General features: G+C 56.5%; 50 protein-coding genes and 1 pseudogene (2 of these 51 running past the window's edge). 24 read left to right on the plus strand and 27 right to left on the minus strand.

Annotated elements, in window-relative coordinates:
* Together KIH26_RS13665 and KIH26_RS13670 are read right to left on the minus strand one after the other, a co-directional pair.
* Positions 1-202: the start of an efflux transporter outer membrane subunit gene (locus KIH26_RS13665; protein WP_213446179.1), read on the minus strand. Its footprint begins 1262 nt before the window's first position; 202 of the gene's 1464 nt are visible here — the first part of the coding sequence; the start codon lies at positions 200-202; its stop codon lies off the left edge, out of view.
* 12 nt (positions 203-214) lie between these two features.
* The gene (locus KIH26_RS13670; RefSeq protein ID WP_213446181.1) at positions 215-901 is read right to left on the minus strand and encodes a CerR family C-terminal domain-containing protein; all 687 of its coding nucleotides are present in this window, start codon (positions 899-901) and stop codon (positions 215-217) included.
* Positions 902-985: 84 nt separating this feature from the next.
* Between KIH26_RS13670 and KIH26_RS13675 the strand changes: the two genes are divergently transcribed.
* Positions 986-1702 (plus strand): 5'-methylthioadenosine/adenosylhomocysteine nucleosidase, encoded by a 717-nt coding sequence (locus tag KIH26_RS13675; RefSeq protein ID WP_213446183.1) that lies wholly within the window; start codon positions 986-988, stop codon positions 1700-1702.
* Positions 1703-1768: 66 nt separating this feature from the next.
* Here KIH26_RS13675 and KIH26_RS13680 read toward each other — a convergent pair whose 3' ends face one another.
* Positions 1769-2260 carry a glutathione peroxidase gene (locus tag KIH26_RS13680; RefSeq protein WP_213446185.1) on the minus strand — a complete coding sequence of 164 codons (492 nt, stop codon included), beginning with the start codon at positions 2258-2260 and terminating at the stop codon, positions 1769-1771.
* 234 nt (positions 2261-2494) lie between these two features.
* Between KIH26_RS13680 and KIH26_RS13685 the strand changes: the two genes are divergently transcribed.
* The 9 genes from KIH26_RS13685 to KIH26_RS13725 all read left to right on the plus strand — a co-directional run bounded on the left by KIH26_RS13685 (position 2495) and on the right by KIH26_RS13725 (position 12900).
* Positions 2495-3532 (plus strand): response regulator transcription factor, encoded by a 1038-nt coding sequence (locus KIH26_RS13685; protein ID WP_213446187.1) that lies wholly within the window; start codon positions 2495-2497, stop codon positions 3530-3532.
* Positions 3533-3621: 89 nt separating this feature from the next.
* Entirely contained in the window at positions 3622-3969 is a 348-nt protein-coding gene (locus KIH26_RS13690; protein ID WP_213446189.1) for a response regulator, read from the plus strand.
* Positions 3970-3988: 19 nt separating this feature from the next.
* Positions 3989-4456: a chemotaxis protein CheW gene (locus KIH26_RS13695; RefSeq protein ID WP_213446191.1), complete on the plus strand. Its 468-nt coding sequence runs from the start codon at positions 3989-3991 to the stop codon at positions 4454-4456.
* 55 nt (positions 4457-4511) lie between these two features.
* The gene (locus tag KIH26_RS13700; protein ID WP_213446193.1) at positions 4512-7007 is read left to right on the plus strand and encodes a methyl-accepting chemotaxis protein; all 2496 of its coding nucleotides are present in this window, start codon (positions 4512-4514) and stop codon (positions 7005-7007) included.
* A gap of 19 nt (positions 7008-7026) precedes the next feature.
* Entirely contained in the window at positions 7027-9861 is a 2835-nt protein-coding gene (locus KIH26_RS13705) for a hybrid sensor histidine kinase/response regulator (RefSeq protein WP_213446195.1), read from the plus strand.
* A 33-nt stretch (positions 9862-9894) separates the two neighbouring features.
* The gene (locus KIH26_RS13710) at positions 9895-10899 is read left to right on the plus strand and encodes a KpsF/GutQ family sugar-phosphate isomerase (protein ID WP_213446197.1); all 1005 of its coding nucleotides are present in this window, start codon (positions 9895-9897) and stop codon (positions 10897-10899) included.
* An 8-nt stretch (positions 10900-10907) separates the two neighbouring features.
* Entirely contained in the window at positions 10908-11456 is a 549-nt protein-coding gene (locus KIH26_RS13715; RefSeq protein ID WP_213446199.1) for a KdsC family phosphatase, read from the plus strand.
* Entirely contained in the window at positions 11453-12082 is a 630-nt protein-coding gene (gene lptC / locus KIH26_RS13720) for an LPS export ABC transporter periplasmic protein LptC (RefSeq protein ID WP_213446201.1), read from the plus strand. Before KIH26_RS13715 ends, lptC begins: the two co-directional genes overlap by 4 nt.
* Before the next feature lie 26 nt (positions 12083-12108).
* The gene (locus tag KIH26_RS13725) at positions 12109-12900 is read left to right on the plus strand and encodes an SDR family oxidoreductase (protein ID WP_213446203.1); all 792 of its coding nucleotides are present in this window, start codon (positions 12109-12111) and stop codon (positions 12898-12900) included.
* Between the two features lie 6 nt (positions 12901-12906).
* Here the strand turns inward: KIH26_RS13725 and KIH26_RS13730 are convergent, their stop codons facing one another.
* From KIH26_RS13730 to glpK, 6 genes are all read right to left on the minus strand, one after another.
* Positions 12907-13899, minus strand: a complete 993-nt coding sequence (locus KIH26_RS13730; RefSeq protein ID WP_213446205.1) for a M14 family metallopeptidase — start codon at positions 13897-13899, stop codon at positions 12907-12909.
* The gene (locus KIH26_RS13735) at positions 13899-14897 is read right to left on the minus strand and encodes a Bug family tripartite tricarboxylate transporter substrate binding protein (protein ID WP_213446207.1); all 999 of its coding nucleotides are present in this window, start codon (positions 14895-14897) and stop codon (positions 13899-13901) included. The genes KIH26_RS13730 and KIH26_RS13735 overlap by 1 nt, the downstream gene beginning before the upstream one ends.
* Before the next feature lie 26 nt (positions 14898-14923).
* Positions 14924-15946, minus strand: a complete 1023-nt coding sequence (locus tag KIH26_RS13740; protein ID WP_213446208.1) for a Bug family tripartite tricarboxylate transporter substrate binding protein — start codon at positions 15944-15946, stop codon at positions 14924-14926.
* Positions 15947-16044: 98 nt separating this feature from the next.
* Positions 16045-16947 carry a LysR family transcriptional regulator gene (locus tag KIH26_RS13745; protein WP_213446210.1) on the minus strand — a complete coding sequence of 301 codons (903 nt, stop codon included), beginning with the start codon at positions 16945-16947 and terminating at the stop codon, positions 16045-16047.
* Between the two features lie 4 nt (positions 16948-16951).
* Positions 16952-18514: a glycerol-3-phosphate dehydrogenase/oxidase gene (locus KIH26_RS13750; RefSeq protein WP_213446212.1), complete on the minus strand. Its 1563-nt coding sequence runs from the start codon at positions 18512-18514 to the stop codon at positions 16952-16954.
* Between the two features lie 4 nt (positions 18515-18518).
* Positions 18519-20051, minus strand: a complete 1533-nt coding sequence (gene glpK / locus KIH26_RS13755; protein ID WP_213446213.1) for a glycerol kinase GlpK — start codon at positions 20049-20051, stop codon at positions 18519-18521.
* 89 nt (positions 20052-20140) lie between these two features.
* On the opposite strand from glpK, the gene proC reads away from it, so the two are divergent.
* Positions 20141-20959: a pyrroline-5-carboxylate reductase gene (gene proC, locus KIH26_RS13760; RefSeq protein ID WP_213446486.1), complete on the plus strand. Its 819-nt coding sequence runs from the start codon at positions 20141-20143 to the stop codon at positions 20957-20959.
* On the opposite strand, the gene KIH26_RS13765 is transcribed toward proC, so the two are convergent.
* The 5 genes from KIH26_RS13765 to queC all read right to left on the minus strand — a co-directional run bounded on the left by KIH26_RS13765 (position 20956) and on the right by queC (position 25109).
* Positions 20956-21588, minus strand: a complete 633-nt coding sequence (locus KIH26_RS13765) for a dioxygenase family protein (protein ID WP_213446215.1) — start codon at positions 21586-21588, stop codon at positions 20956-20958. The two genes, proC and KIH26_RS13765, sit on opposite strands and share 4 nt — an antisense overlap.
* A gap of 55 nt (positions 21589-21643) precedes the next feature.
* Complete coding sequence (locus KIH26_RS13770; protein ID WP_213446217.1) at positions 21644-22555, minus strand: DMT family transporter; 912 nt, start codon at positions 22553-22555, stop codon at positions 21644-21646.
* Positions 22556-22557: 2 nt separating this feature from the next.
* Positions 22558-23670 carry a phospholipase A gene (locus KIH26_RS13775; protein WP_249661295.1) on the minus strand — a complete coding sequence of 371 codons (1113 nt, stop codon included), beginning with the start codon at positions 23668-23670 and terminating at the stop codon, positions 22558-22560.
* A complete protein-coding gene (gene pdxH / locus KIH26_RS13780; protein WP_213446221.1) occupies positions 23667-24317 on the minus strand; it encodes a pyridoxamine 5'-phosphate oxidase in 651 nt (216 codons plus the stop codon). The genes KIH26_RS13775 and pdxH overlap by 4 nt, the downstream gene beginning before the upstream one ends.
* Before the next feature lie 72 nt (positions 24318-24389).
* Positions 24390-25109, minus strand: coding sequence for a 7-cyano-7-deazaguanine synthase QueC (queC, locus tag KIH26_RS13785; RefSeq protein WP_213446223.1), 720 nt, complete (start codon positions 25107-25109; stop codon positions 24390-24392).
* 129 nt (positions 25110-25238) lie between these two features.
* On the opposite strand from queC, the pseudogene KIH26_RS17025 reads away from it, so the two are divergent.
* Positions 25239-25430 (plus strand): annotated as a pseudogene (locus KIH26_RS17025) (TfoX/Sxy family protein); the annotation flags it as partial.
* Between the two features lie 14 nt (positions 25431-25444).
* Here KIH26_RS17025 and KIH26_RS17030 read toward each other — a convergent pair.
* Positions 25445-25996, minus strand: coding sequence for a DUF2917 domain-containing protein (locus tag KIH26_RS17030; protein ID WP_249661296.1), 552 nt, complete (start codon positions 25994-25996; stop codon positions 25445-25447).
* A gap of 104 nt (positions 25997-26100) precedes the next feature.
* On the opposite strand from KIH26_RS17030, the gene KIH26_RS13795 reads away from it, so the two are divergent.
* The 4 genes from KIH26_RS13795 to KIH26_RS13810 all read left to right on the plus strand — a co-directional run bounded on the left by KIH26_RS13795 (position 26101) and on the right by KIH26_RS13810 (position 36764).
* Complete coding sequence (locus tag KIH26_RS13795) at positions 26101-27126, plus strand: LysR family transcriptional regulator (RefSeq protein ID WP_213446227.1); 1026 nt, start codon at positions 26101-26103, stop codon at positions 27124-27126.
* Between the two features lie 99 nt (positions 27127-27225).
* A complete protein-coding gene (locus KIH26_RS13800) occupies positions 27226-33165 on the plus strand; it encodes an alpha-2-macroglobulin family protein (RefSeq protein WP_213446229.1) in 5940 nt (1979 codons plus the stop codon).
* Between the two features lie 170 nt (positions 33166-33335).
* Positions 33336-35510 (plus strand): penicillin-binding protein 1C, encoded by a 2175-nt coding sequence (gene pbpC, locus KIH26_RS13805; RefSeq protein WP_249661297.1) that lies wholly within the window; start codon positions 33336-33338, stop codon positions 35508-35510.
* A gap of 87 nt (positions 35511-35597) precedes the next feature.
* Positions 35598-36764 (plus strand): alpha-hydroxy acid oxidase, encoded by a 1167-nt coding sequence (locus tag KIH26_RS13810; RefSeq protein WP_213446233.1) that lies wholly within the window; start codon positions 35598-35600, stop codon positions 36762-36764.
* Between the two features lie 51 nt (positions 36765-36815).
* On the opposite strand, the gene KIH26_RS13815 is transcribed toward KIH26_RS13810, so the two are convergent.
* Genes KIH26_RS13815 through KIH26_RS13835 form a run of 5 tightly spaced genes read right to left on the minus strand, consistent with a single transcriptional unit; the run spans position 36816 to position 42090 of the window.
* A complete protein-coding gene (locus KIH26_RS13815; protein ID WP_213446235.1) occupies positions 36816-38060 on the minus strand; it encodes an EAL domain-containing protein in 1245 nt (414 codons plus the stop codon).
* Complete coding sequence (pcnB, locus tag KIH26_RS13820; RefSeq protein WP_213446237.1) at positions 38060-39640, minus strand: polynucleotide adenylyltransferase PcnB; 1581 nt, start codon at positions 39638-39640, stop codon at positions 38060-38062. Before pcnB ends, KIH26_RS13815 begins: the two co-directional genes overlap by 1 nt.
* Positions 39637-40305, minus strand: coding sequence for a histidinol-phosphatase (locus KIH26_RS13825; protein ID WP_213446238.1), 669 nt, complete (start codon positions 40303-40305; stop codon positions 39637-39639). Before KIH26_RS13825 ends, pcnB begins: the two co-directional genes overlap by 4 nt.
* Before the next feature lie 5 nt (positions 40306-40310).
* Positions 40311-41009 carry a DnaA regulatory inactivator Hda gene (hda, locus tag KIH26_RS13830; protein ID WP_213446239.1) on the minus strand — a complete coding sequence of 233 codons (699 nt, stop codon included), beginning with the start codon at positions 41007-41009 and terminating at the stop codon, positions 40311-40313.
* A 7-nt stretch (positions 41010-41016) separates the two neighbouring features.
* Positions 41017-42090: an AI-2E family transporter gene (locus tag KIH26_RS13835; protein WP_213446240.1), complete on the minus strand. Its 1074-nt coding sequence runs from the start codon at positions 42088-42090 to the stop codon at positions 41017-41019.
* Positions 42091-42228: 138 nt separating this feature from the next.
* On the opposite strand from KIH26_RS13835, the gene purM reads away from it, so the two are divergent.
* Together purM and KIH26_RS13845 are read left to right on the plus strand one after the other, a co-directional pair.
* Entirely contained in the window at positions 42229-43290 is a 1062-nt protein-coding gene (purM, locus tag KIH26_RS13840) for a phosphoribosylformylglycinamidine cyclo-ligase (protein WP_213446241.1), read from the plus strand.
* A 107-nt stretch (positions 43291-43397) separates the two neighbouring features.
* On the plus strand, positions 43398-44384 hold the full coding sequence (locus KIH26_RS13845; protein WP_213446243.1) for a hydrogen peroxide-inducible genes activator: 987 nt from the start codon (positions 43398-43400) through the stop codon (positions 44382-44384).
* 2 nt (positions 44385-44386) lie between these two features.
* Here the strand turns inward: KIH26_RS13845 and KIH26_RS13850 are convergent, their stop codons facing one another.
* Together KIH26_RS13850 and KIH26_RS13855 are read right to left on the minus strand one after the other, a co-directional pair.
* A complete protein-coding gene (locus KIH26_RS13850; protein ID WP_249661303.1) occupies positions 44387-45262 on the minus strand; it encodes a DMT family transporter in 876 nt (291 codons plus the stop codon).
* Positions 45263-45334: 72 nt separating this feature from the next.
* Positions 45335-45943 (minus strand): DedA family protein, encoded by a 609-nt coding sequence (locus KIH26_RS13855; protein WP_213446245.1) that lies wholly within the window; start codon positions 45941-45943, stop codon positions 45335-45337.
* A gap of 159 nt (positions 45944-46102) precedes the next feature.
* On the opposite strand from KIH26_RS13855, the gene alr reads away from it, so the two are divergent.
* A complete protein-coding gene (alr, locus tag KIH26_RS13860) occupies positions 46103-47218 on the plus strand; it encodes an alanine racemase (protein WP_213446247.1) in 1116 nt (371 codons plus the stop codon).
* A 73-nt stretch (positions 47219-47291) separates the two neighbouring features.
* Here the strand turns inward: alr and KIH26_RS13865 are convergent, their stop codons facing one another.
* The gene (locus KIH26_RS13865) at positions 47292-48176 is read right to left on the minus strand and encodes a LysR family transcriptional regulator (protein WP_213446249.1); all 885 of its coding nucleotides are present in this window, start codon (positions 48174-48176) and stop codon (positions 47292-47294) included.
* Between the two features lie 262 nt (positions 48177-48438).
* Here KIH26_RS13865 and KIH26_RS13870 point away from each other — a divergent pair, with 262 nt between their 5' ends.
* From KIH26_RS13870 to KIH26_RS13880, 3 genes are read left to right on the plus strand one after another with little or no spacing between them, the layout of a single operon-like run.
* A complete protein-coding gene (locus tag KIH26_RS13870) occupies positions 48439-48864 on the plus strand; it encodes a tautomerase family protein (protein ID WP_213446251.1) in 426 nt (141 codons plus the stop codon).
* Between the two features lie 58 nt (positions 48865-48922).
* Positions 48923-50020, plus strand: coding sequence for an MlaD family protein (locus KIH26_RS13875; protein WP_213446253.1), 1098 nt, complete (start codon positions 48923-48925; stop codon positions 50018-50020).
* The gene (locus tag KIH26_RS13880; protein WP_213446255.1) at positions 50017-50829 is read left to right on the plus strand and encodes a hypothetical protein; all 813 of its coding nucleotides are present in this window, start codon (positions 50017-50019) and stop codon (positions 50827-50829) included. The genes KIH26_RS13875 and KIH26_RS13880 overlap by 4 nt, the downstream gene beginning before the upstream one ends.
* Before the next feature lie 91 nt (positions 50830-50920).
* Here KIH26_RS13880 and KIH26_RS13885 read toward each other — a convergent pair whose 3' ends face one another.
* A complete protein-coding gene (locus tag KIH26_RS13885; protein WP_213446257.1) occupies positions 50921-51796 on the minus strand; it encodes a DMT family transporter in 876 nt (291 codons plus the stop codon).
* A gap of 148 nt (positions 51797-51944) precedes the next feature.
* Between KIH26_RS13885 and KIH26_RS13890 the strand changes: the two genes are divergently transcribed.
* Complete coding sequence (locus tag KIH26_RS13890; RefSeq protein WP_213446259.1) at positions 51945-53747, plus strand: caspase family protein; 1803 nt, start codon at positions 51945-51947, stop codon at positions 53745-53747.
* 8 nt (positions 53748-53755) lie between these two features.
* Here the strand turns inward: KIH26_RS13890 and KIH26_RS13895 are convergent, their stop codons facing one another.
* Positions 53756-54328: a cob(I)yrinic acid a,c-diamide adenosyltransferase gene (locus tag KIH26_RS13895; RefSeq protein WP_213446261.1), complete on the minus strand. Its 573-nt coding sequence runs from the start codon at positions 54326-54328 to the stop codon at positions 53756-53758.
* 79 nt (positions 54329-54407) lie between these two features.
* Here KIH26_RS13895 and KIH26_RS13900 point away from each other — a divergent pair, with 79 nt between their 5' ends.
* Positions 54408-55832 carry an FAD-binding oxidoreductase gene (locus KIH26_RS13900; protein WP_213446263.1) on the plus strand — a complete coding sequence of 475 codons (1425 nt, stop codon included), beginning with the start codon at positions 54408-54410 and terminating at the stop codon, positions 55830-55832.
* A gap of 77 nt (positions 55833-55909) precedes the next feature.
* Here the strand turns inward: KIH26_RS13900 and KIH26_RS13905 are convergent, their stop codons facing one another.
* Positions 55910-56860: a CsgG/HfaB family protein gene (locus KIH26_RS13905; protein WP_213446265.1), complete on the minus strand. Its 951-nt coding sequence runs from the start codon at positions 56858-56860 to the stop codon at positions 55910-55912.
* A 274-nt stretch (positions 56861-57134) separates the two neighbouring features.
* Positions 57135-57671, minus strand: partial view of an OmpA family protein gene (locus KIH26_RS13910; RefSeq protein ID WP_213446267.1) — the end only. It continues 585 nt past the right edge of the window; the window shows 537 of its 1122 coding nt (coding positions 586-1122); the start codon falls outside the window, past its right edge — the gene reads right to left on this strand; the stop codon is at positions 57135-57137.

The following is a 57671-nucleotide window of genomic DNA, read 5'->3' on the forward strand; positions in this document are numbered from 1 at the left end:
CGAACACCGGATCGCCCAGTTGTGTCCACCAGTTACTCAGCTGTACTGTGCTGCCGTTGTGCGGCAGGGGAGCTTGCCAGGCTGAGGCCGCGCGGATTTGCGCGTCGCTTTGCACCTGCGCGGCTTCGGGCATTTTCACGGCGCTGCCGCATGCTGCCAAGAGCGGCACGCAGAGCGCGATGAGATTTAATTTCAAATTCATTTCGTCGTTCCTTTAATTCGCTGATGCCGCTGGGGGCAGCATGTGTCGGCGTTGCTGTTCGGCATTCACCAAGGCCGTGGCGTATTGCACGAGGCGCTCGCCCATCACATCCAGTGCCTGCGTGCTGTCCATCAAGCCTGGCCGCACCGCTTGCAACACCTCACGTCCCATGTACAAAAAAACCGCCTGCGCCACAATGCAGATCGCTAAGCGGTGTACATCATCGTCTTCTTGTGTGATCTGCAGATGACGGCACAGCACCTTCACCAAAGCTTGGTGATAAGGCGCAATGCCATGGTCAATCTCTTCTTTCCACAAGCCAGTCGGCTCCACCATCTCGCGCATGTGCAGCTTGGTGCACAGCTGCACCAATTCGCCTTGTTTGAGCGGCTCAATGAAGCCGGAATAAAGACCTTGCAAGGCTTGTTCCAAGGTCAGCTTCGGATCGTCAAACAGCTCAATATCGTCTTGCGGCTGCCCCATCGGCTCAATGAAGGCCGCACGGTAGATGCCGGCTTTATCGCCAAAGTAGTAGCGAATGGCCGCCACATTCGCTTTTGCAGAGTCGGCAATCATGCGAGTCGTCGTTTTGACAAACCCATGCTCGGCAAAACAGCGCAGCGCCGCATGCAGCAGGCATTGGCGCGATTCGTTGTGCTCTGGTTCAAGCTTGGTCGGAATACTAGGGTTTTGGAGCATGGGGCGCGATCATAATCGATTTAATCAAACGATTGATTAATAAATGTAAAGCCCGTTTCTTGGCAAGGGGATAAACTGCCCTTCATGACCACTGCCATCATCAGCGCCCTTCCCGAAGAACAAGCGGGCCTCCTTCAATTGCTATCAAATCATGAGCATCTTGCGCAGATTTCACGCCGTCTAGAGCTCGGTTTGATTCATAAAAAGCCAGTGATTCTGGCATTGGCGGGTGTGGGCAAAGTCGCGGCAGCCACTACTGCAACGATGCTGATTGAGCGGCATCAGGTGCAGCGCATCATTTTCACAGGGGTTGCAGGCGCAGTAGCCACTCACATCCAAGTTGGAGATGTGGTCTTGGGCAGCAGCTATTTGCAGCACGATATGGATGCCTCGCCACTCTTCCCGCGCTTTGAGGTTCCCTACACGGGCATCAGCAAATTTGAAGGCAATGCTGAGTTAATCACTATTATTTTAGAAGCACTCCGCGCAATCAATACGCCCGCGAACAGCCCCAAACCCTTCAAAATCCATGAAGGATTGATCATCAGCGGCGATCGCTTCGTCAGCAGCGCCTCAGAAGTGCAAACCCTGCGCAACGATCTGCCGGATGCGCTCTGTGTCGAAATGGAAGGCGCAGCGATTGCGCAGGTTTGCCACGACTACCGCATCCCGTTTGCAGCAGTGCGAAGCATCTCCGACAAGGCCGATGACAACGCGCATGTTGATTTCCCCAGCTTTGTACGCGAAGTAGCAGGGCCTTTGGCAGTGCAGCTAATGGATCGGCTGATGAGGCAGCTTTAAATGCATTTAATGCCGTTCGCCGGCATAGAATCTGCGCAGAATGCTACCAAATATATAGCAGACAACTCAAGCCAAAGCCGCCTCAATGTCTTTCACCAGACTTTGAGGCGTGTCTTGTGGGGCATAGCGTTTGATCACTTGCCCATCTCTGCCTACTAAAAATTTGGTGAAATTCCACTTGATCGCTTTGCTTCCCAATAAGCCAGGAGCTTCTTCGCTGAGCCATTTGAACAATGGTGTGGCATCGTCGCCATTCACATCCACTTTACCCATCAGCGGGAAGCTCACGCCGAAATTCATTTCGCAAAACGAGGCGATTTCTTCTTCATTGCCCGATTCTTGCGCGCCAAATTGATTGCAGGGAAAACCCAGCACCACCAAGCCTTGTGTTTCGTATTTTTCGTGCAAGGCCTGCAGACCTTTGTATTGAGGCGTGAAGCCACAGCTGCTCGCGGTGTTAACAATTAGCAACACCCGTCCGGCATATTTCTTCAACATGACCTTCTTGCCATGGATATCAAGAGCATGGAAGTCGTAGGCACTGGTGTTAGCTGGCATGATGATTTTCTCTAGAGATTTCAATGGATTATGCTCGTGGCCTTTGCACACTGCAGCAAGAGCCCCTCACAATGATCGATTTGTGTCGCTCTGCCCTAGGCAAAGTCAGTGTGTTTCTATAGAATAAACTGCTACTAATTTACTAACAATACTGTTCAAGCCTATGATTTTTCTGGATTTTTTCCCTTCAGCTTTGCTTGCCAAGGCTGATGCAGGCTTGCATGGAGACGCGCTATGAGTCAGCCACACAAAATCGTTCTGGTGGGCTTTTCATCTTTTGAAAAGGTCACGTTTGAATCCTTCTTCCGCTTGGCTGCCCGTCGCCCGCCAGGCTATCAATTGGTAGAAGACGCTGCGCAGGCTCATTTGGCTGTTGTGAATGCAGACGATGCGTCCGTCCTGCGCCAATGCATTGCCGCCAAGCCCGCTGCGCAAGTGCTCCTGATAGGCAGTCAAGATGGTGGCACGGGCTGGATACTGCAGCGTCGCCCACTCAATTTGATGAAGGTCTTGGCCACGGTAGAGAGCTTACTCGCGCCAGCAGCACCAGCTGCTGCAGCCACCGTGCCGGCAGATTTGACGGCGATGCGTGCTCCCAGCTCCTCTCCAATTACCGCACGCCCCGCTTCTCCAACGGCTTCAGCGGCAGTTGCACATAGCACGGCTGCGCCGAGTTCTTCGGCATCCTCTGCAAAAGGCCCCGATTCCACCCTACGCCGCTCTGTGCGCACGGGTGCAGGCGCATTGCCAAAGTTTGAGTCCTCGCGCGCTGATGACAACATGACCGGCTTAGGTGCAGCGAAGACCGTACCCCCAGACAGCGCCATGGATGTCGATCACATCTTGGTGGTGGACGACAGCGATATCGCGCTTAAATTCATGCGCAATCGTCTCTCGCGCTTTGGCTTCCACGCCGATTTGGTGAATTCAGGCGAAGAGGCCTTGGGCAAAATGAACACCCGCCCCTATAAATTCGTTTTCCTAGACGTGATGATGGAAGGCTTAGATGGTTATCAAACTTGCCGCGCCATCAAGCAGCGCAAGTATTCAGATGGCAAACCACCCGTGGTCGTCATGCTCACCAGCCGTGGCGGCACGATTGACAAAATTCGCGGCACACTCGCTGGCTGTGATGCTTACTTGACCAAGCCACTGAACGAACGCGATCTCATCGCTGTGCTTGCCAAGCATGATCGCAATGTCGCGCGCGGCTTCCAAGAAACCAACTTTGGCAACAACAGCGGGTCGGGGTTTTCACGGTCAGTCAAGTGAGTGAAAGAGGGGCATCATGCTTATCAGCGTGATGCGTGGGTAACATACAGTCCAATGCGTCGCGTTGGTAGTTTTTGGAGTGAAGTTGTATGAAAAAAGTATTAGTGGTTGATGATGCACCCGTGGATTCGCAAAACCTGCAGCGCATCTTTGCAGATGCTGGATGGGTGGTCGTAACAGCCGCTTCTGGTGCAGAAGCAGTGGCCAAAGCCAAAGCTGAAGTGCCTGATCTGATCATGATGGATGTGAACATGCCTGGGCTCGATGGTTTTTCTGCAACACGCCAGCTGATGCAAGACCCTGCAACCAAGGGCATCCCGGTGGTATTTGTCACTTCAAAAGATCAAAAAGCAGATCGCGTATTTGCTCAAATGCTGGGGGCCAAAGGCTATGTGACCAAGCCCTACACAGCTGACCAGATTCTGGGCACCATTTGATCTCGGGCAAGTATCTGCTTTGAAACTCGCTCAAGGAATTCTCTGCGGCTCTTGGGCACTGGCATTCCCATTTGATTGGGCACGCCAAATCGTCGATCAATTCGAGCTCAGCCCGGTGCCCAAAGCACCCGGTTGGCTTTTGGGCGCTGCAAACGTCGATGGCAATATCTTGCCAGTCGTTGATCTCCAAGCCTATCTGAACCAGAGCATGCCTGCTTCGGCCCGCCAGCAGCGACTATTGATTGGTGGCCTGTCGGGTACACAAAGCTCTGCCGATACAACGGGTGATGCGATTGCGATCGCTTTCGAGGGTCTGCCGCAGCAGCTGGGCTACGAACAGCGCGCACTCACCTATGCCAGCGCCTTGCCGCCACGTCTGCGTGAGCTGTGCACAGGCGTCGGTAGCAATAGCGCGGGTCATGAGTTTTTGGAAATTGATGCCGAGCGCCTGCTCGCCGCCTTGAGCGATGAGTTAGCACAGGTATAAATATTGTTGTTTTGTTTAGTTACCCACACACTTTGATGGATTCGGAGCGCACACCATGAATATCCGGCAAAAAATGCTGATTGGCGCAGGCCTACTGACACTGATCCCTGTGACCATCACCGCGGCTCTGCTATGGCAAGGCGCGTCTACGCTGGCGGATACGGCCCTTGAGGAACGTACTCAAAACCAACTTAACTCATTGCGCGATACCAAGCGCCAGCAGGTGACTGACGAGATCAACTCGCGCGTACGCGCACTGCAAACTTTGGCCGCGCAGCGCTCAACCATTGATGCTATGCGCAGTTTTAAACCTGCGTTTACAAGCGCCGCAAAAGACAAAGCCATTGATGCCGCAGCAGCGAGCGCGGAGATCGCGAAATACACACAAGACCAATTTGCACCTGAATACGCCAAGCGCAATGCTGGCGCTTCACCAGATTTGGCTAAGTTCATTGCAGCAATGGATCCCAATGGTTTGGCACTTCAATCCGAATTCATTGTGCGTAACCCCAATCCCTTGGGTCAGAAAGAGCGCCTCGTGCGCCCCGATGCTGCCTCGGCTTACGGTCAAGCGCATGCGCAATTCCACCCTGGCTTCGAGCGTGCGCAAAAGCTATCCGAGTTCTACGATATTTTCTTGATCGATACAGAGACCGATAACATTGTCTACACCGTGTTTAAGGAGCTGGATTTCGGCACCTCACTGACCAAAGGCATTGCTTCTGGCACAAAGCTGGCCGAAGCTTATGAAAAAATGAAGCAATCGCCTAATCGTGATGCGGTATATCTTTCTGACTTCGCGACTTACCTGGCCTCTTATGACGACCAAGCGGCTTTCGCCGCAGCGCCTGTATTTGATGGTGATCGCCAAATTGGCGTGATTGCGATGCAATACCCGATTGACAAAATCACCGAAGCCATGAGCTCAGGCAAAGCTTGGGAGAAGATTGGTTTGGGCAAGACAGGCGACATCTTCTTGGTCGGCTCCGATAAGCTCATGCGCACAAATGCGCGATACGTGATCGAAAACAAAACCACATTCGCAGACGCGTTGGGCAGCAAGCTCTCCGCTGCCGCCAAATCTTCACTGCTCAAAAAAGAAACGTCTATCGGTTTGGTTTCTGTGGATACGGATGATACGAAAGCATCACTTTCGGGGCAAGAAGGCTATTTGGAGTTTGCTGACTATCGAGGTATTCCAAGCTATGGTGCTTATGGCCCGCTCAAGGTGCAAGGCCTGAACTGGGGCATGGTTGCAAAGATTGATGCGGCAGAAGCAGACGAGCCCATCAATAACCTCAACCGTCAATCATTTTTACGAGCCTTGATCATTGGTTTGGGCGTGGTGGCCATCGCAGGTTTCGCGGTGTCAGTTTTCTTGCGCCAGTTCTTAAAGCCCATTCAAACCCTGTCTGATACTGTGCAAAAGGTCGCCAGCGGAGAGACCGCGGCGCGAAGCCAGCTTGTCGAGAAAGATGAGATTGGCGATCTGGGTCGTGCGTTCGACGGCCTGCTGGATGACCGTATTGCTGCGCTGGAAAAATCCGCAAAAGAAAATGAGACGCTCAACAACTCCGTGATTGACTTGCTGCAGGCGGTGTTCCAGCTCTCTAACAAAGACTTGACCGCACGAGCTCCGGTGACGGAAGACATTATTGGTACGGTAGCCTCTTCTATTAACCAGTTCTCGGATGAGACCGGACGTACGCTGACCGATGTGCAGAAAATTGCCGAACAGCTGGCGATGACTTCTGAATCTGTGCGAGTGCAATCCGTGATGGTGGAAGAAACGGCGCGTGCTGAACGTGATGCTTTGCAGGCCATGTCGAGTAACCTCACGCAAGCGACCACACAGCTCGCTCAAGTGGCTGAATTGTCTGAGCAATCCAACAAGGCTGCTGGTGTGGCCACCGACGCAACGCAAAACGCGCTGGCGGCGGTGCAGGGTACGGTGCAGGGTATGGATCAGTTGCGTGAATCCATCTCGGACATGGAAAAGCGCTTCAAACGATTGGGTGAGCGCTCACAAGAAATTTCTACCGCTGTGCAGCTGATCAACGCGATCTCGGAGCGCACGCACGTTCTGGCTTTGAATGCTTCCATGCAAGCGGCCACAGCTGGTGAAGCAGGCCGCGGTTTCGCGGTGGTGGCTGAAGAGGTGCAGCGCCTCTCGGATAGCTCACGCCAAGCAACGTCAACAATCTCTCAGCTGGTGGGCAACATTCAAGCTGAGACGAACGAAACGCTCTTCACGGTGAACCGATTGATCGGCGACGTGGTGCGTCAGTCTGAGCTCGCGCAGCGCGCCGGTGTGCAGATGAACCAAACGCAGCAAACGACCCAACAGCTCGTGAGCTTGGTGCGCCAGATTGCGCAGTTCTCTGAGCAGCAAGCCCGGTTGGCGGCCGATTTGCAGAAGTCCGTTGTGGAGATCAATGCCGGTACAGAGCAGACCTCGGCCGCTATTGCCGAACAAACCACTTCGACGCAGATGCTGGCCGACTCATCACGCCAGTTGACAGCGGCGGTGGGTCAGTTCAAGTTGGCCTAAAGCACCCAGGTTTGCCCAGATGAATATCAGCGATCTGCTCGCTCTGCTGCATGAAGAGTTTGCACTGGATGTGCCCATGGCGCAGCAGGCAGCGCTTGATGCCGCAGCGCAGCCAGGAGAAGCGGCTGCCTTGCTCGAACCGGTCGTGGGCTATATTGAGCGCTCGGTGCAAGCCAGTGCATTGGTGAGCCTGGACGGTTGGGGCAATTTTCTCTCGCAGGTCTCGCAATTCACGCAGTTGCAGATGATGTCGCCCGACCATGCCAGCCTTCAATGGCTTGCCGGTTGGACGACACCCGCTCTGGCCTATCTCGAATCTCCAGCACAGGCAGCCACAGCGCAAGCCATCATTGCTTACCTGAAAGCCTGTCCTCAGGCCACGGATGACGCGGCCTTGAGTGTGTTGCATGCACAACTCCTCGTCCCGCCAGCACTGACCTCTGAAGAAGCTGCCGCTGCACAAGCCGTGGTGGAAGATGCGACGCTTGAAGACGTGAGCTTGCAGACCGATGATGTGGATGGCGGCCTACTGTCTGCCATGTTGCAAGATGCCCCCGAGCAACTTGAGCGCTTGATGGGCTATTTGGATGAGCTGGTAGCCGGCAAGGCTGATTCCGCGCGCATGATCGAAGCGCAACGCATTGCCCACACCTTCAAAGGTTCGGGCAACATCATTGGCTTGCCTGGCATTGGCCGTATTGCACATCGGCTGGAAGATGTGATGGAGTGGACGATTGAACAAGTCCAAGCCGGCGAGGGCAGTAACAGCGCCGCCTTGCAGGATATGCGTCACTCTGTCGGCATTCTGCAGCATATGGTGGCTCACTTGCAGGGCGAGGAGGCTCCACCTGGCGGCGCGCAAGAATGTTTACAGCGCTTGATCGATTGGGTCAATTGGATTCGCCAAGGTGTCGCAGCCGCTCAGTCGCCCGAGCCGCTTGCAGCGCAGGGCGCTATGAATGTAGTAGCATTCCGCGCAGATATTACGCCGGCAAACAGCATAAATGCAGGTCAAAACGAGCCCCAGAGCGCCGATGTGCAAATGTTGCGCGTCGGTGTGGATCGTTTGAGCCGTGTGCTGCGCCGAGCAACGCAATCCATCGTGGCTTCGCAGCGCGTTGGGCAGTTGGTACGCACCGCGAATGATCGCCTCTCGGCGATTGAAGTCAGCCATGCTGAACTCGCTCGCCGCTTGCGCGAGTTGGAGCAAACGGTGGACAAGCAGGTGGTGCAACTGCGCGGTCAAAAAGAATCGGGTGAGAGTTTCGATCCGCTCGAGATGGATCGCTATGACGCGCTCTACACACTTTCCCGTTTCGTCACAGAAGCTGTGCAAGACGAGTTGGAGCTGGCGCGTGAAGCGCGCAACCAAGTCGCACTTGCACAGCAGCTCATCCGAGATGAAGACCAAATCCAGCGCGAGCAACACCGAGACTTGCTAGGCGCGCGACTCGTGCCAGTGAAAAGTATCTTGCCGCGATTGAAGCGTAACGTGGCGCAAACGGCAGCCTCGACGGGCAAGCAAGCGCAGTTGGTTGTTGAAGGCGACAACACCACGCTCGATGCTGACGTGCTCACTCGCTTGACTGAGCCACTCTTGCATTTGCTGCGCAACGCGGTGGACCATGGCCTCGAATCAACCGAAGAGCGCCATATGCTGGGCAAGAACGAGGTCGGTACCATCACATTGAGCTTCCGCCGCGTCGGTCAAGATGTCGAACTCATCTGCGCAGATGATGGGAAAGGCTTGGATCTGCCAACGATTTACGACAAGGCCGTGGAGTATGGCTTGATCGAGCAAGGCACGGAGCTGTCTGAAGACGAGATGCGGCGCTTGATTTTGCGCCCTGGGTTTTCTACCAAAGGCGAGGTCACGGAAGTCTCTGGTCGTGGCGTGGGCATGGATGTGGTCAATGACCGTGTTTCTGGTCTCAAAGGTCGCCTGGATATTGAAAGCCAGCCCTATGCTGGCTCACGATTCATCGTTCGTGTGCCCGTCTCCAGCGGCGCTGTGCAGGCTCTGATTGTGCAATCCGCCCAAGAAGAGGTGGCACTGCCTTCTGACCAGGTCGTGCAGGCGCTCGCTGCTGATGAGGTGGAGATCATTCCAGGTGCATCACCCGTGTTACGCCACTTGGGACAAGAATACCCTGTGTATCCCTTGGGTGTGTGGCTGGGCTTCGAAGATACCCACACCACCGCCTCGCTAGCGGGCAAGCCAGCGGTGCTGTGCCGCGGTGCTACGCAAACTGTGGCTGTGATTGTGGATGCCGTCGTCGATGCACGAGAATTGATTTTGCAAGACGTCGGGCGCTTGGCACGCCGAATTGCAGGTGTGGTGGGCGGAGCGCTGCGCAACGATGGCCGCCCGATGTTTTTATTGGATGTGGCGGCACTGGAGCGCGCCTCTCAAACCACGCGCCGCGCAGGCTCATCGCTTGCGTTGCGCCGCCGAATGGCCGTGCAACGCACCCGTGTGTTGGTGGTGGATGATGCCTTATCCGTGCGCCGCTCCATGGAGCAATTGCTCGAAGATGCGGGTTACGACGTTGTTACAGCGGCTGATGGCTTCTTGGCGTTGGAAGTGGTGCGCAGCCGGGCGCCCGCGATTGTGCTCACCGATCTGGAAATGCCCAACTTGAACGGTTTGGAACTCACCAAACGTCTGCGCGAGCTGCCCCAGTTCATGGGTACGCCGATCGTGATGATCACCTCGCGCGCCAGCGACAAACACCGGGAAATGGCCGAAGAAGCAGGCGTGGATTTGTATCTCACCAAGCCTTACACAGATGCAACGTTGATCGAACACGTTAAACGACTGACCTCCCAAGACGCTTCTGCTTTGCTGGTCTAGTCTGCCACGAGGCGATGCGCCTAAAATCAGCGCATGCGCATGACCCACACACAATCTCAGCAAGCCATTAATTTGGCACTGGACACCCTGGACATCGAAGCTGCAGCCGTGACCGAGCTGCGCACGCGCTTGGCCATTGAAGCCTCAGCTGCACGCGCTTTCACGCAAGCGGTAGAAACCATACTCGCGACGCGAGGCCGCGTCGTTGTCATGGGCATGGGCAAGAGCGGCCACGTGGGGCGCAAGATTGCAGCCACTTTGGCTTCCACAGGTACTGCGGCTATGTTCGTGCATCCTGCAGAAGCCAGCCATGGTGATTTAGGCATGGTCAAAGCCATCGATTCGATCGTGGCAATTTCCAACTCAGGGGAATCCGAAGAGCTCTCTGCTATCTTGCCTTTCATCAAACGCATGGGCGCACCTTTGATCGCAATGACGGGTGGCCTGCAATCCACACTTGCGCAGCATGCTGATGTGGTGCTTGATAGTTCCGTTACCAAAGAGGCTTGTCCGCTCAACCTCGCCCCCACAGCCAGCACCACAGCGCAGCTTGCTCTGGGAGATGCTTTAGCCATGGCCTTGCTTGATGCGCGTGGTTTCAAAGCCGAGGATTTTGCTCGCTCGCATCCCGGTGGAAGCCTTGGGCGTAAGCTGCTGATGCATGTGCGCGATCTGATGCGCACAGGCAATGATGTGCCACGCGTACAAGCGCACACGGGCTTCACCGATCTGATGCGCGAAATGAGCCACAAGGGCTTGGGAGCATCAGCCGTGGTGGATAACGCAGGCCATGTGATGGGTATTTTCACAGACGGTGATTTGCGTCGCTTGATCGAGCGTGGCGTAGATTTGCGCGAGCTGACCGCGGGCGAAGTGATGCACAAAGGTAGCCTCGCGGTCTCCCCCGACGCCCTGGCTGTAGAAGCTGCGGAGCTGATGGAGCTGCATCGCGTTACTAGCGTGCTTGTCACCGATGCAGATGGGCTCTTGGTGGGTGCACTCAACTCCAACGACCTGATGCGCGCCAAGGTGATTTGATCGTGGCCATGTCACCCTCTCTGCAGTTTCCAGCACCTCTGTTGCTGCGTGCACAGCCTGTGCGCTTGGTGATCTTGGATGTGGATGGCGTGCTCACCGATGGTGGCCTGTATTTCAGCGAGCAGGGTGAATCGCTCAAACGCTTTTCCGTGCTTGATGGCCAGGGTATCAAGATGCTGCAGCATGCGGGCATCGCTTTGGCAGTGATCACTGGGCGCGATAGTGCAGCCTTGCGCACCCGACTTTCGGCTTTGAAGATCAAGCATGCTGTGTTTGGCACGGAAGATAAACTGCCGGCAGCAAACAAATTGCTATCGGAGTTGGGCTTGAACTGGGGGCAGGTCGCTGTGATGGGCGACGATTGGCCAGATTTACCCCTGCTGCACCGCGCGCAATTGGCCAGCACACCCGCCAATGGCCACCACGAGAACCGCGCGCTCGCACATTTCACTTCGAGTAACCAAGGTGGTTCAGGTGCAGTGCGTGAGCTGTGCGATCTGATTGCTTGTGCCCAAGGGCACTATGCAAAATTTTTCGAAGCAGCTGTACAAGCATGAGTTCTGCCAACATGCTTCGCAAACTCGTGGGCAACATCACGCTCTATTTGCCCATGGCATTGATGGGGGTGTTGGCTTTAGGCAGTTGGTGGTTGGCGCGCAATACGCCAGTCACCGTCGCCACAGCACCGCAACAAATACAACGTCAGGAGCCCGATTACTTTCTCACGAAGTTTTCAGTCAAAAGCTTTGACCCTCAGGGTCAACTCATGAGTGAGGTGTGGGGAGAGAAAGCGCGGCATTTTCCAGCCACGGATATCTTGGAGGTAGATGCTGCACGTTTTCGCTCGCTGCGCAGTGCCAGAGTCATCTTTGGTCAAGGAGATCGCGCCTACAGTAATGGCGACGGCTCTGAGGTACAGCTTGTTGGCAATGCGCTGGTGATTCGCGAAGCTGCACTTGGGCCCCAAGGCCGCCAGCTACCGCGTATGGAGTTCCGTGGTGAATTTTTGCATGCCTTTTTGCGCACCGAAGAAGTGAAATCCCACAAACCCGTGACGATGCTGCGCGGCTCAGATCAATTCAGTGGCGATGCCATGCTCTACAACAAGATTGATGGCACGGTACAACTTGATGGTCGGGTACGCGTGCGACTAGAAGCCAAGCCAAGCACTGATTCACGCTGATTTTGATCATTTGCGAGACCGCCATCATGACTGCTCCCCTCGTTTTCATCACCGGTGCTTCTAGCGGCATTGGGCAAGCTCTGGCATGGCGTTTTTATCAGGCAGGCTATCGTCTGGCCTTGGTAGCACGCCGTGTTTCCGAGGTCGAATCATGGGTTTCACGGCATAAAATCAGCGCAGACAGCTATACTATTTATAGCGCAGATGTGGCACTCACAGAGAGCATCGTGAAAGCCGGGCAAGATTGCATCGCGCGCCAAGGCGTGCCTGATGTGGTGATTGCCAATGCGGGCATCAGCATTGGTGTGGATAGCGCCATTCGGGAAGACATTGATGTGCTCGCGCAAACCTTTGCAACAAACAACATCGGCTTAGCTGCCACCTTTCATCCCTTCATTTCCAGTATGGTGCAAAGAAGAACTGGTACGCTGGTGGGCATAGCCAGCGTGGCGGGCATTCGCGGTTTACCAGGTCATGGGGCGTATTGTGCGAGCAAGGCTGCGGTGATCAGTTATTGCGAAAGCTTGCGTGGCGAGATGCGCGCTGAGACAGGCAAGGCTGGTGTGAAGGTCGTCACCATTGCGCCAGGCTATGTAGCCACGCCGCTCACGGCGCAAAATCCTTACAGCATGCCCTTCTTGATGCAGCCTGAAGACTTTGCGGATCAGGCTTTCAAAGCCATCACAGCTGGCGTGAGCTACCGCGTGATCCCTTGGCAAATGGGCGTAGTAGCCAAGCTGCTACGCGTGTTGCCCAACTGGCTCTATGACAAAGCCCTCGCTGGCCGCCCTCGCAAAAAGCGGCGGGATTCTCTATAAGTTACATCACATAGCCACGCGCCGACCCAAGCGTACAGTGGTGACGCCAGGGCGCAATTGGCGAATCGAGGGCATGACGAGCATGCAGTTGTCGTAAGGCGTGGTGATGGCTTGGTCAGCATCGTGCGCGATCACAGTACCCGCCTTTGCAATGATCTCATTACCAGTGAAGGCTTGCGTGAATTCAAACTGCATGCTGCGCGCCACTACGGCGTGCGTCACTTGCACGGGGGCAGGTGGCTTGCGATCAGCAGCTAGCCAAGCTTGCAGTCCTGCATCTATCACTTCTTGCATCGTGACTATTTCAGCGCGCAACAAAAATCGAATCACCACATTTTGCACTGCGGCCACAGAAGCCCGCTGCCAATGCTGCCCTGCCTCCAGCAGCAAGGCGATTTTGCTGCCTCCCTCGCTGCCAAAGCCAGCAAAATCACGCATGCGCACGCCATCCTTGTGCCCCGCATCCATCACCACTTGCCCCACACCGCCCAGAGATTGCGCAAAAGCCACATTGCGTGGCAGCAAGCCAGTGATGAGCAAAGGCTCGCAGGGTTCATGCATGGAATGCAAATCCAGCAGATGTGTGGCGCGCTCCACATAAGGGCGAATCGCACGAGCACGAGCGAGCTCGCTGCTCTGTGCTGAGCCGGCAAGCAAAGCAGGGCTCCAAACGCGATTGAGATCTTGATCCACAAAGCGTGATGCATCAGGTTGCGTCGGATCAAAGCGCGCAAAGCCATCCACATTGGCAAACACAGCCGTCAAACTGCCACGGTGAAGCACAAGCTTGCAACTGCTGAGCAAAGCCAGCAGTTCACTCAAAACAATAGCGCCCGTGTATTCGTTACCATGCACCAGCGATGTGATGAGCACATCAGCGCCTATCTCTTGCGATTTGAATTCATGCACATAGGGCGCCGCACCAACATTACTCACTTCCCAGCGAGAAATATCCGGGCGCTCTACCTCTACCGCATGAGGCTTGAAGTGAGCTTGCATCAGGATTCCTTGATCTTGGCAAATTCCACGATGCGTTTGTAGTTGGCGATTTCGCTTTTCTGATAATCCGCGAGGGATTGGCCAGGTGTGAAGAAGGACGCGCCAGCGGCTTCGAGCTTGCTGCGCACATCGGCCGTCGCCATGACTTCGCTCAAAGCTTGCTGCAAACGCTGAGTCACAGGCGCTGGCATGCCCGCAGGGCCCCACAGGCCAAACCAACTGGAAATTTTCACGTTCTTGAGCAGCGGATGCTCAGACAGTGTTGGAATTTCTGGTGCTGCTTTAGAGCGCTGGCCTTCTGTGATGCCGAGTGCTATCACCTTACCGCTCTTGATATGTGGCAAGCCACTAGAGAGCACAAACACACCAAAATCAAGCTGGCCGCCGATCAAATCGTTGGTGAGCGGTGCAACACCGCGATAGGGAATATGAACCAAGAATGTTCCAGAAGCTTCTTTCACCATCTCACCTGCGAGATTCAGAGCCGTGCCCACACCTGAAGAGCCATAACTGTATTTACCAGGATTGGCTTTGACCAGTTTGATGAACTCATCTACGGTCTTCACATTCATCTTGGTGGAGGCCACAAGCACCATGGGCTGCGAGGCGATCAAGCCCACAGGCGTGAAGCTGCTGATGCTGTCGTAGCGCACCGAGGATGAGACGAGCTTGCTGATGGCCATCTCGTTGTTTGCACCCACGATCAGGGTGTAGCCATCGGGCGCAGCCGATGCAACCTTTTGCGCGCCCAGCGTGCCGCCTGCGCCTCCTACGTTGTCAATCACCACCGTGGTACCGAGCTTTTTAGCCAACTCAGCACCTACTGTGCGCGCTGTCAAATCTGTGCTGCCGCCTGGCGGGTAGCCCACCACGATAGTGATGGGCTTACTGCCTGGATAGTTCTGTGCTTGGGCCACGCCTAAAGCAGAAGCAGCGACACTTGCGCCAGCGAGGCGCACCACATCACGGCGCTTGAGTAAGTAGGGGAGTGAATTCATGAAGGATCTTTCTAAGAAAAAGGAAATCAAGAAGCAAAACCTGTGGCCACCACGCGCGTAATCACCGATTTCACACGGTGGGTCTCTGCACGGATGAATTGACTCAATTGTGCCGGGCTGCCGCCCTCATTGCTGATGCCACCCGCTTGGAGTTTTTTCCACACATCGGGATCGCGCAGGCAGTCGTTCAGCGCTTGATTGAGCCTTGCAATCATGGGCGCAGGCAGCTTGGCTGGGCCAAACAACCCAAACCACACATTCATGTCATAGCCTTTGAGACGAGGGTGTTCGCTCATGGTGGGCACTTGTGGCGCTACACGCGCGCGCTGCGATGTCGTCACAGCAACGGCCGTGGCTTTACCAGATTCAATATGCGGCATAGCAGACGACAGCACCGACATGCTGTATTCGATGTTGCCGCCGATCAAATCTTGCATTTGCTGTGCTGCGCCACGATAGGGCACATGGCGCAGGTTGCTGCCACCCATCATATTGAGCAGCTCGCCGCTGATATGCAGTGGCGTGCCCACGCCCGAAGATGCAAAGCTGTAGCGCTTGGGCTCGGTTTTGGATTTGCTGATCACATCATCGAGTGATTTGATACCCAGTTTGGGGCTGGCGAGCAAGACCATGGGCGTGCTGCCAATCAAGCCGATGTGCGACAAATCTGTTTCGCCGTTGTAGCGCACCGCAGAATTGAAGAGCCGAGCAATCGAGATTTCGCTACCTGAGCCAAGCAGCAGGGTGTAGCCATCGGGTGCTGCGCTCACCACTTTCTGCGCAGCAATCGTGCCGCCTGCGCCTGCTGCGTTTTCAATCACCACTGTTGCACCTAATCGTTTGCCCATCGCTTCGCCAATCGTGCGCGCCACCATATCGGTGCTGCCACCGGGCGGATAGCCCACAAACAAGGTGATGGCTTTGCCCTGCGGCCAACCTGCATATGTGTTTTGAGCCCAAACAGTAGACACCAAATACGAAACGGGTAACAGGCCTGAGAGCTTGAGCAACTGGCGACGGTCTTGACGATGCAAAGCGGTTGGCAACATGGCGATACTCCTGGCATACCGATGTGGACGCCTTGTGGACAAGTATCAAGATGTTGCCTTGCAGCGCGTATGCGTTGTGCGCATACGCCTATGTGATGTCAAGCTGTTTGATCCCAAACGCGGCGCGCTTGGGTATTGCTGCTTTTTCGAGGCCGGAAAAGGCGAAATTCAATCGGAATTGAGCTGACTGGACTGCTGGCATGCACCAATTTGCCAGATTGCAAATCGGCATGCACCAAGCTCAGGGGAAGCCAGCCCATACCTGCGCCTTGCAATGCTTGCTCATGCAGGCTCTCTGCAAAATCGGATTCAAAGATGGTGTGCAAATGCAGCTCTTGCTTGCTTTGCTGCACCTGGCGTGCAATACCGTCTTGCAGCACTTGCGCAAGTGCCAGCGTGGGTGTGTAGCTCAACAGGTGAACCGGCTTATTGGTATTGCCGGGTAAGGCATGCAGCGCTGAGCCATCTGCGCGCGGGCTGCTGACGGCGACAAGTTCGTCTCGGCCAAAGGCCTTGCTTTCAAAATTCGCGTCGTCCAGCACAAGGGGTAAGCGTGGATGCGTATAGCTCAGCAAAAAATCGGCAGCGCCTTGTTCCAAGGCTGTCACGCCCTCGGCAATCGAACCCGTGATGAGACGCAAGCGATAGTCGCCTACAGCACGGCGCGTTTGTGTGAACCAAGTAGGCACTGCTGTACGCGCCAGTGTGCGCCCTGTGGCAAGCGTGACCCAGCCTGCGTTGTCTTTGCCGCTGCGCAGACGTGCGCGAAGATCGGTGAGGCTGGAAACGGTTTGCCGTGAGATCGCGAGCAGCTCTTCGCCAGCAGTGGTGAGCGACAAGGGCACGGTGGCGCGGTTGACCAAATCGCTGCCTGCCCACATCTCCAGCGCGCGGATGCGGCGGGAGAATTGCGGCTGCGTGATGTGGCGCAGCTCAGCGGCCTTGCTGAAGCTCTTCTCGCGCGAGAGCGCAATGAAATCTTCGAGCCACTTGTGATCCACAGTCTTACTCTGGAAGCGTTGCGTATTGCTTGGCAAGCGCCAAGAATGCATCGCGCTGGGGATCAACGCCAGTTTCTTCTTGCAAGATCGTTGCCACGCTTTGCGCCATTTGTGCGGCGAGTTTGGCATCCAAGAAAAGCAAACGCGAGCGGCGAGCCAGCATGTCTTCTACGGTGCGGGCATATTCAAAGCGAGCGGCATAACGCACCATGGCTTCTGTGAGGCCGGGGCAGAGCTCATTCGCTGCGCCGGGCATGGCCTGTACTTTGACGGATTCATTGCCATACATGTGCAGGCCGGGCGCATCACTGATGCGCTTTTGCGTCGTGAGCGATCCCGCAAGCGGTAGCTTCACCGTCACAGCGCCTGGGCGTTGTGGCAGCAGCTTGGCTTCGAAGGCGTTGTCGAGCACATCTTCGGCCATAGCGCGGTAAGTCGTCCATTTACCACCCGTCACGGTGAGCAATCCTGATTTGCTCACAAGAATGGTGTGCTCGCGCGAAAGCTTCTTCGTGTTGCCACCATCTTCATCAGGTGGTTTGACCAGAGGCCGCAAGCCCACCCAAATAGATTTCACATCGCTGCGCTGCGGCGCGCGGGTGAGGTATTTCGCGGCTTCGCCCAAGATGAAACCTGTATCGTCTTTGAAAGCAGTAGGCTCGCGGGCGAGATCATCGCGTGGCGAATCTGTTGTGCCCAAAATCAATTTACCAAGCCATGGCACGATAAACAGCACGCGACCATCGGCTGTTTTGGGAATCAAGATCGCATGATCGGAAGGCATGAATTCGCGATCGACCACCAGATGCGTGCCTTGGCTGGGCGCGACCATGTTTTTCACAGGCCGCTTGGTTTGATCGCCATCCATCTGGCGGAATTCATCGACCCATACACCGGCTGCGTTGATCACGCAAGTGGCTTTTACGGAATAGCTCTGCCCAGTTTCTTTGTCTTGAACCTGCAGACCAGCTACTTTGCCGCCTTCGTGGATCAAGCCAGTTGCTGCGCAATAGTTGATGAGCAATGCACTGCGCTCAGCAGCGGTTTTGGCCAAAGCCAGAGCCAGACGTGCGTCATCAAACTGGCCATCCCAATACTTCACGCCACCAGTTAATCCGCTCTCTCGCGCATTGGGCAAGAGCTTCAAGGTCTCACTGCGGTTTAAAAATTCTGTGCGTCCTAAGCCTGCTTTGCCAGCCAGCAAGTCATACATCTTGAGGCCGATGCCATAAAACGGTGCTTGCCACCATGCGTAGCTAGGCATCACAAAAGGCAAGGGCTGTGCGATGTGCGGCGCGTTGGCCAACAAGGTGGTGCGCTCATGCAGTGCTTCGCGCACAAGGCTGATATTGCCCTGCGCGAGATATCGCACGCCGCCATGGACCAGCTTTGTGGCACGAGAAGATGTGCCTTTGGCGAAATCATGACTTTCAAAGAGCACCACTTTGAAGCCGCGCGCTGCGGCATCAAGAGCCACGCCCAATCCAGTCGCACCGCCGCCAATGATGGCGATATCAAAACTGGCGGTGCTTGTCAGTTGTGCGAATAAGTCTTGCCGAGATGTCATGGCTCTATTGTGCCCAGCCTTTTGATCGTTCTAGAGCTTCGCGCCAGCGTGTAATTTTTGTATGTCGCTGCGATGCAGACATTCGAGGTTCAAAGCGGCGATCCATTTGCCATTGCGCGCTGATCTCGCTCGCATTTTTCCAATAGCCGGTAGCCAAACCAGCCAAGTAAGCAGCGCCCAATGCGGTGGTCTCTGTCACTTTGGGGCGCACAACAGGCACGCCAAGAAAATCCGCTTGCATTTGCATCAGAAGATTATTGGCACATGCGCCACCATCAACACGCAACTCTTTGAGCGCGATACCACTGTCTGCACGCATCGCATCAAACACATCGGCGCTTTGTAGTGCTATCGCTTCTAGCGCGGCGCGAGCGATATGCGCGCGCGTTGTGCCGCGCGTCATGCCCACCATGGTGCCGCGTGCGTAGCTGTCCCAATGCGGTGTGCCTAGGCCTGCGAAAGCGGGCACGAGATACATATCGCCCGTATCTTCTACACTGCCCGCCAAAGCCTCCACATCTGAAGCTGATTGGATCATCCCCAGACCATCGCGCAGCCACTGAACCGTTGCGCCGCCCATAAAGACCGAGCCTTCAAGCGCATAGGCCGCCGCTGCCTTGGCAGGCCCTTGCCATGCGACCGTCGTGAGCAGCTTATTTTTGCTCGACACAGCCGATGTGCCCGTGTTCATCAGCATGAAGCAGCCTGTGCCGTAGGTGTTTTTCGCCATGCCCGGTGCAAAGCAGGCTTGGCCGAAAGTGGCCGCTTGCTGATCGCCTGCGATGCCAGCGATCGGGATTTCTTGTCCGAGCAGTGAAGCATCCGTCATGCCGACGATACCGCTCGATGGCATGACTTTAGGCAACACAGCGCGCGGGATGTTAAAGAGTTTGAGCAGCTCGTCATCCCATTGCCCTGTGTGAATATTGAGCAGCAAGGTGCGTGAAGCATTGCTCGCATCCGTGACATGCAAGGCTTTGTGTGCTGATGCCGCGCTGTGGCCACCCGTGAGTTTGTAAATCAGCCAACTGTCGATCGTGCCAAAGCACAAATCGCCCTTCTCTGCGCGCTGGCGTGCACCGGGGATGTTGTCCAACAGCCATGCGAGCTTCGTGCCTGAAAAATACGCATCGAGCACCAGCCCCGTCTTGCGTTGAATCAGCGCGGCCTTGCCTGCTTTGCGCAGGGCATCGCAGGCGGGTGCAGTGCGGCGGTCTTGCCAGACGATGGCGTTGGCCAGCGGCTTGCCGGTGGCGCGTTCCCACAGCACGGTGGTTTCACGTTGATTGGTAATTGCTATCGAATTGATAGCTGTTTGCGCAGATTTTACGCCGGCGACATGGAGTTTTTGCTTTAAATTTTGCAGCGTAGCCAGCTGTGATGCCCAGATCTCTTGGGCATCGTGCTCCACCCAGCCCGGTTGCGGAAAGATCTGTTGGAACTCTTGCTGGGCGCTTGCGACGGGTGTGCCCGCCTGATCAAACGCGATGCTGCGCGAGCTGGTGGTACCTTGGTCAAGAGAGATGATGATGCTCATGTATCTAGCGTAGCGCAAATGCGTTGGATTGGCTTTATGGCAAACCAGAATTCATCTAGAGCTATGTCGGTACACTTATCAGCATGAATATGACCTCTCTCTCTGAAAAAATCGGCTTTATTGGTGGCGGCAATATGGCCAGCGCCATCATCGGTGGCCTGCGCCGCCAAGGCATGGCGGCTGAGCAATTCATCGTGCTAGAGCCTTACGCGCCGCGACGCGAGAAGCTTCTGTCTGATTTTGGCATCCATGCCCTAGAAAAGTCCAGTAACGCGCTGGCTCAAGCGCAACAGATCGTGTGGGCGGTGAAGCCACAAACATTTCGTGAAGCTGCCGCGCAAGTGGCAGACCACACCCAACAAGCTTTGCACCTCAGTGTGATGGCAGGCATCACATCCACCAGCATGGCGCAGCAGCTGTCCACACAGCGCATCGTGCGCGCCATGCCCAACACGCCTGCATTGATTGGTAAAGGTATCGCAGGCCTCTTCGCGCGCGCGGCGGTGAGCGCGTCGGATAAGTTAAGCATTGAGGCCTTGATTGCCACCACAGGAGAGTATCTGTGGGTCACGGATGAAAGCCATCTGGATGCAGTCACAGCGCTCTCAGGCTCCGGTCCAGCGTATGTCTTTTTCTTCATCGAGGCCATGATGCGTGCAGGGCAAAGCATGGGGCTCACCGAAGGCCAATCCCGCGCTTTGGCGCAAAGCACTTTCGCTGGCGCTGCGGAATTGGCGCGACAATCGCCCGAGAGCCCCGAGGTGCTGCGCCAGCGCGTCACCTCCAAAGGCGGTACAACTTATGCTGCCATCACCTCGATGCAAGACAGCTTGGTTGGCCAGCGTTTCGAGCAGGCCTTGCGCGCCGCTGGCGCACGCGCAGCTGAATTGGGCCGCGAGTTTGGTTAGGTCTTCACCACAATACCAAATTCTGCCTGCCAGCCATCGGAGCCGCGCGTAAACGCTGCCTCGAGCAAGCTGCGATCAGCACCCAATGAGCGGGTGAGGAAGTCTCTCGCATTCGATGCGTCACCAGCCACATACATTTGCGTGGTCAGCAACTCGCGTGAGCCGAGCTTGATTTTCATGTGAATATGTGGGGGTCTGCCGGTGTAAGGCACTGGCTTGATGGTGCGAAAACGGTAGCGCCCATCCGCGCCGACCTGCACTTTTCCAAAGCCCTGAAACGCCATCGGCGCATTGCCAGAAGAGCGGCTGTGGCGATACACACCCTCATGATCGCATTGCCAAATCTCTACCAGCGCGCCTGAGACGGGCTTGCCATCCATATCACTGACCACACCGCTGACCCAAGCGCTTTGCCCAGCCGTGTAAGCCACCCTACCGTTTTTCAGTAAATCGGCATCCGCATCTTGCATCTGCTGATCCGGATAAAACGGCCCTTCGGATTGCGAGGGCGTGAGCTTACGAGATGTTTGGGCTATGGCCGCTTGTAGCAACAAGGTCGGCAATACAACCGAGCTGGCGGCCAGTGCAGAGAGCTTCAGAGCAGAGCGGCGGGCAATCGTCGTGGTCATGATCGGCTTTCTTTGAATCAGAACAATTCAGACCATCGCTTACGAGCTAAAGTTCCTAGGCTGATTTCGGACTGAGTGATGCCAAATACAGCCCCGGCAAGATCAGCGCCGCGCCTATCGCATGATACGCACTCACTGCCTCGCCCAGCACCGCCCAACCCAGCAGCGCGCCATACAGCGGCCCCATGTAAAGCGCCATGGCCGTGCGCGCCGCGCCGAGAGATTTTTGTGCTGCACCATAAGCCCAGTAAGCTAATGCACCAGGCAAAAGACCTGATGCAACAATCAAAGCAAACGATTTCCAGCCCCAGAGAGTTTGCGTCAGAGGTAAGTCGCTCATGGCCTCGATCACTGTGAAGGGCAGCAACACGATACAGCCGCCAATGGCTGTCAGCACGAGTCGCGCCATGGGGGAAAAATCTGTCGGCCATCTCTTCATGAGTAACGCGTACCCAGCCCAGCTGAATGCGCAAGCCAAAATCCACAAATCGCCTGCTACAAAGCGCACAGCGAGCAAATTTCCCCATTGCCCTTTGATCACCACATGCACCAAGCCAGCCATGGCTAACGCAATCCCCAGCCATTGGATGCCACGCAGCTTTTCATGCAACCATACCGAGGCACAGAGTACGATGAAAGCGGGCGAGAGTGAATAGATCAGTGCGATATTGGTAGCGCTGGTGGAGCGCGCACCGATATAGACCCATGCGCCGCAGACCCACATGCCAAGCGCGCCCAGCACCAGGTAATGCCAAGCGTTTTTCAAAATCAAATGGCGCTTAGCTTTGAGTTCGGCAAAGGCAAACACACCCAGCACACATGCAGCGAGCGCCCAGCGCCCAAGCGCGAGCATGTGCGGCGCAATCTCACCGGGCGCAAGGCGAGCAACGAGATAGTTCACTGACCAAAGTGCAGGGGTGAGCAGCAACAATACAAAGGCCAAACGCTCCGAGGTTTTCGGTCCCATGCTCACCAATCCACCAAACTCAAGCCCACGCTGAGCACGGTGCGGTTGCGGTTGTAATCGATCAAGCTGTCGCCATAGCCTGAGAAGAGTTGTGTATGAAAACGCAGGCCGCTGTTGGCTGCGCCCAGGCTGCGCAGATACTCCAAGCGCACCGAGCCACGGCCTTCTTTACGCATGCTGTGGCGCACCGTCATGCCCAAAGTGTGTGTGCGCAGATCAGCGCCAGAGCCGCTGTCAAAGCTCCATCTGCCCGCAAATTCTGCTCGGCCAACAAAGTTGCTGATATCGGGGTTATCGTCTTTACCGGCACTCTCCGGCAAGCGTTGCCAGCCCTTGACTTGCAGGGTGAAGTGATTGCCTTGGCTCGTGATCTTGTCGGCAGCGGCCATCACATACACGCGATTCCAACTGCGCGAGAGCGGCAAGCTCTGCCCGTTGGACTGATGCACGATGCCCGCGCCGCTCATGCGATAAGTGAAGCCCCCTGGAAGAGGGCGGTTGTGGCCAAAGACATAGATCAGCTCAGGCTCATGATCGGTTGAGCGGAAGGGACGGGAAATCGTCCCGTTGAAAAGCTGCCAATAACTTTGCTGCGAATAGCCAAACCAAATGGAATCCGAGAGCGGCTGATCCGCGCGGTGCAATAGGCCGCTGGCTAATTTTGTGCGAACACTCAAGTTGATCTTCATCTCACTGGGGCTGTAGGCCACAGCGCTGGCCGGCGAGCCGTTTGTGGGTGAGCTAGGCAAAGTGTTCACCTGGCTGGCACCAACGACCGACAAGCTCACTGGGCGGTAGCCGCGCAATTGAAAAGTGTCTCGTGCACTGGCTTTTTCTAAATCCCAAAACCGCATGATCTCGCTGGGCTGAATGGCGGCACGCCCGGTGTTGGTCAGTTCAATCACCGGCGCGATCACTGGATTCGGGGTTTGTGCAGGTGTTGGCGTCACAACGGCTGTTGGTATCGCGCTTTGCTGTTGAGCCCAATTGTCATAGCAGGCCAAGCGAGCCGTACTCTCGGCAATCGTTTGGCAAGCCAAGGGCGCGACGGCCATTTGCGCTTGTACAGCTGCAGCGCAGCAGGTGGCGGCCAAGGCGGTGAGTTTGATTTTCATGGTGCCAGTCGCTCCATATTCCATTGCCCACGGGCATCCACCGCATAAGCCAAACGATCGTGCAGGCGATTTCGACGGCCTTGCCAGAATTGCCAGCGATCTGGGATGAGGCGGTAGCCACCCCAATCTGCGGGGCGCATTGGGTTCTCGCCGTGCTCTTTCGCCACGACTGATGCGCGATCATCGAGCCATTGGCGGCTGGCCACGACTTGGCTTTGCGGACTGGTGATCGCGCTGATGCGGCTGGCCAGTGGACGACTGTTGAAATAAGCATCAGACTCTTCCGCACTCATCTTTTCTACACGCCCTTCGATGCGTACGGTGCGCTCCAGCTCCACCCAGTGAAACTGCAGCGCTGCGAATGGATTGCCAGCAAGCTCTGTGCCCTTACGTGAGCCATAGCTCGTGAACCAGCTAATGCCTCGTTCGTCATAGCCTTTGATCAACACGATGCGGGTCGAGGGGCGTAGATCAGAGCCAACGGTGGCGAGCGTCATCGCGTTCGGCTCTGGGCATTGCGCTTTCACAGCATCTTGCAGCCAGACATCGAATTGCTTGAGCGGGTCAGTGTTCGCATGCGATTCCAGCAGCTCGCCTCGCTCGTAGTTTTTGCGCCAATCGGCGATGGAGGAAGTAGGTGTGTTCATGATGTGTTTTTAAAGCAAAATCGGCATATCGCCGGCATAGAATCTGCGCAGAGTGCTATTATATTTATAGTATTAATGAGAAGCACGCCACTGCTGCCAACCTTTCGCGCGCAGCTCACACGCCGGGCATTGACCACAGCCGTAGCCCCATTCATGACGATGGGTTCGTTCGCCGAGGTAGCAAGTATGGGTGTGTTCTTGGATGAGCGTAATGAGCTTGTCGCCGCCGAGCGTGTGAGCGAGTTGCCAAGTCTGCGCCTTATCAATCCACATCAGCGGCGTTTCGATCAAGAGGCGTTTATCCATGCCGAGCGATAAAGCGAGCTGCATCGCTTTCATCGTATCGTCGCGACAATCAGGATAGCCCGAGAAATCGGTTTCGCACACACCTGTCACGAGCACGTCTGTGCCTCTGCGGTAGGCGAGTGCGCCCGCGAGTGTGAGGAAGAGCAGATTGCGGCCAGGCACAAACGTGTTAGGCAGGCCAGTGGCTTCCATCTTGAAGGCCATGTCGCGCGTGAGCGATGTCTCGCTCACTTGGCCGAGTACGTTCACATCCAGCAAATGATCGTCGCCAAGCTTCGCTGCCCATTGCGGGTACTCTGCTTTGATCTCGCGCAACACCACCAGCCGCGCGTCCAGCTCCACACGATGGCGCTGCCCATAGTCAAAGCCCAAGGTCTCAACGCGTTCAAAGCGTTGCAAAGCCCACACCAGACAAGTGGTGGAGTCTTGCCCGCCAGAAAATAAAACCAGTGCCGCTTGGCGCGTGGGAGGAGTGATGACGCTCATGTTGCAATTATCGTGGGGATACTTATGATTGCGGCCATGCCCGCAAAAACACCCTCGGCTATTCCTCGGCAATTTGCAGACTATTGCTGCGACCTGCTTTCCACCCAAGGCGCATGTTTGCCCAAACGCATGTTTGGCGGTTGGAGTATTTCTATCGAGGGCATGACGCTGGCCATCATTGCGAATGTGGGTAGCGGAGAGAAGCTCTGGCTTAAGGGCGACGATGTTGTCCGCGCCCGCTTTGAAGCCGCCGGCTGCGAACGATTCACCTATCAGATGAAAGACCGGCTCGCCTCCATGGGCTACTACACCGCCCCCGAAGAGGCGATGGATTCTCAAGATGCCATGCGACCTTGGGCGCGGTTGGCATTGGAATGTGCGGTGCGGGCGAGAGCTGCGAAGCCTATTCCTAAACCGCGCGCCAAGCCAGCGACCAAAGCTGTCGCCAAACCCACCAAGCCGCGAGCGGCTAAATCTGCCGCGCCACGCAAATCTCGCAAAGCCTGAGCAGCTTGGCTTAAACCAACTTCAGCAGCCATCTCATCAACGCCGCCTCGAAGCTGGCTCCGCTCTCGCTGGGCAGGCATCACAGGCTGCCAATCAAACTTGACTTGGCCATCGCGCCGCATGCTTTCCATCACCACGCGGCTACCCGCAGGCGCAGTGAGTTGCTCACCCGCCGCCAAGAAGTAATCGCAGCCATCATTGATCGTCACCCAAGCGCTGCCGCAGGTGATGCGGATGCTGCTCTCCGTCTTCGGGCGCAGCGCCAAGGCCTGTGCGGGCGCGAGTACGAATGCACCTGCGCGAGCAAAAGATGGATTCGCACGAGTGCTCATGCAAGCGGCAGCATATTGAGAAACAGAGATTGATGCGATTTCAGCCATGATTTTCTCCTTCAATGGACATGAATGATGCACTTCCATCTCTTGACAGTCCAATGAATTCGCGCCACACTATTATTGTGATTAACGCATGAATGAGAAACACCATGTTGCACTCCCAAACCCATTTACGCACTCGCCCCATCGGCGCCGGCAATCTGCGTGCTTTTGAAGCCGTGGCTCGGCATTTGAATTTTCGCGCTGCCGCCGAAGAAATGGCGCTCACGCAAAGCGCTGTCTCCCGCCAAATCCAATCCTTAGAAGAAGAAGTGGGTACTAACCTTTTCAATCGTCACACCCGCAGCGTCGAGCTCACCGCCGCAGGCATGGGTTTGCTCGGCGCAGTGGCTCCCAGCCTAGAGCGAATCGACAGCAGTGTGCGCCAAATTCGCACCAGTGTGGGCAGAAAGCATGTGGCCCTCACTACTTTTGCATCTTTCGCATCAATGTGGCTGATTCCACGCCTGGAAGCTTTTCAAAAAGATGCGCCCGATATCGATTTCCGCATTGATGCGTCAGACGTATCGGTGGATATGGAGACGGCTGATGTGGATGTGGCACTGCGCTACGGGCCTGCACGCAGCATGCCCGCGCACGCCATCCGCCTCTTCGGCGAGCAGCTCACGCCCGCCGCCAGCCCCTGGCTCTTGAAAAGCGAAGTCAAAATCAAAAGCCCCGCAGACTTTGCCAATTTCACCTTGATCGAAGCCGGCGATGCCCACAGCACGCATCTGGAATGGCTCAGCTGGCGTCGCTGGTTTGACAGGCAAGTCGAGCAAAACCCAAGCGATAAGCGGCTTGTGAAAATCGCCCCCAAGCGCTGGCTCTATTTCAACTACGCTTACCAAATGGCGCAAGCCGCGCTCAGTGGCCAAGGCGTTGTACTCGCCCGCACGCCCCTCGTGGCCGAACAACTCGCACGCGGCGATCTGGTCGAAATCTTGCCCAAACTGCGCATGGATTCCCCCATGGCCTTCTGGCTCGTCCTCTCCCCCCGCCAAAGAAGCATCAGTACAGCCCGCCCAGAAGTCACTGCCTTTTGCAACTGGCTCAAAAGCCAAGCGCAGGAAACGCGCAGGCTGATTGGCGAAGTGCCAGAAAGTGATGTGGAGACAGGCTCGCTAGACGATTAGCCTCAGCACCAGGCTTGAGCTCAGCCTCAGATGGTGACCAAGCGTATCTTTGTGCCCAAGTCTGCTCCATTCATGTAATCTCTCATCACGAGGGCATACATGCAAAACAAACAACACTCTGGATACGTGCGCCGGCTGATCGCTTGCGCTATGTTGAGCTGCACAGCAGCTCAGGCTCTGCAAATCACCAGTCTGTCGCCGCAAGGCGAGGTGGCGCAGATTCGGCAAGTCGTCATCAAGTTTGACGAAGCGGCCGTGAATTTTGGTGATCCACGTGCTGCTGCACCCGCCACACTGTCTTGCAGCGATTCGCAAGCCAGCAAAGGCAATGGCCGCTGGACGAGCGAGCGTGAGTGGGTGTATGAGCTGGAGCAGGATCTGTCTGCCGGTGTACGTTGCACCGTGGCCGTGAATTCAAGCTTCCAATCGCCTGCTGGGCGGCGTATTTCAAGCGCAAGCAGCTATGCTTTTAATAGTGGCGGGCCTTTCGTGAAGCGCATCTGGCCTTATGAAGGTCAACGCATCGATGAAGAGCAGATTTTTGTGCTGCAACTCAGTGGCGCGGTGGATCCCGCCACCTTGAATGGCAATCTTTGGTGCAATGTGCAGGGCTTGGGTGAGCGTGTGCCTTTCAAAATGGTGGAGGGCGGTGCGCGCACGGAGGTGCTTAAAAGCTTGGGATTGACCAAAGCGGCGGAGCGCGATCCCCAGCGCATTCTCGCGCTGCAGTGCAATCGCCGCTTGAGCGCAGATGCTCGTGTCTCGCTCGTCTATGGCAAAGGCATCTCTACGCCGAATGTGCGTGGCACCGTCGTGCCGAATACGGTGGAAAAGCGCTTTGATTTCCAAGTGCGTCAACCGTTCACGGCAAGTTTCAGTTGCGAGCGTGAGAATGCACAGAGCGCTTGCTTACCCATCATGCCGATGAGTTTGCGCTTCTCTAGCCCGATCACGCGCAAGATGGCGCAGCGCATTGTGCTCAAAGGTGGCTCCAAGAGCATCAAGCCAAGCCTAGAAGATGGCGCTGCCGATGATGCGATTCAAAACCTTCAATTCAAACCGCCACTTCCTGAGGAGACCGAGCTACACATTGAGCTGCCCAGTGGTTTTACGGATGCCTCTGGTCGCACGCTGAACAATGCCGATAGCTTTCCGCTCAAAACACGCACCGCCGGCCCGCCACCGCTGGCCAAGTTTGCGGCGAGCAGTTTTGGTGTGATTGAGCGTTTTGCTGAGCCCGGCTCGGAGAAGACGGCGACACTGGCTTTGCTGCCCGTGACCTTGCGCAACGTTGAGCAGTCGTTGCCGGTGAAAGCCGTGAGTGTGGGCAGCAATCCACGCAGACAAGCAGGCGAGATCAGTGATTTGCTACTCAAAGACGATGCTTCCATCATCGAGTGGTACCGCAAAGTGCAACACGCGAACAACACCAACCGTGAATCGCGCGAAACGCCTTTGCTGGGTAAAGGCGTGACGACACGCGCATTGGAGTTGCCTAAACCTGAAGGCGCAGACGCTGGCAAGGGCAGGCCGTTTGAAGTGGTCGGCGTGCCGCTCTCTCCGGGCTTTCATGTGGTGGAGATTGCTTCGCAACGTTTGGGTGAAGCGCTGCTGGATGAGAAGCTCGGCAAAGATCGCAAGATGTATGTGCGCACCTCGGCCTTGGTGACCAATCTCGGTGTGCATTTCAAACTCGGCCGAGAAAACTCTTTGGCTTGGGTGACGACGCTGGATAAAGCCAAAGTGGTGGCAGGTGCTGAAGTTCGAGTGTCTAACTGCGCAGGCAAGCTGATCGCCAGCGGAAAAACCAATGAGCAAGGTGTGGCCACACTCACTGGCATTGACCCAACTGCACCCCCCTGCCCGAAAGTGGGCAAATATGATTCAGGTGATCGCGCCTATTTCGTGAGTGCGCGCCACACGGGTGCAGATGGCGTGGCTGATATGGCTTTTACTTGGAGCGATTGGCAAAAAGGCATTGAGCCATGGCGTTTCAACATGCGTACCTCATCGCAAAGCCAGCCAGATGATGCCGCGCATACGATTTTGGATCGCAGCTTATTCCGTGCAGGCGAGACGGTGGGCATGAAGCATCTGCTGCGCACCCTGATTGGCTCTGGTTTCGGCATCAAATCTGAGCAAGATACGCCCGATCAAATGAGTATCACGCATGTTGGCTCAGGCACAGTGTTCAAGCAACCTCTGTTGTGGCGCAAGACGGCGACTGGTGGGCTCACCAGTGAAAGCAGTTTTGCTATTCCACCGGCAGCCAAGCTCGGCGTGTATGAAATCAGCCTCTCGCGTAAGGCGCAGCAGCGCGATGCAAGAAGCTACAACACCACGCAATTCCGAGTCGAGGAATTCCGCTTGCCTGTGCTGGAAGGCAGCATCGTGCCGACAGATAAAAAACCTTTGGTGAATGCGGCCACCTTGCCCACGTCTGTGCAGATCAACTACGTCGCAGGCGGGCCGGCGAGCAATCTGCCTGTGCGCGTCTCAGCCATGGTGCGCGGTAAATATTTAAGCTACCCAGATTTTGAGGCCTACAGCTTCGAAGCTCCACGCAAGCGTGATGCACAGGAATCAGGGGAAGAAGGTGAAGAGGCTGTGAGCCCACGAGATAACAAACTCATTGCCGACAAACTGCCCATCACGCTCGATAAAAACGGTGGCGGCAAACTCACGCTAGAACAACTCCCCCAAGCCAAGCAGCCACAAGACATCGTACTGGAAGCAACGTACGCTGATCCAAATGGCGAAATCCAAACTATCCGCTCAACGCAAACCCTCTGGCCAGCATCCGTGGTGGCCGGCATCCGCACCGAAGGCTGGGCATCTGCGAGCCAGAAAATCAAATTCCAAGCCCTAGCGCTGGATCTCGCTGGTAAGCCGCAGTCTGGTGTGAAGCTCGAAGTGCAGGCCATCGCACGCATCACCACCACCAGCCGCAAGCGCATGGTGGGCGGCTTCTACAGCTACGACAACAAAACCGAAATCAAAGACCTCGGCAAAGTCTGCGATGGTAAAAGCGACTCGCGTGGGCTCTTGCTCTGCGATACGAAGCTGGGTCAAGCCGGTGAAATTGATCTCATCGTGACTGCGACCGATAAAGATGGCAACAGCATCCAAGCTGCCAGCAGCGTATGGGTCACCAAGCAAGGCGAGCTGTGGTTTGGCGGCGAGGATCATGATCGTATTGATCTGCTGCCCGAGAAGAAAAATTACCAAGCGGGCGAGACAGCCAAGCTGCAAGTGCGCATGCCCTTCCGTTTCGCCACGGCGCTCGTCACATTGGAGCGAGAAGGCGTGTTGCAACACCGCATCGTGCAGCTCAACGGACAAGACCCAACCATTGAACTGAAGATTGATGAGGCGTGGACACCGAATGTGTACGTCTCAGCCCTCGTGCTGCGCGGGCGCTTGCGTGAAGTGCCTTGGTACAGCTTTTTCAGCTGGGGCTATAAAGCGCCGCGTGAGTGGTGGAATGCGTTTTGGGTAGAGGGGCAGGAATACTCAGCGCCCACAGCCTTGGTGGATTTGAGCAAGCCAGCGTTTCGCCTCGGGGTGGCCGAGCTGCGCGTGGGCAGCAAAGCGCATGCGCTCGATGTGAAAGTGGTGGCTGATAAAGAGAGCTACCCCGTGCGCGGCACAGCGAAAGTGACGATCAGCGCCAAGCTGCCCGATGGCAAACCAGCTGCGAATGCAGAAGTGGCCTTAGCAGCCGTGGATCAAGCTTTGCTCGAACTCTCAGGCAACGAAACCTGGGATCTGCTCGAAGCCATGCTCCAGCCTCGCGCATGGGGTGTAGAAACCTCCACAGCCCAAATGGAAATCATTGGCCGAAGGCATTACGGGCGCAAGGCTGTGCCTGCGGGTGGCGGTGGCGGGAAATCTCAAACACGCGAACTGCTCGATACCTTGCTGGTGTGGAATCCGAAAGTGCAGCTCGATGCGAATGGTCAAGCTACAGTGAATGTGCCGCTCAATGATGCCATCACGAGTTTCAAAATCGTTGCAGTGGCTGATCACGGCACAGGCCGTTTCGGCACAGGGCAGACCACGATCAAGGCCACGCAAGATTTGCAAATCATCAGCGGCTTGCCGCCTCTCGTGCGTGAAGGTGATGAGTTCCGCGCGCAGCTGACTTTGCGCAACACGACGAAAGCAGCAATGAAAGTAGATGTGAGCCCGCGCGCTGCGCTGCTGGAATTGAAGAGCCAGTCCATCGACATTCCAGCGGGTGAATCGCGTGAAGTAGCTTGGAATGTGGTTGCACCGCCGCAGTTGGCGCTCAGCCGCTTTGAAGCGATTTTGTGGGAGATTGAAGCCAAAGACTCTGTGGCTGGCGCGCGCGATGCACTCAAAGCACGCCAGCGCATCGTGCCTGCTGTGCCTGTGACGGTGCAGCAAGCCACTCTCGTGCAGCTCGATGGCGCTTACTCGCTAGATGCTGCGTGGCCAGCAGGTGCGATTGAAGGGCGAGGTGGCTTGAAGCTTGCGCTGCAACCGAAGCTCGCTGAAGGTATGCCAGGCGTACGCGATTATTTTGCGCAGTACCCCTTCATCTGCTTGGAGCAAAAAACCAGTAAATCTGTGGGTCTGCGCGATGCCAAGCTTTGGCAAACCGTGGCAGCACAAATTCCTACGTATCTCGATAGTGATGGTCTCGCTAATTATTTCCCACCGCGACAAGGCGACGCCAATCGCGGCAGCGACGTGCTCACTGCTTATTTGCTTTCAGCGACGCATGAGGCCGCTGGTTTGAACGCAGCCTTCACCATTCCTGATGAATCCCGCGCCAAGATGGAAGCGGGCTTGCTCGCTTTTGTGGAAGGCAAGATCCAGCGCGATTTTTGGAGCCCACGCAAAGATTTGGATATGCGCAAAATCGCAGCGCTTGAAGCTCTCTCGCGTTTCGGTAGAGCTCAAGGCCGCATGGTGGGCAGCATCACGATTGCGCCGAATCAATGGCCTACGCATACCGTGATTGATTGGCTACAAATTTTGCAACGCGTGCGTGATGTGCCTAAGCGCGATGAGCGCTTGGCAGAAGCGCAGCAAATCTTGCGTGCCCGCCTGTCTTACCAAGGCACCAAGCTCATCTTCAGCACAGAGAAGGATGACTACTGGTGGTGGCTGATGCAAAGCGGTGATGTGAACACAGCACGCTTGATTCTCGCTGTGATGAATGAGCCGAGCTGGAAAGACGATATGCCGCGCCTAGCCAATGGCTTCATCAGCCGCCAGCAACGTGGCGCATGGCTCACGACGACGGCGAATTTGTGGGGCGGAATCGCCTTAGAGAAATTCTCTGCGGCGTTTGAAGCCACGCCAGTTGCTGGTAGCACCCGCGCAGTCATGGGTGCAGGCAATGCGGCTGTGGACTGGGCTCGCGTGGAGCGCATCACCGCTAGTGATACAACTGGCGCACCCAACCAAGCCACGATGTTCGGTGCGCCCGCTTCTCCTGGCAACTTGCGCAACAACAGCATGATGCTGGCTTGGGGCAAAGAAGCCAAAGATACCTTGAGCGTCACCCACCAAGGCACAGGCAAGCCATGGCTCACGATTCAATCGCTCGCTGCAGTACCGCTCACTACGCCGTTCAACGCAGGCTATCAGGTGAAGAAAACCATCACCGCAGTAGAACAAGCCACAGCTGGCAAATACTCGCGCGGCGATGTGCTGCGCGTGAGCGTAGAAGTGATCGCAAGCGCTGATATGACTTGGGTGGCGGTGACTGACCCCATCCCCGGCGGCGCAACGATTCTGGGTGGCGGCTTGGGGCGCGATTCAGCCATTGCCACCAGCGGCGAGCGTGCAGCAGGTAACGCATGGCCCGCTTTCGAAGAGCGCAGCTTCGAAGCCTTCCGCGCTTACTACGAGTACGTGCCCAAGGGCAGCTTCAAGTTTGAATACACGATTCGGCTGAACAACGTGGGTGATTTCGCTTTGCCACCGACGAGGGCAGAGGCGATGTACGCGCCGGAGATGTTTGGCGAAACGCCGAATGCTCGGGTCCGAGTGGAAGCCAAGTAATGTTGGCGTGCATAGATATGAACACAAAAGACGCAAAACAAACGCAGAAGACGCAGAAGAAATTTTTGGTTTCTTCTTTTGCGTCTTTTGCGTTTCCTCTGCGTCTTTTGCGTTCTATTCTTGCGAGTCCAATTTACACTATCGTTTTTGTAGCGTTTAACGCACACTCCATGCCGGCGAGTGGCAGTTTTGAGCATGTAAAACAAGAAACCAAAGCCTCTGAAGCCTGGCTACTGGATCGCCATGGCCAGAAGCTGCATCGCATGCGTGTGAACGCGCAAGTGCGGCGCGGTGAATGGATTGCACTGGCCGATATGTCGCCAGCTTTACGAGAAGCCATGGTGCTGAGTGAAGACAAGCGCTTTTACGAGCACAGCGGTGTGGATTGGAAAGCTGTGTCTGCTGCTGCTTGGGGCAATTTGCTCAATCAGCGCACGCGTGGCGCGTCAACTCTTTCGATGCAGCTCGCCAGCTTGATTGATGAAGGCCCACGTACAGGTAGCGAACGGAAAAACATTTTCGGCAAAGCAGGCCAAGCGATTTCTGCCACTTCTCTAGAGCGCAGTTGGCGCAAAGATCAAATCTTGGAAGCGTATTTGAATCTCGTGCCGTTTCGCGGAGAGATTCAGGGCATTGATGCGCTATCGCGCACGCTGTTTGACAAAGCTGCGCATGGGCTGGATGCGAGAGAGGCTGCGATTGCCGCCGCGCTCGTGCGTGCGCCCAATGCGAAGGCACAAACTGTGGCGAGCCGGGCTTGCGGCGTGCTCCGCAGCATGCAGCCCACAAACGATGCGGATTGCGCGGCATTGGCTGCGCTCACGCAAGCTGTATTGCCTCGCAAAGCTTGGGAAGCCAGCGATGGCATCGCGCCGCATGCGGCGCGGCGGCTATTGGCGAAAGCAAAGGTCGATCAGCGCAGCACGCTCGATGCAGCTTTGCAGCGCCAAGCTTTGCAAAGCTTGCAACAGCATCTGCGCGAGCTGCGTGGCCGCAACGTGCAAGATGGCGCGGTGGTGGTGCTGGATAACGCGAGCGGCCAAGTGCTCGCCTATGTGGGCTCATCGGGCGAGCTGGGCACTGCGCAGGAGGTCGATGCCGCTGCTGCGCTGCGCCAAGCGGGCTCAACGCTCAAGCCATTTCTCTATGCGCAAGCTATTCAGGAGCAGCGCATCACTGCGGCTTCATTGCTCGAAGACTCTTCTGCACACATTCCCACAGCAAGCGGCCTCTACATTCCGCAAAACTATGACCGCAGCTTCAAAGGCTGGGTGTCCACCCGCACAGCGCTTGGCGCATCGCTCAATGTGCCCGCCGTGCGCACATTGGTGATGGTCTCACCCGATGCGTTTGCCAAGCAATTGCGCAAGCTCGGTCTGCCTCTGAAAAACGAAGGCGATTTTTACGGCTACAGCTTGGCGCTGGGCAGTGCGGATGTGTCGCTCCTCTCGCTCACCAATGCTTATCGTGCTTTAGCGAATGGCGGGCAGTATTCAGAAAGCAGTTTTGTAAAGACTGCTGCCGCACCTGCACAAACCGTGATCAACCCGCAAGCCGCCTTCATCGTGAGTGACATCATGAGCGATGGCAATGCACGAGCCCGCACCTTCGGCACAGACAACGTACTCGCCACCCGCTTTTGGAGCGCCGTGAAAACCGGCACCAGCAAAGACATGCGAGATAACTGGGCTGTGGGCTACTCGCAGAAATACACGGTAGGCGTGTGGGTGGGCAATGCCAGCGGCGCGAGCATGTGGGATGTGAGCGGCGTCTCAGGCGCAGCTCCTGTGTGGGCGAGCATCATGAGCTACCTGCATGAGCGCACGCCAAGTCGCGCACCGCAGCCGCCTGCGGGCCTTGTACGCGAGGGTGTGAATTTTTCTGCACAAGGCGCGCAGATGCTTGAAGCGCCGCGCCAAGAATGGTTTGTCAGCGGCACGCAGCAGGTGCAGTTCGCAAGAGAGTCCACAAATACTCCTAAATCAATAGCACTTCGCGCAGCATCTATAACGGTGAACAGCCAAAAAAGCCTTAAAAACACAGAGAAAAATCAGATTGCACAGATCACCTCTCCCGCTGCTGGCACGATCATCGCGCTCGATCCAGATATCCCGCCGCGCCATCAGCGCTTGCACTTCAAAGCGAAGGGTGATGCAGCGCAATGGCTGCTCAATGGCAAAAGCTTGGGCGATGCGAACCATAAACAATGGCTGCCCATGCCTGGCCGCCACACGCTGCAACTGGCAGACGCGCAAGGCCGCGTGCTCGATGAAGTGAAGTTTGAAGTGCGTGGCGCGGCCATGAAAATGGCTGTTGTGAAATCAGCCTCCGCAGTCGTCAAATAATTTCACACGCCCCGAGCAGTATTTCAAACCGCCCAGCGCAGGCTTGGGCTAGGATCAAGGCATTCCAAAATCATTTGAGACATAGCCATGCCCGATCTTTCCAAAGTCACCTGCATCGAAGACCTGCGCATCATGCACGAGAAGCGCGCCCCGCGCATGTTTTACGACTATTGCGATTCCGGCTCATGGACGGAGAGCACCTACCGCGCCAACAGCGCCGATTTCCAAAGCATCAAGCTGCGCCAGCGCGTGGCGGTGAACATGGAAGGCCGCACGACCAAGACCACGATGATTGGCGAGCAAGTGGCGATGCCCGTCGCCATAGCGCCAACGGGTTTGACGGGTATGCAGCATGCCGATGGCGAAATCCTAGGCGCGCTCGCGGCCAAGGCCTTCGGCATTCCCTTCACACTTTCCACCATGAGCATCTGCTCGATTGAAGATGTAGCAGAGGCCACGAACCGCCATCCCTTCTGGTTTCAAATGTATGTGCTGCGAGACCGTGATTTCATCGAGCGTTTGATTGACCGCGCCAAAGCCGCGAATTGCTCCGCGCTGCAAATCACGCTCGATCTGCAAATTCTGGGCCAACGCCACAAAGACATCAAAAACGGCCTGTCTGCCCCGCCCAAACTCACCCTGCCCAACATCATGAACATGATGACCAAACCCGCATGGTGCATGGGAATGCTCGGCACCAAGCGCCGCGATTTCGGCAACATCGTTGGCCATGTGAAGGGCGTGGACAACATGAGCAGCCTCTCCGCATGGACGAGCCAGCAGTTCGATCCACGCCTCAATTGGGGCGATGTGGAATGGATCAAAAAGCGCTGGGGGGGCAAGATCATTTTGAAAGGCATCCAAGATGTGGAAGACGCTCGGCTTGCGGTAGAGAGCGGTGCAGATGCCCTCATCGTCTCCAACCACGGCGGCCGCCAGCTTGATGGCGCGCCTTCTTCCATCACTGCGCTGCCTGCCATCGCTCAAGCTGTCGGCAAAAACATTGAGGTGTGGATGGACGGCGGCATCCGCAGCGGCCAAGACGTGCTCAAAGCCCGCGCCCTAGGCGCACAAGGCACCCTCATTGGCCGCGCTTGGCTGCATGGCTTGGGCGCAGCAGGTCTTGCTGGCGTGACGAAAGCGCTAGAGATCATCCACAAAGAGCTCGATCTCACGATGGCGTTTTGCGGGAAGACGGATATCAACACCGTCGATCAAGGCATCTTGCTGCCAGACACTTTCCCTCGCGCTTGAAGCAAGGGCGTCGCTCACAGTTGATTCAAAGCCGCACGAGCCCGCTGGATTTCATTGGGCTTCTTCAGTCAATGGCCTGCGCGAAGTCACATGTGTTGTTGGGTTCGCCTCTTCAAACAAGAGGTGCGAGTGCTCACGACGCGCCCGCTTAGCCAGTGTCTGCGCATGATCCATGGCACTCAAGGGATCCGTCATATGCCCCAAACCCACAAACACCACACCAATACCTATCTGCGGCGTGAACGGCATGGTTTTGCCAATCATCACACCCACTTGCATGGGTCGCTGTAAATACGGCGTCAACTCCGAGAGTTTGTCGTTCACACGCTGCCGATGACTGATCGTTGAAATACCCGCGATAAAGCAGCGTGCTTGTTGCAAGCCGAGGGTATGACGAAACCCAATCGCGCGCCGAATCCTTGCAGACAGCACATGGCGAATTTCGTGCTCTACCGAGCTGTCCAGTTCATCGTTCAAGGTGTACAAGTTATCCACCCATACGGCCACCACAGCACATTCACGCTCATTTTGTACGCTGCGCCACAGCGCGTCGTCGATCTTGCTCAGCAGCGTGCCGCCGACTGGCAGGCCGGTGATTTCATCGGTTTTGGCAACACCTTCAGACATACGACTGAGCAATCGCCTTTGGCGATTGCGTTGAATCGTCAGCACGGTGGTCACCAGAAAATAAACAATGCCGCAGATCGCCGTTAATGCCCACAGCAGGTTGGAGGATGCCCAGCCTAAGCCTTTGGCGTACAAACCGATCACCATCAGCCCCAAGCACACGCAACCGGCCAGCATCGGTATGGCCAAACGATCACCCAATGCGATGCCTCGCGCTGAAGCAGCCAAAGCCAAGACGACTGATATCAGGTTGACGAAAAGTGCCGCGACTAAAAAACTGCGCCCCTGATCTGGCCAGAGCACCACAGCGACTAACAAGGCGCCCGCTGCCAAACATTGCGCCAAACTACCCCAGTGAATCAGCCCATCCAACCACGGATCTTGCGCCAGATTGCCAAACCAAATGCCCAAATAAAACAAAGCCAAAGCCCCGCTCAAAGGCCCCAGGGTCACTTTGGCAGGAATCAGCCACGCGCCTTGCTCAATGTGCCACACATGCTCTACCCAGCCGCTCATGAGCATGGCACTTGTCCCCACCAGCGCAATGAAGCACAAGGCGCGCCCTGCTGCTATCGTGGGGTGACGGATGGCATCTGCTAAGGCTGCGCCAAAGAACGTCAGCAAGGCGCCCAACATGGCCGCCCAAATGCTCAGCTCGATATCTGACATCAGGTTTCTTGAGGCTTTGGCTCGCTGACAGCTGCGAAGTTATCCCCTGTGCTTGCCGGTGGCTTGCGCTTGCGGCGGCGCCGTTTTTTGGGCGCATCTGGCGCATCTGGCGCATCATTTTCTGATGCTGCCTCTGATTCATTCAAAGCTTCGTTAGGCACGGCTACAGAGGCGCGCTGCGATTTGACCGCCTTGACAACTTTAGGCGCTGTTTTTTGCTCTTCGCGGGCCTGTTTGGCCAAATCTTCTCTGCCCGCTTGATCAGCTTCTGAAAACTCCAGCCACCAATCTGCGAGGCTCACGGCCACTTCGCCTGTCTCAGCACGCAAACGCAGAAAGTCGTAGCCGGCTCTGAAGCGCAGATGCTCGACCAAGCTGAAGACGGAGCTGCTGGTGCGTTTGTCAAAGCGCGGCTGCATCATCCAGATTTCTCGCATGTCGGCGGCGAGCTTGCCTCGGCCGCTCACATCGCCGATGCGGGTGTTGAACACTTCATCAATCGCGTCTTGCAGCGCAGGGAAGGGATGCTCGCCACGTGCTTTCTTTTTTGCCCACACATCATTCACATCGCGCCAGAGCACGCAGGCCAGCAGGTAGCTGGGGCTCACGCCTTTGTCTTGCGCGATGCGTTTGTCGGTGTCTTGCAATGCTGTCTTGATCATGGGCTCATCGGCACGTGCGACGATCAAATCAAGCAGCGGATAAATGCCTTTGGCCAAGCCCAGCTCGCGCAGCACTTGGATGCTGGCAATGCCGTGGCCGGTTTGCAAGAATTTCAGCATCTCGTCAAACATGCGGCTTTGTGGCACGTCTTTCAGCAGCTTGAGCATTTCGGTCAAAGGCTTGGCCGTTTTGGGCTCAATCTTGAAGCCGCTCGCGGCCAGTTTTGCTGCAAAACGTGCAGCGCGAATGATGCGCACGGGGTCTTCACGATAGCGCGCTTCTGGCTCACCAATTATCTTGATGCGCTTTTTGTGAATGTCGTCGATGCCTTTGTGATAGTCCACCACCACCTGTGTCTCAGGGTCGTAATACATCGCGTTGATCGTGAAATCGCGTCGCGCAGCATCTTCTTCCATCGGTCCCCAGACGTTGTCGCGCAGCACACGGCCACTGGCATCCACTGCATGCTGCATGCCTGAGAGCGCAGCCTTGGAGGTTTTTTCGTTGCCGCTGACTTGGCTTGCATCCGCGCTGTCCAAGTGTGCGCGGAAGGTGGAGACCTCAATCACCTCATGCTCGCGCCCGCGCCCATACACCACATGCACGATGCGAAAGCGCCGCCCGATGATGAAGGCGCGTTTGAACAAGCGTTTGACTTCTTCTGGCTCAGCATTCGTGGCCACATCAAAATCTTTGGGTCGCAAACCCAGCAGCAAATCACGCACTGCACCGCCCACGATGAAAGCTTCAAAGCCTGCATCTTTGAGCGTGGTGACGACTTCCCAGGCCTTGGCATCGACCAAATCACGGTTGATACCGTGCTCGGCCTGCGCGATGTCAACGCGCTTGCCAAACTTGGGCTTGGGCGTTTTGACGACACGTGGCGCCATCAATTTTTCTATTAGTTTTTTGATCATTGGAAGAGATCGATGATTTTCCAGCCACGCTCTGTGGCCAAAGTGCGCAGTCGCGGATCGGGGTTGGTCGCCACGGGCTCAGTCACATGCTCGAGCAAAGGCAGGTCGTTCATGCTGTCGGAGTAGAAGGTGCTGTGGCTGACATCAGCCCAAGTCTTGCCCCGCTCAGAGAGCCATTGTCTCACGCGCTCGACTTTGCCCGCTTGGTAGCTGGGCGTGCCACGCGAGCGGCCGGTGTACCAACCATCCGCGCCCACTTCGAGCTGCACCGCGATCAAGTGTTCGATGCCAAAACGCTTGGCGATTGGCTCTGTCACAAATTCATTGGTTGCCGTCACCATCAAAACCTCATCGCCTGCCGCGCGATGCTTTTCAAGCAAATCCAGCGCTGGTTTTTTGATGTGCTTTTCAACAACTGCCGTCATATAGTCTGCGCGAAGTGCTATCGATTCAGTAGCGCCACGCTGGCGAATCGCCTCCGTGGCAAACATCAAATACTCCACAGGATCGAGCTTGCCGATCTTGTAATTCTCATAAAACGCATCATTGCGCGCTTTGAATGCCACTGGATCGCGCCAGCCGCGCTGCACCGTGTATTCGCCCCAAGCATGATCGCTGTCGATGGGCAGAAGGGTGTGATCCAGATCGAAAAGAGCAAGACGCATGAAGATTACAAAGATTCCAGCATGCTCTTGACCAGCGGGATGGTGATCGCGCGTTTGGTGGCGAGCGAGTAGCCGTCGAGCTGCTGCAAGAGCTGCATGAGGGAGTTGAGATCGCGCGAGAAGCGGGCGAGGATGAAATCCATCACTTCGTCGGAAAGGAAAATGCCGCGTGCATCGGCTTCTTGGCGCAGCACGGCGCGGCGCTCGGCTTCTGTGAGCACTTGCAGGGCGAACACATGACCCCAGCCAAGGCGGGTGCGCAGATCGTCGCGCAGTTGCAAGTCCGCTGGCGGGAGCGTGCCGGCGGCCAAGATCCAGCGTTGCTCGGTTTGCGCATTGACGAAATAATTGAACGCTGCATGCTGCTGCACGGCGCTGTAGCCCTGCACATCATCGAGCATCACGGCCACCCAGCGCGGGTTGAATTCGGGTGGCTCGTGGATGGAGGGATCGAGCCAGCCGACTTCGCCACCCTGATCGCGCAAGGCTTCGCGCACAGCTTTGAGCAAATACGATTTGCCGCTGGCGCTCTCGCCCCAGAGATAGGTGGGCACCGGGGAGCGCAGTTTGGCAATGCCACCCGTGCCTGAGCCCTCTCCCACCCACAGCCGCAGGTGCTCCAGCGCAGCGGCATTGGGCCCTGGCAGAAAGCTCGCCAGCGCGGGCGCGGGCGAGAGGGCGATATCGAGCGCAATTTGCTTCATGAGAGCTTCATTTGTGACGATACAGATCTGAGGCCAGATACTGCACGCGAATGCGGCGAATCGCCACCAACAGCACGGCACTTGCGGGCAACGCAATCAACACGCCGACAAAACCAAAAAGCTGACCAAAGGCCAGCAAAGCAAAAATCACCGCCAGCGGATGCAAGCCGATGCGCTCGCCCACGAGGCGCGGCGTAAGTACCAGGCTCTCCATCAGCTGCCCCGCGCCATACACCACAGCCACCATGATCACAGCTTTGATGGAGGCAAACTCTAAGAGCCCAGCGAGCAGCGCGAGCACCAAGCCGACACCAAAGCCCACATACGGCACAAAAATCGCGAGGCCAGTAAACACGCCAATCGGCAAGGCCAGATCCAAGCCAAAAAGAGACAAGCCAATGCTGAAATACACCGCCAAAATCAGCATCACCAGCATCTGCCCGCGCAGGTATTGCCCGAGCACCTCGTCGGCTTCGTTCATGAAACTGTCGTACGCAGCGCGTAGGCGCGGCGGCACGAGTTGCACAGCGCGGTTCACGAAATTTTCCCAATCCATGAGCAGATAAAACAAAGCCACAGGAATCAAAATAGCATTACCAACCAAGGTGAGTGCGAAGCTGCCGCCCACTTTGAGCGAAGAGAGCAGGGCTGCGACACCGTCTTCGATATTGGCATTGAGATATTTCAAAACAAAGGCTTTGATGCTGTCCACATCCAGTGTGAGATTGACGCCCAAGCTTTTGAGCATAGGAGCCGCCCAAGCATTGAGCCGCTCAGCCAAAGCAGGCAATTGCTCGCGCAGCAGTGGGATTTCTTTGGCCAAAATCGGCACGATCAGCAAGGCAATCGCCAGCACGGCGATGATAAAGAGCAGCTCCACAATCAACACCGCCAAAACGCGAGGCAATCTGCCGCGCCCGGCATGATCGAGTTTGTTGACCAGCGGCGTGAGCGCATACGCCAACACAGCAGCCACGACAAAGGGTGTGAGCACCGGCCCCAGCAGCCAGACCACGATGACGACGACCGCAGCAATCACACTCCAAGCGGCTGCGGTTTTTTGTGTTTTGGTGAACTGCATACAAGGGCGAGGGCTTGAAAACTTACAATCGGGAAGTTCCGCGAGCAATTTTACGGGTTTAAAGCAGGTTTTTAACCCGTTTTCATGCCCTTTTTGCCATATCGCCGGCGTATTTACTGCGCGAGCAGCTATCAAATCATGAGCAATTCATCTTCCCCTCTCTCCTACAAAGCCGCTGGCGTTGATATTGACGCAGGCGACGCGCTTGTTGAGCGCATCAAACCGCTGGCCAAACGCACCCTGCGTGAAGGTGTTTTGGGCGGCATTGGCGGCTTTGGCGCGCTGTTTGAGATCCCAAAGCGTTACAAAGAGCCGGTGCTGGTGAGCGGCACGGATGGCGTGGGCACGAAGCTGAAATTGGCTTTCGAATGGAATATGCACGACACCGTGGGCATCGATCTGGTGGCCATGAGCGTGAACGATGTGCTGGTGCAAGGCGCAGAGCCGCTGTTTTTCCTCGATTACTTTGCCTGCGGCAAGCTGGATGTGGATACCGCAGCAGCAGTGATCGGCGGCATTGCCAAGGGCTGCGAGTTGTCAGGCTGCGCACTCATTGGCGGCGAGACAGCTGAGATGCCCGGCATGTACCCCGCTGGCGAATACGATTTAGCGGGCTTTTGCGTGGGCGCAGCGGAGAAATCGAAATTGCTGCCGCGCCCGAATGTGCAAGCTGGCGATGTGATTCTTGGCCTGGCATCGAGTGGCGTGCACAGCAATGGCTTTTCTCTCGTGCGAAGCTGTATTGAACGCGCCTGTGGCGCGGGCATTGAGCGCGACGAGAGTAAACTGCCTGCCACGCTGGATGGTAAGCCCTTCAAAGAAGCGCTGATGATGCCAACGCGTTTGTATGTGAAGAATGTCTTGGCTGCGCTGAAGGCTCATCCAATCAAGGCACTGGCTCACATCACTGGCGGCGGTTTGCTAGAAAATATCCCTCGCGTCTTGCCCGAAGGCATCGCTGCACATCTGAAAAAGGGCAGCTGGCCGCAAACCGAGCTCTTCGCATGGCTGCAACAAACCGCTGGCATCGATGATTTTGAGATGAACCGCACCTTCAACAACGGCATCGGCATGATCGTCGTGGTGGACCCTGCTGATGCTGTGGCCTGCGCGGCTACGCTCAGTGGCTTAGGTGAGCAGGTGTTTGTGATCGGGCAAATGGCTGCGCAGCAGAGTGGCGCGCCCGTGCTTGTTGAATAATTTGAGCCTTTTTGGCATGTAGCCGGCTAGGAATCTGCGCGAAGCGCTATTAATTACATAGCAAATTTTTTACCGCAGGCTTTTTGCTTTTGCTGCAAAATCTGCGCATGACACTTACTGAGCTCAAATACATCGTGGCTCTCGCGCGCGAGAAGCATTTTGGCCATGCGGCCGAGGCATGCTTTGTGTCGCAGCCCACCTTGTCGGTCTCGATCAAGAAGCTGGAAGAAGAGCTCGATTGCAAGCTGTTTGAGCGCAGCGCCAACGAAGTGACAGTCACGCCGCTGGGCGAAGAGATTGTGCGGCAGGCGCAGAGCGTGCTGGAGCAGGCTTCTCAGATCAAAGAAATCGCCAAGCGTGGCAAAGATCCCTTAGCGGGAAGCTTGCGCCTCGGTGTGATCTACACCATCGGCCCTTATTTGCTGCCTGATTTGGTGCGCCAAGTGATTGCGCACACACCGCAAATGCCGCTGATGCTGCAAGAGAATTTCACCGTGAAGCTTTTGGAGATGCTGCGCACAGGTGAGATCGATTGCGCGATTTTGGCCGAGCCCTTTCCCGACACCGGCTTGGCCACAGCGCAGCTCTACGATGAGCCTTTCATGATTGCTGTGCCTTCCACACATGAGCTGGCTTCGCGAGATGCGATTGAAGCAGAAGAGCTCAAGGCGCAGACCATGCTGCTGCTGGGCAATGGGCATTGCTTTCGTGATCATGTGCTCGAGGTCTGCCCCGAGTTTGCGCGCTTCTCAAGCAATGCGGAAGGCATCCGCAAAAGCTTTGAAGGCTCCTCGCTGGAGACGATCAAACACATGGTCGCCGCCGGTATGGGTGTGACGGTTGTGCCGCAACTTTCAGTGCCAAAAGGGCATTTGGCCGGCATGAATTCTGCGCAAAGTGCTACTAAAAAGAGAGCGTCAAGATCAGAGCCAGATGATTTGCCCTATGTGCGCTACATCCCCTTCGAAGGCGCGCCACCCACCCGCCGTGTGGTGCTGGCATGGCGGCGCAGTTTCACGCGCTATGAAGCCATCGCGGCCTTGCGCAATGCGATCTATGCCTGCGAATTGCCGGGTGTGCAGCGATTGAGTTGAGGCTACCGCTCTTCCCAAGCCGCCCAAATCGCAGCAGCAATGATCAGCGAACCGCCGAGCACGATGCGGTTTTCCAGCTGCGAAACACCAAGCGCCACAGATGAGGCCGTGGCGAACAAAATCTCCGTGAGCATGATCAAGCTGGTGGTGCTGGCTTTGAGCCGTGCTGCGCCGTATTGCAAGGTGAGGTTGCTCAGCAAGAAGAGCACAGCAAAACCGATCAGCAAAATCCAGCCCAAGCCCCCCAGCATCACAGGCGGCGTGATGCTGCCTTGCCAGGTGCCGATACTGCCAATGGCGAAAGACAGCAAGGCGCCACCAAAAAACATCGCAAAAGCGCGCTGCTCGCCGGGCGTTTCGCGCAAACGGCGCAGCATGGCGTTGTTCAAAGCAAAACAAAACCCACCCATGAGCGCCAGCCAATCGGCCAAACTGTTTGGCACAGGCCATGGCGACTCGGGCGCTTTGAGCACCATGGCCACGCCCGCCACCGCCAGCAGCACGCGCGCGACTGACATCTTGGTGGGCCGCTCGCCCAAAATCAGCCAAGCCAGCAGCATCGACCACACAGGCATCATGTAAAACAGCAGCACCACGCGCACCACATCACCCACCGTGACAGCCCAATTGAAACCCACATTGGTGAGCCCCGAACCCAGTGCAATCAGCCAAAGCGCGGGCACGCTGATCAAGCCGCGCCAAGCCTGTGGGCGCATGACAAAGATCGCCAAAATGGCCATGCCGTAAATCACGGTGTTCGCCCACAGCGGATGCAGGCCTAAGGTTTGCAGCTCACGAAACGGCCACCATGACAGCCCCCAAGCAAGAGCATTCAGCAAAAGACCCAACGCAGCAAGCGTGGTAGTGGACATTCCCATGGGGTGTGTAAAAAGTGAAGCGCCTAGCGTATGCCAGGCCTGAGTTTGAGTGTAGGGCGGATGCCGGGCAGACTACTTGGCCGCGCGCTTTTTCTTGCGCCACCAAATAAACAGCGCGATGGCGCCGACACCGAGCAAGAAGAAAATGCCCAACTGGAATTTCTTCAAAGTTGCAAACAGCCACTCGCGGTTTTGCGCGCCAAAGTAGCCCAAGTAAATCCAGATCGGCACGCTGATCAGGGCCGCAAAGCCATCCATCACAAACCAAGTGCCAAAACTCACCTTGCGCGTCATGCCTGCGGTGAAAAACACGGGTGTGCGCAGCCCAGGCAGAAAGCGCGCCACAAACATCACCCAGCGGCCGTACTTTTCAAACGCACCCTGTGCCTGCTCAAAGCGCTCGGCTGTGAGAATTCGCCGAAAGACAGGTAGTTTCATAACGCGATGCCCATGCCAGCGCCCCAGGCTGAACATGATGCCATCGCCAATCATCACGCCCGCCATGCCTACAGCAAACATCACATGCGGATTGGCATAACCCAGGCCGGCGATCACGCCGCCTGTGACGAGGGTCACATCCTCCGGCACGGGTACGCCAAAGCCGCAAATAAGCAACATGACGAAGACAGCGATGTAGCCGTAATCCGTGAAAATGGGCAATAGGAAATCAAAAACCTGCATGTTGCGCGCGCGCTTGTAACAAGCGGCGCATTCTCCAAACAACAACAAAAAATTCAGACTGACGGTTTATAGCATGTGGCGTTGACATTTCTTTACTTATCCACTCCGACTAAACTAGGGGAAACGATGCGCCCAGCTAGCGCCGAACAGTGACACACCATGCCGCGCCCCATCCTCGCCACCATCCACACCGCCGCCCTGCGCCACAACATCGAGCGCTGCCGCGCTGCCGCGCCTGATGCCAAAGTCTGGGCAGTGGTCAAAGCCAATGCTTATGGCCACGGGATCGAGCGCGCCTTTGATGGCCTGCGCGGGGCAGACGGCTTTGCGCTGCTGGATTTGGAAGAAGCGCAGCGTATTCGCGCCTTGGGCTGGCGCGGGCCGATTCTGCTTTTGGAGGGCTGCTTCGAGCCGCGTGATTTGGAGCTCTGCTCGCGCCTTGGCCTGTGGCACACGATCCATTGCAGCGAACAAATCGATTGGCTTGCCGCCCACAAAACGCACGAGCCGCACCGCGTGTTTCTCAAAATGAATTCCGGCATGAACCGCCTGGGCTTCAAGCCATACAGCTACCGCAGCGCCTGGACGCGGCTTAATGCGCTCACGCAGGTTGAAGAAATCACGCTGATGACGCATTTCTCCGATGCGGATGCGAAGCGCTTCGGGCAAGATGGCATCGCGCATCAAGTGGCCGCGTTCAACGAAGCCACGCAAGATTTGCCCGGCGAGAGATCGCTCTCCAACAGCGCAGCTTCCCTGCGCTACTCCGCCGACGCGCTGCGCACCGATTGGATTCGCCCCGGCATCGCGCAATACGGCAGCTCCACCGACTACCCAGAGCACGACATTGCCCACTGGGATTTGCAACCCGCGATGACGCTGCAAGCCCAGATCATTGCAACGCAAGATTTGCAACCCGGTGACAGCGTGGGCTACGGCTCGGCTTTTGTCGCTGAGAAGCCAATGCGCATTGGCGTGGTGGCCTGCGGCTATGCCGATGGCTACCCGCGCATTGCCAAAGGCACAAATGCGCAAGGCACACCTGTGCTCGTGGACGGCATACGCAGCCGCACCGTGGGCCGCGTCAGCATGGACATGATCACGGTAGACATCACTGATTTACCCAGCGCTGGTATCGGCAGCACAGTCACGCTCTGGGGACGTGCAGCCAATGGCGCCGTGCTCTCGATTGACGAAGTGGCCATCCAAGCGCAGACGGTCGGCTACGAGCTCATGTGCGCGCTGGCGCAGCGCGTGCCTGTGGTTGTGGATTAGTTTTTAAGCGTTTTAGGCCGTTTGCCAGCATAGAATCTGCGCAACGTGCTATTTTATTTATAGCAAATAAACATCAATGCTGCGCCAGCCATTGCGCAAAGAAATCAATACAGGCGCGGATTTTGGGGGCGCGGTGGCGCTCTTGTAGCATGACGGCGTTGATGGGCATGGTTTGGCAATCCACTTGGGCATCCATCACGCGCACCAAGCGCCCAGCAGCAACCATGGGCTCGGCCGCCACATTGCCAGCGCGCACGATACCCAAACTTTGGAGTGCCATGCCCATCATGATGCCAGTGGAGTTGGCGCGGTAGTGCCCGCGTGCAACGTGTACGTGAGCCTCACTGCCAATCATGAAGGGCCAGCGGTTGTAAGCAGGGTGCACGCTGCTGGTAATCAGGCGGTGGTGTTGAAGATCATCCACGCTGGTCGGCATGCCATGCTTGGCCAAGTATTGCGGTGATGCATACAAGCGGCGTCCAAGCTCGCCGATTTTGCGTGCCACCAAAGTGTCTGAGCCTGGGTCGCCGCTGCGAATCGCCAGATCGATGCCATGTTGCGCCAAATCCACCACACGATCATCCACATGCAGCTCCACGCTCAAACGCGGATGTTGCTCTGCCAGGGCATCTAAACTGGGCACGATCACGTAATGCGCCATCGCTGGGCTGACCGCAAGTTTCACCACGCCGCCGACCTGCCCGTGATCGCCGACATCGGCTTCAAATTGTGCGTAGTTATCGAGTATTCGCTTGCCATGCTCCAGCAGCGATTGCCCCGCTTCGGTGAGCGAGAGCGCGTGAGTGCTGCGATGCAGTAGGCGCACTTTGTGCTTCGCCTCCAGCCGCGCAAGCGCGCGTGAAATCTGGCTCACGGGCACATCGCTTTCGCGCGCCGCGCCTGAGAGCGAGCCGAGCTCGACCACGCGGGTGAAGGTGTGGAGATCGCCTAAATCCATAGTGATTGATCCTGGATGCGCCTTGCTTTTGCAATATTTGCAAAAGCATTATGCACTGATTGCGGTTTCCATGGTGGCGGGCAAGGTCTAAAGTTCATCCATCGCTGCAATTACTGCGGCGGTATTTAGGAGTTCATCATGCATACTTCATCGTCACGCTTATTGCAAAACATGCAAAACATTTTGAGCCAAGCCCTGCGCGGCCTGATGCGTTTGCCTTTCAGCAACAACCGCGCTCAGCGCATGTATTGAAGGAGGCGGCATGCCCACACTTCATCTGCGACTCGCCCCGCTGCTCAATCCACCGCATTACACCGCCTTGGCCCAGCAGCTCACAGCGCTCACCGCACGCGTTTTGCACAAACGGCCGGAGGTCACGGCTGTGATGATTGACGATATGCCTGCGGCTCGCTTTTGCGTGGGTGGCGCAGCAAGCGATCAGCCTGTAGCCTGCCTAGAGATCGACATCACCGCAGGCACGAACACGATGCAAGAGAAGCAGCAATTTGTGCATGAAGCGCATGCCTTGCTGCGACGACTGCTGGGCGATTTGCATGAGGCGAGTTACGTCATCGTCCGTGAGTTGCCGGCCACCGACTGGGGCTACGCCGGGCTGACACAGGCGCAGCGGCAGTTGCAAAGACGCGCGCAGACCGCCCCCGCAGAGCGCATCGCGATCACTGCATAAGCAACACTGTGTTTCTCCTGTCGTCGCAGTTGGGGCGCACTTGCGTTATGCTGGCAGGATGACTGAACCCGCATCACCCGCGCCTGCTCAGAAGCCCTCCGGTTTGGAAGGCGAAGTTGCCGCTTTGCTTGACCATGACATGGCCGAGATTGCGCGCAAGAATCCGGGGCGCTTTTGGCTCGCTCTGGCTGTGATCTCGGCAATGATCTTGATGGGGCTTTCGGCTTGGCGGCAAGGCTGGTTCACGCCGATGACGAATGTTTATGTCGAGCTGCCGGGCGCGAGTGGCGTGCAAATTGGCACGCCTGTGCGGCTCAAAGGTTTCAAGATTGGTGATGTGGACGCCATTGATCTGGATCCGCAGCTCAATGTGCGCGCGCGGCTGCGTATCGTGAGCGAGCGCATGCCCTTGCTGGGCTTGGATGCCAGCGCCCGCTTTGGGCGCGATGGCCCGCTGGGCGGCAAATACATTGATGTGCTGCCCGGTGATCGCGCAGGCCAGCGCCTGGCGCAAGGTGCGATGCTGCCGATGGATGTGGGCAATGAGCTGGAAGATGTGATGGGTACGGTGAAGGTGGCCGTGGAAAAGCTGGCGGTGGCCATCGGCAAGATGGAGCCGATTCTGGACGACACGAAAAAGCTCACAGGCGAAGCCGCGGAGATGCGCAAAGACATTCGCACTTCAGTAACGACGGTGCTCGCCAACATGGAAGCCATGAGCGGCCAACTCAAGGCCATGGGCAACTCAGCGGGTAATGTGGCGCAGCGCCTCGATAAAGACAGCGTGGCGCTGATGCAAGACATCAACAAGATCACCACGCAAGCGGAGGCTGCGGCCACAGCCGCTCGTAACAGCTTGGCCGCGCTGGAAAAAGACATGCCGCCCACTTTGGGGCAAGTCAAAGAGGCACTCACCAGCGTGCAGACTTCGGCTGACAACATCAAAGTCATCACGCAAGATGTGAAGCAAATGGTCAGTGAAATCAAAGGCGATGTGCCGCCGGCTGTGCGCGCAGCCCGCACAGCCGCGCAAGATGCCGCCGTGATCACCGATGGCGCGAAGAAAACTTGGCCGATTTCCACCTTTGTGAAAAACGCAGATTCCACCAAGAGCAACACGCCTACGACGGCCACCTCTCCCAACAATCGTCAATGAACACATCTCCCGCAAAGCCCATGAAGCTCAGCGTGAATGCGCTGCTGGTTTCACCGCTGCGCGTGCGCTGGGAAGCGGCTTGCGGGCTGTGGCGCTATCACGGCTGCTGGCGCTTGCCTGCCATACGCCAGCGCATCAAAGCAGAGCTGCATCTCGAACTCAGCGAGACGATGCCTATCGTGCTGATCCTCTCGCTGATCGCAGCCATCATGATCTTTATCGTGCTGCCCTCGTCGCTGCGAGAGCAAGCCGAGACGATTCTCACCAATCTGTGGCCGATCTGGGTTGTGCAGGCTGCGCCGATGGTCTGCGCGCAAGTGCTGGCCTTGCTCAACGCCCCCGCCATGGCGCTGCGCTATGTGGAGCTGCAAGGCGCGCAGACTTTCGCTGCCGACAGCCACACCCGCGATAGACAAGTGGCTGCGCTGGCCTTGCCACAAATTTTTGCGCACGGTTTCCTCTGCGCGGCCTGCGCCTGCCTCTTGGTGATGTTCACCTTGGTCTTCGGCATCATTGCTGAGCTTGTACTTGCCGTGGGCGATCTGCGCAGCGTGCTCACCACCATCTTGGCCAGCACCTCGCCTCTGGCATGGATGCGCTCTATCGGGCAGGCCTTTGTGCTCGGTGCGGTGTGCGCGCTGTCTGCCGTGCTGTTTGCCTGGCCAGGAAGCCAAAGCGCAGCGAATGCCAAAGACACCCACCGCATCGGCATCTTCGCGATGATTTGCGCTTCTGCGGCCTGTGCTTTGGCAGGTGTAGCCATGAATTGGCTCGCTGGCTTGCTGGGCTGGAGCCCATCGGCGATTTAAGCAACTGATTGTTGGTTTTTTTAAGCCAAATCGACTTGTAGCCGGCGCAGAATCTGCGCAAAATGCTATTATATTTATAGCAAACAGGCGATCACTTCGCACGCGTGCCCAAGACCGCTGCGCCCACGATCAGCGCTGCGGCTAGGCCAATGCTTAAAGACAAGGGCTGACCCGTGGCGATCAACAACACAGCAGTTGATGCCAGTGGTGTGATGTAGCTCAAGATGCCGATTTGCCGCGCATCACCGCGCTTGAGGGCTGCATCCCACAAATAAAAAGCAGCTCCGAGTGGGCCAATGCCTAGAGCAATGAGCAGCATCCAATCCTGCCCACTCAAGTTCACGCGCGGCTCTAACAGCGCATGGCAGAGCAAAGACAGCAAGCCACTGACCAAGCCAAACAATCCAATCGCCGCCGTGGCAAAGCTCTTGCCTTGTAGCGCAAGGCGCTTGGTGAGTAGCGAATAGCTCGCCCAGATGAAGGCTGAACCCAAAGCAATCACATAGCCCCATTCAAACCCTATGGCCGAAGCACTGGAGGCGCGGCCCAGGATCGCAATGCAAGCGCCCGCAAAGCCAATGCAGGCGGCCAGCAGATGCGCAGGAGTGAGCTTCACGCCCGGCAAAAACAAAGGCGCCAAGACCACCATACCCAGCGGCCAAAGATAGTTCACCAAATTGGCTTGCACGGGCGGCGCATGGCGCAGCGCGATGAAGAGCAGAAAATGAAAACCAAACAAGCCATACACGCCGAGCAACACATGCTGCCAAGGCAGTTTCCAACTTGATAAATCCAGCTTGCCATTTTTAAAAGACAAAGGTATGGCGATCAAGCTACCGACGAGCAGCCCCACGCCCGTGAGCAGAAATGGCGGCACATGCGAAAGCGAAATGCCCAGCCAGGCCAGCAGTGCCCAGAGTGCAATTGCGCCTAAGGCGAATAAATTGGCAGAAGAAAAGGGGTTCATTTAATTACTATAAATTCAATAGCACTTTGCGCAGATTCTGCGCCGGCGAACAGTCGATTTTGCTTAAAAAATAGATTCTCATCTGTTTTAGCGAGACAAGCTAAGCCGCTTAGGATTAAACTGCGGCCACATTCCCAAGGAGGCATCCATGAAGATCCTTTGCTTGCACGGCGTGAACACCGAAGAAAATCCCGGCGCGTCGGATTATTGGTTTGATATGTGGCGCAGCACGCTGCAGCAGCAATTGCCACGCCTGCAGCCTGCGGATGTGATTGAGTTTCCCTACAACAAGTATTTCAATGCAGTGCAGGCTAAGCCAAGCCACTACATCAGCGCTGTTGGCCAAGCCTTCAGCAGCTTGGTCAAGAGCTGGTTCGCGCGCTCGCGCGGGCCGCAGGATGTGAACCCTGGCACGATCAGCATGGTGGCCAAGTGGGTCGGCGCAGACGGCTTGCGCCAAACCTTGCGCACGCACTTGGCACAGCAGATTCGGCAAAGCAATCCTGATTTGATCATCGCGCACAGCTTGGGTTCGTTGATGTTGTATGACACGCTGCTGCACGAGCCTGATTTAGCGCAGGGGCGCGTGATCATCACCATTGGCTCGCAAATCGCGCACCCTACGCTGTGCAATGCATGGGGTGGCTATGTGACGATGATCGAGCAGGCGCGGTACTGGTTTCATTTGCACAACCCCTATGACATGGTGCTCGCGGATCAACCGATCCTGATTCAGCATCCCGCCTTCACCCAGGTGCTCACCGAGCATATGGCGCCTTTCTCGCTCAACCACGATGCCGAAAAATACCTCGCGCATGTGCAAGCGCAGGAGCAGGTTTGGGCGCGCTTAAGTATTGGCGCAACTAAAGCGGCTAGCTCTGGCGGTCAATTGCTGCTCGCGCCTGCCCGGGCGATAGCCAAGCACCCCATTCACCGCAAGCAGCGCGCCTTGCTGGTGGGCATCAACAACTACCCAAACGAATCCGATCGCTTGAGCGGCTGCGTGAACGATGTGTTTTCCATGAGCGCAATGCTGCAAGATCAGGGCTGGTCGCCCGACAGCATTCGTGTGGTGCTGGATGAGCGCGCCACCACACAAGGTGTGCTCGATCGCATGAAGTGGCTGCTGGAAGATGTGAAAGACAGTCCCGATGAAGTGCGGGTGTTTTATTTCTCAGGCCACGGCGCGCAACTCACACAATACGACACGCAAGGCGAGCCCGATCATCGTGCTGAAACGCTGGTGACGCATGATATGGATTGGCAGAAAAACGTGGGCATTACCGATAAGGATTTGGCGCAGCTGTATGCGCATCTGCCCTACAAAGCCCGCCTGTTTTTCATCTTCGATTGCTGCCACAGCGGCGGGCTCACGCGTGGCGCCAACCCTGCCAAGAGTATTCAGCCGCCCGATGATATTCACCACCGCTCGCTGAAGTGGGATCCGAAGAGCAAACTCTGGGTAAACCGCTCACTGGATTTGACGAAGATGCTCTCCAAAGCAGATCGCAGCTCCGAACACGCCAAACGTTTTTTCGGCGAAGACAAAGCCACCCAAAAATTTGGCCGAGCCATCAGCCGCTGGAGTGATGATGGCGAGCAAGCCAAGAAGCTGGCTATGAAGTTCAAGCACTACGGTCCGTTCAACCCTATCGTCATCACTTCCTGCCAAGAAAAGCAATACGCCTACGAATACCGCCATGGCGTGGAGTCACACGGCGCATTCACCTATGTGCTCACGCAGCTGATGCAGCGCAATCAGCGCAAGGCGGGCGTGGATGATTTGGTCAAGCAAGCGGCGGGATTGATCAAAGACCGTCTGCAGCTCAACCAATTGCCTGATTTTTACAATCCAGGCAACAAGCTGGGGCTGTTTGCTAAGGCTGCCGCTCAACCTAAGCGACCCGTGGCGCGCAAAACCTCAACACGACCCAAACGTACGAAGAAGTAGGCGAGTGATTATTCGCCTGCATCACCCATTTTTTTCAGCCGCTCGCTCTTCCAATAGACATCATCGCCTCCGTCCATGCGGTTCAAGACGCGCGCGAGAACGAAGAGCAAATCGCTCAAGCGATTGAGATACAAGCGCGGCGCATCGTTGATTTGTTCTTTGGCATGCAGCGCCACCACCGAACGCTCCGCACGACGCGCCACGGTGCGGCACACATGCGCGAGCGAGGCGGCGCGGCTGCCTGCGGGCAAGATGAATTCAAGCAGGCGCGGGAGCTGCGCGTTGTAAGTCTCTAGCGCTTGGTCGAGCTGAAGCAAAGCTTCCTTCTTCAAAAGCTCGTAGCCCGGCATCGCCAGCTCACCACCGAGATTGAAGAGCTGATGCTGCACATCAATCAGCAGTTCGCGCACATCTTGCGGCATCGGCTCGCAGAGCAACACGCCCAGGTTGGAGTTGAGCTCATCCACATCGCCCACAGCGTTGATGCGATCGCTGGCTTTGGAGATGCGGGAGTTGTCGGCAAGGCCTGTCGTGCCATCGTCTCCGGTGCGTGTGGCGATTTGGGTGAGTCGGTTGCCCATATTTACTCTCGTTTGTATCAGTGAATTGTCAGTCTGACTGTGTAAGAATGTATTGTGCCTGTTGTTATGGAGACGATTGATGAACGCCCCTCTGCCCACCCATCTGCTGCCCCAAATCCGCCAACGCGAAATCCCTGCAGCTTTCCTCGATGTGTTGAAAGCGCGCTTTGGTGCGAACTGCTCCACAGCACAGGTGATCCGCGAGCAGCATGGGCGTGATGAGAGTGCGTTCACCACCGTACCGCCCCCTGCGGCCGTGGTGTTTGCTGAAAACACGCAAGATGTGTCCGATGCTGTGAAGCTTTGCGCTGAGCATAAAGTGCCCGTGATTCCGTTTGGCGTGGGTTCATCGCTTGAAGGCCATTTGCTCGCGGTGGAAGGTGGCATCAGCATTGATGTGAGCCGAATGAACAAGATTCTCTCTGTGAATGCTGAAGACCTCACCGTGACTGTGCAAGCCGGCGTGTGCCGCATTGCACTCAACAACGAGATCAAATCCACAGGTTTGTTTTTCCCGATTGATCCGGGCGCAGATGCCACCATTGGCGGCATGAGCGCCACGCGTGCGAGCGGCACGAATGCAGTGCGCTACGGCACGATGCGCGAGAACGTGCTCGCGCTGGAAGTAGTGACCGCGCAAGGCGACGTGATCCGCACCGGCTCACGCGCGAAAAAATCATCAGCGGGCTACGATCTGACTCGCCTCATGGTGGGCAGCGAAGGCACGCTGGGCATCATGACCGAGATCACGCTACGTCTGTATCCGATTCCCGAGACGATTCAAGCCGCGCTCTGCTCCTTCCCCAGCATCCGCGATGCGGTGGCCACTGTGATTCAAATGATCCAGCTGGGCGTGCCAATAGCGCGCGTGGAGCTGATTGATGGCAATACCGTGCGCATGGTGAATGCACATAGCAAGACGACCCTGAGCGAGCAGCCCACATTGATGATGGAATTCCACGGTTCGCCCAATGGCGTGGCCGAGCAGATTGAAACCGTGCAAGAGCTGGCGAAGGAAAATAGCGGCCAAGCTTTTGAATGGGCGAGCACACCTGAGGCACGCAGCAAACTCTGGACAGCGCGCCACAACGCTTACTTTGCAGCGATCCAAAGTAAGCCCGGCTGCCGCGCGATATCAACCGACACTTGCGTGCCGATTTCGCGCCTTGCCGATGCACTGCTGGATTCCGTGGACGAAGCCGATGCCAGCGGCATCCCGTATTTCCTCGTCGGCCATGTGGGCGACGGCAATTTCCACTTTGGTTATTTGATTGATCCGAATAACCCTGCAGAGTTTGCCAAAGCAGAGCAGCTTAATCACAGCCTCGTGCACCGCACTTTGGCACTGGGCGGCACATGCTCCGGCGAGCATGGCATTGGTTTGCACAAACAAGAGTTTCTTAAGTCCGAGGCTGGCGATGGTGCTGTGGCCTTCATGCGCACGATCAAGCATGCACTTGATCCGCTGAACATCATGAATCCCGGAAAGATATTCAGCTGGTGATTTGCTGCGATCTACGACCATAAAAAAACGCCATGCACTCATCGTGCATGGCGTTTTTCATGAAAGCTTGTGACAGCTTATTTTTTGACGGGCGCAACAATCACAGGTTTAACCGTGGTCGTCGCAGGACGGCGGCCAGTCGGCAGTGGTGCCGTGGATGGCGCAGCTTGCGTCGGGGCGACTGTTTGAGCTGGGGGCGCAGAGCCATCCACCGTGAGTCTGCCGCCGCCACCCAAACCTTGACCTTGCACAGTCTGCGGTTTGTAAGCGCGCAAGGCAATCACCATTTGATTGAAGGCATCAGCAAACGCCCCAGAGATGACCTTGCCTTGCTCTGTATTGGAGTACGCGCCTGCGCCGCCAGCGGCCGAACTGCCGCCAAATGCTGCACCCAAGCTCCAATCGGTTTTAGAAGCGCTGCCTTGGCTGGCAGCCACCTGCACGCCCGAGCGGTTATCCACCAAAGTCAACATCGCTGAGGCCTCCTTGGTCTGCAAGCCTCCAGCCAAGCGGCCAATATTGGCATTACGTGAGCCCAACAGGCCGCCCAACACAGCACCCATACCGCCAGCATTGCTGTTGCTGAAAACAATTTCTGGCGACAGGGCGTAGTCCGATGCCACCATTTGACCGCGGCCGATATTGCTGCCAGCACGCATCTCGCCCGAAGCCATCAGCTCACGCTCGCGGCTCATCGCAGCCATGCCCGCTGCACCGCGCTCGACAATGATGAAACAATTGGACTGCGCCACCATGATGCGCAACAAATTTGAAGTGGGTGGCAGGCGATATTCGTCGCGCAGGATGGTGTACCAACCAGCTGCCTGATTTTCAACCAAAGACAGCGTACCCAGCGGCGATGCACAGCGCTCTAGCTGCGAGTTGGCATTGGTCGCCGCACCACCAGCAGCCGCACCCGTGATGGATTCATTCGTACCGCCGCCTTGTTTCATCTTTGTCGTTTCGCAGCCAACCAAAAACAGCGCAATACAGGCGCTAGCCAAAATCGTGAGGGAACGTTGCAACATGATCAAACTCTTTCTGGAATTAAACTGCGCTATACAAATACAAACCTAGACTTTCACTTCAGCGCATTTGGTATTTTATGCGTCAGCCTTGTATGCTGATGTTGGCATGATGCAACATCAAGGCCCGACTTTGGTTGGGATAACGCCATTTCTGTGATGTTTTCCGCTGAGTTCACATCTTGTTTCCAAGTCAGCGGAGCTGCAATCAAACGAAAACGCCTGCCTAGGCAGCCTAGGCAGGCGTTTTTTGAAGATGGTGGTCGTCCTTACGTCCTTACTTACGTACGCCGCTCAACAACACTTCAACGCGGCGGTTGGGTAACAGGCATTCTTGTAGCTCAGCATTGGAGCGGAATTTGGCCTTGGTGCAAGCCTCAATCTGCTGCGAATCAGCCCTGAATTCTGTGCTGATCAAATTGGCTGGCACACCTTGGCTCACCATATACGCACGTATGGTTTCCACGCGGTCTTGGCTGAGCTTGGTGTTGTAGTTGGCATCGCCTGTGCTGTTCAAGCGATCTGCATGACCAACCAGCTTGATGCTGGTCACAGTGATATTGCCACCCTTGACTTGCGCGATCAAGCTGTCAAGTTGATCTTTGGTGTAAGGGCGCACATTACCCAAATCACGCTTGTCAAAGTTAAACAGTACGTTCGCTGCAGCATTGACAGGAACGACAGGGGCAGGTGGTGCCACAATTGGCGCAGGCGGCACAACACGGGGAGCTAGAGCGGCAGCAGGAGCAGGCGCTGGGATGCATGCCTCAGCCGCACGCTGTGCATCACCGATCAAGTCTTCTGCAATCTGCAC

The sequence above is a fragment of the Variovorax sp. PCZ-1 genome (genome assembly GCF_018413605.1).
Taxonomy (GTDB): Bacteria; Pseudomonadota; Gammaproteobacteria; order Burkholderiales; family Burkholderiaceae_C; genus JANMDU01.

Coding starts and splice junctions, on each gene's coding strand:
- queC (WP_213446223.1), bottom strand. CDS start 25,109: ATGAGCGTCATCACTCCTCCCACGCGCCAAGCGGCACTGGTTTTATTT.
- glpK (WP_213446213.1), bottom strand. CDS start 20,051: ATGAGCATCATCATCTCTCTTGACCAAGGTACCACCAGCTCGCGCAGC.
- KIH26_RS13690 (WP_213446189.1), top strand. CDS start 3,622: ATGAAAAAAGTATTAGTGGTTGATGATGCACCCGTGGATTCGCAAAAC.
- KIH26_RS13870 (WP_213446251.1), top strand. CDS start 48,439: ATGCCCACACTTCATCTGCGACTCGCCCCGCTGCTCAATCCACCGCAT.
- KIH26_RS17030 (WP_249661296.1), bottom strand. CDS start 25,996: ATGGCTGAAATCGCATCAATCTCTGTTTCTCAATATGCTGCCGCTTGC.
- hda (WP_213446239.1), bottom strand. CDS start 41,009: ATGAAGCAAATTGCGCTCGATATCGCCCTCTCGCCCGCGCCCGCGCTG.
- KIH26_RS13680 (WP_213446185.1), bottom strand. CDS start 2,260: ATGCCAGCTAACACCAGTGCCTACGACTTCCATGCTCTTGATATCCAT.
- KIH26_RS13815 (WP_213446235.1), bottom strand. CDS start 38,060: ATGTCAGATATCGAGCTGAGCATTTGGGCGGCCATGTTGGGCGCCTTG.
- KIH26_RS13725 (WP_213446203.1), top strand. CDS start 12,109: ATGACTGCTCCCCTCGTTTTCATCACCGGTGCTTCTAGCGGCATTGGG.
- KIH26_RS13750 (WP_213446212.1), bottom strand. CDS start 18,514: ATGACATCTCGGCAAGACTTATTCGCACAACTGACAAGCACCGCCAGT.
- KIH26_RS13835 (WP_213446240.1), bottom strand. CDS start 42,090: ATGCAGTTCACCAAAACACAAAAAACCGCAGCCGCTTGGAGTGTGATT.
- lptC (WP_213446201.1), top strand. CDS start 11,453: ATGAGTTCTGCCAACATGCTTCGCAAACTCGTGGGCAACATCACGCTC.
- KIH26_RS13885 (WP_213446257.1), bottom strand. CDS start 51,796: ATGAACCCCTTTTCTTCTGCCAATTTATTCGCCTTAGGCGCAATTGCA.
- KIH26_RS13715 (WP_213446199.1), top strand. CDS start 10,908: ATGTCACCCTCTCTGCAGTTTCCAGCACCTCTGTTGCTGCGTGCACAG.
- KIH26_RS13730 (WP_213446205.1), bottom strand. CDS start 13,899: ATGCAAGCTCACTTCAAGCCTCATGCGGTAGAGGTAGAGCGCCCGGAT.
- proC (WP_213446486.1), top strand. CDS start 20,141: ATGACCTCTCTCTCTGAAAAAATCGGCTTTATTGGTGGCGGCAATATG.
- KIH26_RS13855 (WP_213446245.1), bottom strand. CDS start 45,943: ATGCAGGTTTTTGATTTCCTATTGCCCATTTTCACGGATTACGGCTAC.
- KIH26_RS13900 (WP_213446263.1), top strand. CDS start 54,408: ATGAACGCCCCTCTGCCCACCCATCTGCTGCCCCAAATCCGCCAACGC.
- KIH26_RS13895 (WP_213446261.1), bottom strand. CDS start 54,328: ATGGGCAACCGACTCACCCAAATCGCCACACGCACCGGAGACGATGGC.
- KIH26_RS13740 (WP_213446208.1), bottom strand. CDS start 15,946: ATGTTGCCAACCGCTTTGCATCGTCAAGACCGTCGCCAGTTGCTCAAG.
- purM (WP_213446241.1), top strand. CDS start 42,229: ATGAGCAATTCATCTTCCCCTCTCTCCTACAAAGCCGCTGGCGTTGAT.
- KIH26_RS13705 (WP_213446195.1), top strand. CDS start 7,027: ATGAATATCAGCGATCTGCTCGCTCTGCTGCATGAAGAGTTTGCACTG.
- KIH26_RS13875 (WP_213446253.1), top strand. CDS start 48,923: ATGACTGAACCCGCATCACCCGCGCCTGCTCAGAAGCCCTCCGGTTTG.
- KIH26_RS13685 (WP_213446187.1), top strand. CDS start 2,495: ATGAGTCAGCCACACAAAATCGTTCTGGTGGGCTTTTCATCTTTTGAA.
- KIH26_RS13735 (WP_213446207.1), bottom strand. CDS start 14,897: ATGAATTCACTCCCCTACTTACTCAAGCGCCGTGATGTGGTGCGCCTC.
- KIH26_RS13700 (WP_213446193.1), top strand. CDS start 4,512: ATGAATATCCGGCAAAAAATGCTGATTGGCGCAGGCCTACTGACACTG.
- KIH26_RS13890 (WP_213446259.1), top strand. CDS start 51,945: ATGAAGATCCTTTGCTTGCACGGCGTGAACACCGAAGAAAATCCCGGC.
- KIH26_RS13770 (WP_213446217.1), bottom strand. CDS start 22,555: ATGGGACCGAAAACCTCGGAGCGTTTGGCCTTTGTATTGTTGCTGCTC.
- alr (WP_213446247.1), top strand. CDS start 46,103: ATGCCGCGCCCCATCCTCGCCACCATCCACACCGCCGCCCTGCGCCAC.
- KIH26_RS13905 (WP_213446265.1), bottom strand. CDS start 56,860: ATGTTGCAACGTTCCCTCACGATTTTGGCTAGCGCCTGTATTGCGCTG.
- KIH26_RS13825 (WP_213446238.1), bottom strand. CDS start 40,305: ATGCGTCTTGCTCTTTTCGATCTGGATCACACCCTTCTGCCCATCGAC.
- KIH26_RS13850 (WP_249661303.1), bottom strand. CDS start 45,262: ATGGGAATGTCCACTACCACGCTTGCTGCGTTGGGTCTTTTGCTGAAT.
- KIH26_RS13865 (WP_213446249.1), bottom strand. CDS start 48,176: ATGGATTTAGGCGATCTCCACACCTTCACCCGCGTGGTCGAGCTCGGC.
- pcnB (WP_213446237.1), bottom strand. CDS start 39,640: ATGATCAAAAAACTAATAGAAAAATTGATGGCGCCACGTGTCGTCAAA.
- KIH26_RS13845 (WP_213446243.1), top strand. CDS start 43,398: ATGACACTTACTGAGCTCAAATACATCGTGGCTCTCGCGCGCGAGAAG.
- pdxH (WP_213446221.1), bottom strand. CDS start 24,317: ATGAACACACCTACTTCCTCCATCGCCGATTGGCGCAAAAACTACGAG.
- KIH26_RS13710 (WP_213446197.1), top strand. CDS start 9,895: ATGCGCATGACCCACACACAATCTCAGCAAGCCATTAATTTGGCACTG.
- KIH26_RS13765 (WP_213446215.1), bottom strand. CDS start 21,588: ATGACCACGACGATTGCCCGCCGCTCTGCTCTGAAGCTCTCTGCACTG.
- KIH26_RS13670 (WP_213446181.1), bottom strand. CDS start 901: ATGCTCCAAAACCCTAGTATTCCGACCAAGCTTGAACCAGAGCACAAC.
- KIH26_RS13880 (WP_213446255.1), top strand. CDS start 50,017: ATGAACACATCTCCCGCAAAGCCCATGAAGCTCAGCGTGAATGCGCTG.
- KIH26_RS13675 (WP_213446183.1), top strand. CDS start 986: ATGACCACTGCCATCATCAGCGCCCTTCCCGAAGAACAAGCGGGCCTC.
- KIH26_RS13810 (WP_213446233.1), top strand. CDS start 35,598: ATGCCCGATCTTTCCAAAGTCACCTGCATCGAAGACCTGCGCATCATG.
- KIH26_RS13775 (WP_249661295.1), bottom strand. CDS start 23,670: ATGAAAATCAAACTCACCGCCTTGGCCGCCACCTGCTGCGCTGCAGCT.
- KIH26_RS13800 (WP_213446229.1), top strand. CDS start 27,226: ATGCAAAACAAACAACACTCTGGATACGTGCGCCGGCTGATCGCTTGC.
- KIH26_RS13795 (WP_213446227.1), top strand. CDS start 26,101: ATGTTGCACTCCCAAACCCATTTACGCACTCGCCCCATCGGCGCCGGC.
- pbpC (WP_249661297.1), top strand. CDS start 33,336: ATGCCGGCGAGTGGCAGTTTTGAGCATGTAAAACAAGAAACCAAAGCC.